Below are 54948 nucleotides of genomic sequence, written 5' to 3'. Positions count from 1 at the left end.
GCCCCACCACTCGGCACCTCGCTTAGGCTCGGTGTGCCCGTAATCCGCCAGTGATTTGGGGGGCCGCCGCCACGCGCCATCCATGGCGCGGGGCGGCTAAACCGGCATCCCTGCCGGTTTACCCCCCAAATCCCTGTCGAATTCCGGCCAGCGTGGTTTAACGGGGCGCCTGAGATCAAAAGCAGATCAAAAGCAGATCAAAAGCGGCTCGCTTCGCATCGTGGAGTGTGTGGCCGGGCGCGGTCAACTGTGGGAGCTGGCTTGCCTGCGAAGGTATCGACTTGGTGTGCCTGAATCACCGCGTCGTCCGCATCGCAGGCAAGCCAGCTCCCACAGAACCAGAGGACACCGCGTTAATACAGGAGAGTGCGCCTAGATCAGCCTTCTTCGAGCCACAAGCGGATCGGCTTGCCTTCGGCCGGCCAGAACCGCGTCTGCTCGATCGGCGAGATGTCCCAACGCTGCACGCCTTGCAGGGCCTGGAAGAAGCGATGTTCTTGCTCCATCAGGGCCTCGGCGCACATTTTTCGGGTGCTGCCGACTGGGCCGAAGCTGAGCTTGTCGCCTTCGACCGTGTACGGCGCAAACCAGTGGTTACAGCCGCCATTGCCATAGGCGCGGCCATCGGCGCCCAGGGTGACGGTGAGGTGCGCGTAGTCCATCAACGGCCGCTCACCGATCCATTCCACTACGTAGCTGTGGTCGCGCTCGAGCTTGGCGCCATCGGCGGCGCAGCCTGCCAGGCCTACTCCGATTGCGGCGAGCAGCAGGCGGCCTTTCATTGCGCGGCCTGCTGGCATTTCGGGCAGCGGTGTTTATCGCCTTCGCTGGCCCAGCCCAGTTCTTTGATACGCGCGTTGGCAGCCGGTTGCAACGGTGCCTTGGTCAGCTTGGTTTCTACCGCGAACTCAAACTCGAGCACGGCGTCGCAGCTGTCGCAGTTGACCTTCCAGGTGTGAATCTCCAGTTCGCCGAACTTCGGCCCTTGGGCCATGGCGACCCACTGGCCTGCCGGGCGGATGGAGTAGCGTGCGTCACCTTCGACGGTCAGGCGCATCGACAGGGTTTTACTGCCGCGCAGGCTGACGATCAGGACGTCGCCATGTTTGATCGAACCACCGTTGCCGGTGACCTGGTAACGGCCCGGCACCAGGGCGCGGCATTCGATCAGGGTGTGTTGCGGGCTCAGCAAGCTGAAGCGGAAATCGTGTTCGGCCATGGATCCTCCAAATAGGCGCGGCATCCTATCACGGGTGCCGGCCTATCATGAGCCTGGTATGTGACCGCTGATCATCCCTCGACCAGGTTCTGCGCCCGGCCATCGGCCCACGCGGCAATGTTGGCCAATGTGGTGCCGGCAATCGCCGCCAGGGCCTCACGGGTGAGGAAGGCCTGGTGCGCGGTGATGATCACGTTGGGGAAGGTCAGCAGGCGGGCGAGCACGTCATCTTGCAGGGGCAGGTCCGAGCGGTCCTCGAAAAACAATTGAGCTTCTTCTTCGTAGACGTCCAGCCCCAGGTAGCCCAACTGGCCCAGCTTGAGCGCTTCGATCAGTGCCGGCGTATCGACCAGGCCACCGCGCCCGGTGTTGATCAGCATCGCACCGGGCTGCATCTGCGCCAGTGAGCGGGCATTGATCAGGTGTTTGCTGTCGGCGGTCAGCGGGCAGTGCAGGCTGATGATCTGCGCCTCGGCCAACAGTTCAGGCAGGCTTACGTAGCGGGCGCCAAGTTCATGCACCTGTGGGTTGGGGAAGGGGTCGTAGGCCAGCAGTTGGCAGCCGAAGCCGGCCATGATCTTGGCGAAGGTCGCGCCGATCTGCCCGGTGCCGACCACGCCGACCGTTTTGCCGACCAGATCGAAACCGGTGAGCCCGTGCAGGCTGAAATCACCGTCGCGGGTGCGGTTGTAGGCACGGTGCAGACGGCGGTTGAGCGCCAGAATCAGCGCGACCGCGTGTTCGGCCACCGCGTGGGGCGAATAGGCGGGCACGCGCACGATACTCAGGCCCAGGCGCTGGGCGGCGGGCAAGTCGACATGGTTGTAGCCCGCCGAGCGCAGGGCAATCAGGCGCGTTCCGCCCTTGGCCAGTTGCTCCAGCACGGGGGCGCTGAGGTCGTCGTTGATAAAGGCGCAGACCACTTCGTGGTGTTCGGCCAGGGCCACGGTATCGAGGTTCAGGCGTGCCGGTTGGAACTGCAGTTCGATACCGGCCGGCAGCGGTTCGCCGAGGAAACTCTCGCGGTCGTAGGTTTGGCTGCTGAAGAGAATGACGCGCATTGAAAAGGCTCCCTGCAATGACAGAATAGATGCGTACTTGTAGGAGCGAGCTTGCTCGCGAAAAACGTCAACGATAACGCGTTCATTCTGGTTTAACGCGGTGTTCTCTGGTTTTTCGCGAGCAAGCTCGCTCCTACAGTCGGACGGTCAGGCACTTACTCTGGCTTCACTGGCCAACCGTGCAATCGCCATGTCCAGTTCATCCAGCGCAGCCATGGCCTTGGCGTCATCCTGCTTGAGCAGGGTTTCGGCGCGCTGGCAGGCCGCCCGCAATTGCGGTACGCCACAATAGCGCGTGGCGCCGTGCAGGCGGTGCACGCGTTCGATCAAGGCGTGGTTGTCATTGGCTTCGCGGGCGACGGTAATCGCCAGGCGATCAGCCTCCAGGGAGGCCAGCAGCATGGCGAGCATATCGGCGGCCAGGTCGGCCTTGTTGGCGGCCAGGCGCAGGCCTTCTTCGTGGTCGAGTACCAAGAGCTGCACGCCCTGGGCTGCACCCTCATGGGTGCGCTCCGGGCCTTGGTTACGCAGCGCCAGGCCGGTCCATTTCAAGACCACCTGGGCCAATTGCCGCTCGCTGATGGGCTTGGTCAAGTAGTCGTCCATGCCGCTTTGCAGCAGGGCGCGTTTTTCGTTGGCCATGGCATGGGCCGTGAGGGCTACCACCGGCAGCGGCGTGCCGTGGCGTTCGCTTTCCCACTGGCGGATCGCCTCGGTGCTCTGGCGGCCATCCATGCCGGGCATTTGCACGTCCATCAGCACCAAATCGAAAGTTTCTTGCTTCACGGCGTCGACCGCCGCGTAACCGCTTTCCACCGCCTGCACCTTGGCACCCATGTCTTCCAACAGGGTTTGCACCAGCAGCAGGTTGGCCGGGTTGTCGTCCACGCACAGCACCCGTGGCGCACGGCTGGACAACGGCTCACCGGGTTCGCTGCGCGAAGGGCGCGGGCTGATCAGATCGGCCAGCGAGCGGCGCAGCTTGCGCGTACAAGCGGGCTTGGCCTGCAATTGGCTGTTGGGGTTGGGCACCGATTGGTTGAACAGCATCTGCTCGGTGGTCGGGCACAGCACCAGCACCTTGCAGCCCAGGTGTTCAAGGTCCCACAGGTGTTGGTTGAGGCGCTCGGGCGGAATGTCATTGGCCGTGACACCCAGCACCGCCAGGCTGATGGCCTGTTCGGTCTGGTGCGCACTGGTGATGCCATTGGTCAGGCTTTCCAGGGTGTTGAAGGGCGTGACTTCCAGGCCGCAGTCTTCCAACTGATGTTGCAGGGCCTGGCGCGCCAGTTCGTGGTTTTCCAGCACGGCCACACGCCGCCCCAGCAGCGGCGCGGCGGGCAGGTCCTCGACGTCGTCACGGGTTTTGGGCAGGTTCAGGCTGATCCAGAATTCGGAGCCTTCACCCGGCGTGCTGTCGACGCCGATTTCGCCGCCCATCTGCTCGATCAACCGCTTGGAAATCACCAGGCCCAAACCGGTGCCGCCGGGCTGGCGCGACAGCGAGTTGTCGGCCTGGCTGAATGCCTGGAACAGGGCGCGCACATCCTGGTTGGACAGGCCGATGCCGGTGTCTTGCACGCTGATGCGCAATTGCACGCTGTCTTCTTGTTCATCTTCAATCATCGCTCGGGCCACAATGGTGCCTTCGCGGGTGAACTTGATCGCATTGCTGATCAGGTTGGTCAGAATCTGCTTGAGCCGCAGCGGGTCGCCCACCAACGCCAGCGGCGTGTCGCGGTACACCAGGCTCACCAGTTCGAGCTGCTTGGCATGGGCGGCGGGGGCGAGGATGGTCAAGGTGTCTTGCAGCAAGTCGCGCAGGTTGAAAGGCACGCTGTCGAGCACCAGTTTGCCGGCTTCAATCTTCGAGAAATCGAGGATTTCGTTGATGATGCCCAGCAGGTTATCCGCAGATTTTTCGATAGTGCCCAGGTAGTCCAACTGGCGCGGCGACAGCTCGCTTTTTTGCAATAGGTGAGTAAAACCGAGGATGCCGTTGAGCGGCGTGCGGATTTCATGGCTCATGTTGGCCAGGAACTCCGACTTGATACGGCTGGCCTCCAGGGCTTCCTTGCGCGCCAGGTCGAGCTCGATGTTCTGGATCTCGATGGTTTCCAGGTTCTGGCGCACGTCTTCGGTGGCCTGGTCGATGCTGTGTTGCAGCTCTTCCTGGGCATTTTGCAGGGTTTCGGCCATGCGGTTGATGCCCGAGGCGAGCTGGTCCAACTCCTGGCTGCCCAAGGGTGGCAAGCGTGTCTCCAGGTTGCCGTCCTTGAGTTGGGCCACCGCTTGCTTGATCTGGCCAATCGGCGAATTGATGGTGCGGCTGATACGCAGGGCGAGGGCGGCGGTGCACATCAGGCCGATGGCGATCAACAGCAGGCTGGCGAACAGGCTGCGATAGCCACGCAGCAACATGCCATTGTGAGACAGCTCCACTTCGACCCAACCCAGCAGGCGGTCGGCCTCATCCGGAATCAGCTCGCCCGCCAGGTTGCGATGGCGGCCAAACACCGGCAGTAAATAGCGGGTGGCGTCGTTGCCGGTGCGCTGCAACAGGTGCGAACTGTTGCCGGTGGGCGGCTGGTTGAGCATGGTCGGGCCGGCGTGGGCCAGGGAAGAGCGGTCTGGCGCCAGGAACGACACCGCGCGCACATCCGGCTGCTCCAGGGACTGGGTCGCGATGCGCTCTAGCAGGTCGGTGTTCTTATGACCGAGGGCAGGTGCCACCAACGGCGCCAATTGCTCGGCGATCATTTCGCCGCGTTGCAGCATCTGGGTTTGCAACTCCGAGAGCTGCATCCAGGTGAAATAGCCGCCCAACAGCAACGCCATCAGGCTAGTCGGTAATAAGGTCAGCAACAGTACGCGGCCTTTTATCCCCATTCTTCTAAGCACGCCACTCTCCTGCTACCACGTTGTTATCAATCATCCACGCCGGCATCCGGCCCGCGCCACCTGCGCAGTGTAGCCATTTGCACGGCCTGGAATCTTGCAAATTAATGACATACGGCAATCTTCGGGCCATTCGGCGCCGGGTGGCGATTGCCTGTGAACGTTTAATCTTGAATAATCAGTGATTGAGAATGACTTGCAGACGCTAATGACTCCCGCAGCAGTTGGCCTACCCAGTATCCTGACTATCGAAGACGACCCGGTGTTGGGCGCCTATGTGCACGAGCAGCTTGGCCGCAGTGGCTTCCAGGTGACCTGGTGCCGGAACGGTCAGCAGGGCCTGCAACTGGCCCGCGCCGAGGCCTTCGACCTGGTGCTGATGGACATTCTGCTGCCAGGGCTGGACGGTTTGTCGATCCTCACCCATTTGCGCCAGAGCCACGCCATGCCGGTGATCCTGATGTCGGCGCTGGGCGCTGAAGCCGATCGCATCAGCGGCTTTCGCCTGGGCGCGGACGACTATCTGCCCAAGCCGTTCAGCATGGTTGAATTGTGCGTGCGTATTGAAGCGATCCTGCGCCGCGTTGCCCTGGACCGCCGACCCGAGCCGCCGCGTGCCCCGGCACCCGAAGATGCCCGCGTGCTGCACTTTGATGATCAGCGCTGCGATGTGTCCTGCCAGGACCAGTGGGCCGCGCTCACGCGCAGCGAATACCGCCTGCTGGAAACCCTGCACCGCAATACCGAAGAAGTCCTCAGCAAAGCCTTCCTGTATCAGCAGGTGTTGCAGCGCGGTTACGCACCCCATGACCGCAGTCTCGATATGCACGTCAGCCAGATCCGCCGCAAGCTCAAGGCCATCGGTTACATCGAGCGGGAAGTGCGCACCGTGTGGGGCAAGGGCTACGTGCTGAGCGGTCACGATGAAGGGCTTTGAGCGACTGCCTGGCAAACACTCGTTGTTCTGGAAGCTGGCTTGCCTGTTGATCGCCTTCTGTTTGCTGATGATTTGGCTCAGTTGGTCGTGGGGCCGCTACATGGAGCAGCAGAGCGCGTACCTGTCCGAGAAGTCGCGGGAGATTCTCACTGGCTATGCCGCCGGCGCCGAACTGGCGTGGAGCACACAGGGCAGTGCTGGCGTGGACGTTTGGCTGCAGCGAATGGCCGAGCGTGAAAGCATCTGGGTTGGCGTGATCGGTAACGACTTGCAGTCCCTGGGCAGCACCCCCTTGAGTGACAAGGAAAGCCAGCGCCTGACGTTTTTGCGTGGATTGGACTGGCCGGTCAGCCGGCATGTCATCGGTTTGCCCTGGATGAAGGTGCCGTTTCCGGTCGACCCTGGCGCGGGGTCGCTGGTGATCGAGCTGCCGCAGCGCTTTATGCCTGGGCGCTATCAGCTGTTCTGGCGAGTGGTCACCAATGGTGTGATTCCAGGTCTATTTACCCTGTTGCTGTGCATCGGCCTTTATCGGCTGCTGATCATGCCCCTCAATCAATTGCGCGAGCAGGCCAACGCCTGGCGTGCGGACCAACTCAATACGCGAATGTCTCGTGATGCCACCAGCCGCCAGGATGAACTGGGCGAGCTGGGCCGCGCCTTTGACCATATGTCCGAACGCCTGCAGGGCACCGTGCGTTTGCAGCAGCAGTTGCTGCGCGATATGTCCCATGAACTGCGCACACCCTTGAGCCGCCTGCGGGTAGCCTGCGACAGCGAGCAAGACCTGGCCAAACTGCGCGAACGCCTGGGTCGGGAAATCGACGCCATGCAGCGCCTGGTGGAAGACAGCCTGCAACTGGCCTGGCTCGACAGCGAAACGACGCCACTGCCCCAGGAAGATATTCAGCTCCAGGCGTTATGGGACATATTGAGTGAGAACACGTGTTTTGAAAGCGGTTGGCCCGCATCGCGCTTGCCGTGCCTGTTACCGGCGGACAGTTGGGTGCGAGGCAACCTGAATGCACTGGCCCAGGCCCTGGAAAATATCCTGCGTAACGCCATACGCCACTCCCCCAAGGGCGGCTGCGTGCAACTCGACGGCTGCCGTGAGGGAGATTATTGGCATATCTGGCTGCAGGATCAGGGGTCGGGGATTGTGGAGGGTGACTTGGAGCGCATCTTCGCGCCCTTTACCCGCCTGGACGGCTCGCGGCCCGGCGATGGCGGTTTCGGCCTGGGCCTGAGCATTGCCCGCAACGCCGTGCAGCGCCAGGGCGGTCGCTTATGGGCAGAAAACACCGGGCAGGGTCTGCGGGTGCATTTGCGTTTGCTGGCCCGTTAGCGCTCAGCGCCTACGCAGTTTGCGTTTTTTCCACTGGTGCGCTACCCACCAGCGCCAGTACGCCATGGTCAGGCAGTAGGCCAGGGCGCCCAATACCACCCCCAATACCACCGAACCCAGCAAGAATGGCTGCCACAGGGTGCTCAACTGGCCGCTGATCCATTCCCACGTCAGGTTATCGGGCAAGCTGCGTGGCGGCACGTTCATCAGCCAGGCGCCGGTCATATAGGTGCAGATGAACACCACCGGCATGGTGATGGGGTTGGTCAACCACACCAGGCTGATGGCAATAGGCATATTGCCGCGCACCGAGATCGCGAGCACTGCGGCGAGCAACATCTGCAACGGAATCGGGATAAACGCCGCAAATAAACCCACCGCCATGGCGCGCGCCACGGAGTGCCGGTTCAGATGCCAGAGGTTGGGGTCATGCAGCAGCGTGCCAAGAAACTGTAATGACTTGTGTTCCCTGATACTGCTGGGATCGGGCATGTACCGTTTGAATAAGCGCCGGGGCATATGGGGTCCAGGTCAATTCGAGGGGCAAGTATGCCCGGATTCTATAAACAGAAAATTCAGACTTTGTGACAAAACATCATAGGCGCTGTCGTTCAGCCGGCTAAGACTGAGTGGATCACTGGAAAAGGATGATCCATGAAGACAGGGATGTTGGCGTTGGCGCTGGGGTTGCTGACGTTGCGTTGGTTGCCGGTGTTGCCGCCTGGTGCCGGGTTATTGGCCATGCTGGTGCTGGCCTTGATGCTGTTGCCTTTTCGGTCCTATCCCGTGGCGTTCTTTCTGGTGGGCTTGAGTTGGGCCTGTCTCAGCGCGCAGCGGGCGCTGGATGATCGGCTGCAGCCGGCCCTGGACGGGCAAACTCGCTGGGTGGAGGGGCATGTGGTCGGCTTGCCCCAGCAGACGGTTACGGGCGTGCGCTTTGAACTGGCCGACGGCCGGTCGCGCAAGGTCCGGCTGCCCAAACGTATCCGCGTGTCCTGGCACGGCGGGCCAGTGGTGAACAGTGGCGAACGCTGGCGCTTGGCGTTGACACTCAAGCGGCCTGCGGGCCTGCTCAATTTTCATGGAGTTGACCACGAAGTCTGGCTGCTGGCCCAGCGTATCGGTGCCACTGCAACGGTAAAAGACGGTGAGCGTCTCGCACCCGCCCGCAATGCCTGGCGCGATGCTGTTCGCCAGCGCCTGATGGCGGTGGATGCCCAAGGCCGCGAGGCAGGGCTGGCGGCGCTGGTATTGGGCGACGGTTCCGGCCTGGCACCTGAGGATTGGCAGGTGTTGCAGGACACGGGCACGGTGCATCTGCTGGTGATTTCCGGGCAGCACATCGGCTTGCTGGCGGGCTTGATCTACGGCTTGGTCGCGGTATTGGCGCGCTATGGTTGCTGGCCCCGAACCTGGCCGTGGCTGCCGTGGGCGTGCGGCCTGGCTTTTGGCGCAGCGTTGGGTTATGGCCTGCTGGCGGGGTTTGGCGTGCCGGTGCAGCGGGCCTGTGTGATGGTCGGCCTGGTGTTGCTGTGGCGTCTGCGTTTCCGCCATTTGGGGCTGTGGTGGCCGTTGCTGCTGGCGCTGAATGGCGTGCTGGTGCTGGAGCCCTTGGCCAGCCTGCAGGTGGGGTTCTGGCTTTCGTTTGCGGCGGTCGCGGTGTTGCTGCTGGCGTTCGGCGGGCGCTTGGGGCCGTGGAGCGTCTGGCAGGCGTGGACCCGGCCCCAGTGGTTGATTGCCATAGGCTTGTTTCCGGTGTTGCTGGTGCTGGGTCTGCCCATCAGCCTCAGCGCACCGGTGGCCAATCTGTTTGCCGTGCCGTGGATCAGCCTGGTGGTGCTGCCCTTGGCGCTGCTGGGCACGGCGTTGTTGTGGGTGCCGCTGGCGGGGGAAGGTGTGCTGTGGCTGGCTGGCGGCGCGCTGGACGGATTGTTCAAGGGCCTGGCGCTGCTGGCTGCGCAGTTGCCGGCGTGGGTGCCGCCCGAGGTGCCGCTGGGGTATTGGCTGGTCAGCCTGATGGGCGCAGTGGTGTTACTGCTGCCCAAAGGGGTGCCGTTCCGGGTGTTGGGCTGGCCCATGCTGTTGATGGCCGTTTTTCCGCCCCGGGAGTGGGTGCCCCACGGACAGGTAGAGGTGCTGCAACTGGATGTCGGCCAGGGGCAGGCACTGATCCTGCGTACCCGCCACCACACCTTGCTCTACGATGCCGGGCCGCGCTCGGGGCCTGTCGACCTCGGCGCGCGCGTCGTGTTGCCGTCGTTGAAAAAACTCGGGGTAGGGCAGTTGGACATGATGCTGCTCAGCCATGCCGACGCCGATCACGCCGGTGGTGCGGCGGCGGTGGCTCGGGGGCTGCCCGTCAAACGCGTGGTGGGCGGCGAAACCGAGGGCTTGCCATCCTTTCTCGCCACCCAGCCCTGTACCAGCGGCGAGCGCTGGGAGTGGGACGGCGTGTCGTTTGAGCTGTGGCAGTGGGCGGGTGGGCTTGAGGGCAATCCGAGGTCGTGCGTGCTGCAAGTCGAGGCCAATGGCGAACGCCTGCTGCTCACCGGCGACATTGATCGCGCCGCCGAACAGGCGTTTCTGGCATCCCCGCTGGCGGTTCCGACCGACTGGCTACAAGCTCCGCACCACGGCAGCCGTAGTTCTTCGTCCTGGCCTTTCGTACAACGGTTGGCGCCCACCTCGGTGTTGATTTCCCGCGGGCGCAGCAATACGTTCGGCCATCCTCATCCGCAGGTCCTGAAACGCTACCAAGCGCTGGGCAGCCGGGTGTATGACAGCGCCGAACAGGGCGCCGTGCGCCTGCGCCTGGGGGCGTTTGTGCCTGCGACGGTTGCGCGCAGCCAACGTCGTTTCTGGCGCGAACCGTTACCGTAATCAGGCGTTACCAACGTCTCGAACCGCGACAGACGGACCTGTAGCCGGTGAACCCCTCTGTTGACCCTATATGGTAAAGTGGCGCACTTTTTCGAGGGGACATTCACTGTGTGGGAATTGGTCAAATCCGGCGGCTGGATGATGTTGCCGATCATTCTGAGCTCCATCGTCGCACTCGGCATCGTCGCCGAACGCCTGTGGACCCTGCGCGCCAGTCGCGTCACCCCCGAGCACTTGCTGGGGCAGGTCTGGGGCTGGATCAAGAACAAGCAGCTCGACAAGCAAAAGCTCAAGGAGCTGCGTGCCAATTCGCCACTGGGTGAAATCCTCGCCGCCGGCCTGGCCAATTCCAAGCATGGTCGCGAGATCATGAAAGAGTGCATTGAAGAAGCGGCCGCCCGGGTCATCCATGAGCTGGAGCGCTATATCAACGCCCTTGGCACTATCGCCGCCATGGCGCCGTTGCTGGGTTTGCTCGGCACGGTCCTGGGCATGATCGATATCTTCAGTGCGTTCACGGGCTCGGGTATGACCACCAACGCGTCGGTGCTGGCCGGGGGCATTTCCAAGGCCTTGATCACCACCGCCGCGGGTTTGATGGTGGGTATCCCTTCGGTGTTCTTCCACCGTTTCCTGCAGCGGCGCATTGATGAGCTGGTGGTCGGCATGGAACAGGAAGCCATCAAGCTGGTAGAGGTGGTGCAGGGCGACCGTGATGTAGACCTGGTCGAGGGCAAAGCGTGAAATTTCGCCGCAAGCAACGGGAAAATGTCGATATCAACCTCGCGTCGTTGATCGACGTGGTGTTTATCCTGCTGCTGTTTTTTGTCGTGACCACCACCTTCACCCGCGAAACCCAGCTGCGTGTCGACTTGCCTGAAGCGGTAAGCGGCTCGCCTGCCGAAGACCAGCAGGTCAAGCAACTGGACATCGCCATCAGCGCCGAAGGGGTGTTTTCGGTGAATAACCAGTTGCTGGAGAAAAACGACCTAGCCAGCCTGATGGAGGCCTTGCAAAAGGAGTCCGGCGGCGACACCCAATTGCCGCTGTCCATCAGCGCCGATGGCAAGACTCCGCATCAATCCGTGATCACCGCCATGGACGCTGCCGGCAAGCTCGGTTTCAGCCATTTGCGCATGACCACCGTCGAGGCGGCGAGCCCGCCCTGATGGCCATGTCCGAGCGCTTACTCAAGGCCTGGTACGAGGGCCACCCGGCACTGGCATTGTTGCGGCCACTGGAATCGCTGTATCGCCGCGTGGTGCAACGTAAGCGTGCGCGCTTCGTGGCGGGCGAGGGCGAGATTTATCAAGCGCCGGTGCCAGTGGTCGTGGTGGGCAATATCACGGTAGGCGGCACCGGCAAGACGCCGTTGATCCTGTGGTTGATCGAGCACTGCCGCCGCAGCGGCTTGCGCGTGGGCGTGGTCAGTCGAGGCTACGGTGCCAAGCCGCCGCAGTTGCCGTGGCGGGTCGAGGCCGGCCACAGTGCCGAGGTGGCCGGTGATGAACCCTTGCTGATCGTGCAGCGCAGTGGCGTCCCTTTGATGATTGACCCCGATCGCAGTCGCGCGGTAAAGGCCCTGCTGGCCAGTGAACCTCTGGACCTGATCCTCTCCGATGACGGCCTGCAGCATTACCGCCTGGCCCGCGATCTTGAACTGGTGCTGATCGATGCCGCCCGCGGCCTCGGCAACCGCCGCTGCCTGCCGGCCGGGCCGTTGCGCGAGCCGGTGGAGCGCCTGCACAGTGTGGATGCGGTGCTCTATAACGGTGCCGTCTCGGACCGTGAAGAAGGTTTTGCCTTTCGCCTGCAGCCCACAGCGCTGGTCAACCTGCACAGCGGCGAGCGCCAGCCGGTCACCTATTTCCCGCAGGGCCAGCAGGTGCATGCGGTGGCCGGTATCGGTAACCCGCAACGTTTCTTCAATACCCTTGAAACGCTACACTGGCAGCCGCTGCCCCATGCTTTTGCCGACCACGCGCCCTACAGCGCCGAGGTCTTGAGTTTTACCCCGTCATTGCCGCTGGTCATGACCGAAAAGGACGCGGTGAAGTGCCGCGCCTTTGCCCAGCCCGACTGGTGGTACCTTGCGGTGGATGCGGTACCGTCGCCGGCGTTCGTCGCCTGGTTCGACACGCAGCTGATGCGTCTGCTGCCCAACCGTCTCTTGCCTTAAAACGCTTCTTTCCAGGAAACACTCATGGACACCAAACTGCTCGATATCCTCGCTTGCCCGATCTGCAAAGGCCCGCTCAAGCTCAGCGCCGACAAAACCGAGCTGATCAGCAAAGGTGCCGGCCTGGCTTACCCTATCCGTGATGGCATCCCGGTCATGCTCGAAAGCGAAGCCCGTACCCTGACCACCGATGAGCGCCTGGATAAATGACCACCGCCTTTACCGTTGTCATCCCCTCGCGCTATGCCTCGACGCGCCTGCCGGGCAAACCGTTGCAAATGATCGGCGATAAGCCGATGGTTCAGCTGGTGTGGGAGCAAGCCTGCAAAAGCAGCGCCGAGCGCGTGGTAGTGGCCACCGATGACCCGCGTATTATCGAGGCGTGCAAAGGCTTTGGTGCCGAAGCGGTACTGACCCGCGAAGACCATAACTCCGGCACTGATCGCCTGGCCGAAGTCGCCACTCAGCTGGGTCTGGCACCCGACGCGATCGTAGTGAACGTGCAGGGTGACGAGCCATTGATACCGCCGGGTGTCATCGATCAGGTCGCTGCCAACCTCGCGGCCCATGGCGAGGCGCGTATGGCGACCCTGGCCGAACCGATCGAAGACATCGAGACGCTGTTCAACCCGAACGTGGTGAAAGTGGTCAGCGACATCAACGGCCTGGCACTGACGTTCAGTCGCTCCACCTTGCCGTGGGCGCGGGATGCCTTTGCCAAGAATCGCGACGTGTTGCCGGAGGGCGTGCCATATCGCCGCCATATCGGCATCTATGCTTACCGCGCCGGTTTCCTGCACGACTTCGTCAGTTGGGGCTCTTGCTGGCTCGAGAATACCGAGTCCCTGGAACAACTGCGTGCCCTCTGGCACGGCGTGCGTATCCACGTGGGCGATGCCTTGGAAGCACCGCCAGCCGGTGTCGACACTCAGGAAGACCTCGAGCGCGTCCGTCGCCTGCTGGGCGCCTGATGGAAGTTCTGTTTGTATGTCTGGGCAATATCTGCCGCTCGCCAACCGCTGAAGGCATCTTGCGCCATAAATTGCGCGAAGCCGGCTTGGCGGGCCAGGTTGAGGTTGCGTCTGCCGGTACCGGCGAATGGCATGTCGGCAACCCGCCGGACCAGCGCAGCCAGCGTGCGGCGCTGGCGCGAGGTTATGATTTGTCGAGCCAGCGTGCCCAGCAAGTTTCCCGCGCTGACTTTGCCCGCTACGACCTGATCCTGGCCATGGACCACAGTAACCTGCGCAACCTCAAAGCCATGCAGCCAGGGCAGGGCAAGGCCGAGCTGGATTTGTTCCTGCGTCGCTTTGATGGCGAAGTGGACGAGGTGCCAGACCCTTACTATGAAGGTGAGCAAGGTTTCGAACGGGTCCTGGACCTGATCGAACGCGCCTGTGATTTATTGGTGATCGAATTGAAGGGGCGGTTATGACCTTGCAAGTGCTTGCGCAGGTATCGCTCAAGCCATTCAACAGCTTTGGCATCGATGTGAACGCGCAATTGTTCGCCGAGGCCCACAGTGATGCTGACGTGCGCGAGGCCATCGCCTATGCCTCGGCAAACGCGGTGCCGTTGCTGGTGATCGGTGGCGGCAGCAATTTACTGTTGACCCAGGATATTCCGGCGCTGGTGTTGCGTATGGCGACCCAAGGCATTCGCGTGCTGAGCGACGATGGCACGCACGTGGTGGTCGAAGCCGAAGCGGGCGAAGCCTGGCATCCGTTTGTGCTGTGGACCCTTGAACACGGCTTCTGCGGCCTGGAAAACCTCAGTCTGATCCCCGGCACTGTCGGTGCGGCGCCGATGCAGAATATCGGTGCCTATGGCGTAGAGATCAAGGATGTGTTTGCCGGTCTCACCGCCCTGGATCGCCAGACGGGCGAACTGCGGGACTTCAGCCTCGACGAATGCAACTTTGCTTACCGTGACAGCCTGTTCAAGCACGAAGTCGGGCGTTGGCTGATCCTGCGGGTACGCTTTGCCCTCAGCCGCGCCACTCACCTGAAACTCGACTACGGCCCGGTGCAACAGCGCCTGGTCGCGCAGGGCATCACCCACGCCACGCCAAGCGATGTGAGCCGCGCGATTTGCAGCATTCGCCGCGAGAAACTGCCAGACCCGGCGGAGCTGGGCAATGCGGGCAGCTTCTTCAAGAACCCACTGGTGTCCCAGGCCCTGGCGGCTGAACTGCAAAGCCAGTATCCGGACCTGGTGGCCTACCCTCAGGCCGACGGCCAAATGAAACTCGCCGCCGGTTGGCTGATCGACAAGGCCGGTTGGAAGGGCTTCCGGGAGGGCGATGTGGGCGTGCACAAGCTGCAAGCGCTGGTGCTGGTCAATTACGGCACTGCCACCGGGCAGGAGATTGCCCAGCTGGCGCTACGCATCCAGCAAGATATCTTCAAGCGCTTCAAGGTCGAGTTGGAGATGGAACCCAATCAGTACTGAGCTTTATCGGGCCTGAAAATGAAAATGCCCCGTATCTTGCGATACGGGGCATTTTTTATAGCGCTTGCTGATCAGTCATCGCGGCTCATGATGCCGAAGATCTGCAACAGGCTGATGAACAGGTTGTAGATCGACACATACAGGCTGATGGTCGCCATGATGTAGTTACGCTCACCGCCGTGGATGATGGCGCTGGTCTGGAACAGGATGCACACCGAGGAAAACAGCACAAAACCCGCGCTGATCGCCAGTTGCAGGCCGCTGATCTGGAAGAACATGCTGGCCACCACGGCCGCCAGCAACACGAAGAAACCTGCGGTGATGAAGCCACCCAGGAAGCTCATGTCCTTACGGCTGATCAGCACGTAGGCCGACAGACCACCAAACACCAGGGCCGTCATGGCAAATGCCGAGCTGACCACTTCAGCACCGCCGGCCATGCCCAGGTAGCGGTTGAGGATCGGGCCGAGGATAAAGCCCATGAAACCGGTCAAGGCAAACGCCGACACCAGGCCCCAGGCCGAGTCACGTAGCTTGTTGGTCAGGAAGAACAGACCGTAGAAGCCGATCAACACGACAAAGATATTCGGGTAACCGACGCGCATCTGCTGGGCCACGTAAGCCATCACGCCGCTGAATGCGAGGGTAAGGGCGAGCAAGCCGTAGGTGTTGCGCAACACGCGGCTGACTTCAAGCTGCTCAGCCTGCGCGTTGCCATTCACTGCGTAATTCTGTTCGCGCATGGCGACACTCCTTCAGTTTTGAAACGTTCAGTCGCAAAGATCATAACAGACGCCTTGTAACAAGCGATGCAGAGAGTTTGACAGTGTGTTTCATTCGGGTATTATGGCGCCCGCTGACACGGGATGGGCTACTATAATCCCGTGATGCACAAGGGAAATTGGCAGAGTGGTTGAATGCACCGGTCTTGAAAACCGGCGGACGTTAATAGCGTCTCCAGGGTTCGAATCCCTGGTTTCCCGCCAAGATTTACACGAAAGCCCCGCGATTGCGGGGCTTTCGTGTTTACGGGGTTTGGGTGGAGCGCTACGGTTTTTGAGGGGCGTTCCGAAACTTTCGGGTAGGCGTTCCGAAACTTTGCCTATTTTGATGGTTTAGCAGTGGCGCCAATCCTCCTGTAAACCCGCTTTGTGATCTCCTGCTTACTGTGTCCCAGTAGCAGGCTTGCGTCGCCAATATCGATGATTTCCGATGCTGCTTTCGGTCGGATGTCGCGAAACTGAAAACCGCCAATCTTCGCGGCGAGGAGCGGATCGCCCTCTTCGATTGCTTTGGCACAAGCTTTCTCCCGCGCCTTGTCCCAGCGCAAGCGCAGCATTCCCTTCGTCATTCGCTTTCCGTGCCTGTTTATCAGCAGGTACTTCGAGACGTGGCCGGCATTCCTCTCCGTAATTTCCCGAATCAACCTGCCCAAGCTGTTTTCTCCCTCCTCTGTGTACATCAGGATCCTAAGCTTAAGCCCTGTCTTGCCTTGCGTGACCAAGAAGTAATCGCCCTCAATGTCGTCCCTGCGCATGACGATCACGTCTGCTGGTCGCTGGCCTGTCAGGTAGCCCAGGTCCATGGCTTCCTTGAGTTCCGGCTCAGCCATCCCGTAGACCGCATCCCAAACGGCGCCGTTGGCATAGTAATCACGTGGCGTTTCCTTGTTCTTGCGGATGCCCTGGCACGGATTCTCCCGCTCGGTCAGGCCCCATTCCCGCGCCATGTTGAACACGTGGGAGAGTAGGGCGATCTCCCTGTTGGCCCGTACCTTGGCTGTACGGGCGTCGCGGTATCCGGCGATATTGGCTGGTGTGATTGAGTCGATGGGCGCCCCGTCAAACATGGGCCGCAATTGTTTGAGCTCGGCTAGGTTATCCTTCTGGGTACGCTCGCCTTTTTTCGGAATGACGTCGCGAACGTATCGATCAAAGATCCCCTTCATCATCGTCAGATCGGCTGGCTTTTCCTTGGACTCAAGCTCTGCCCACTTCAATCGGGCTTTGCTCAAGTCTCCCCCAAGCGGGATTTCCTTACCCGTTGAGTCTCTGTAGTAATAACCAACCCACACTTTACCGTTCTTGCGAGGGCGCTTTCTCCGCACCATTCCCGGCGGTAAGTCCCTGTTCTCAGTGTTTCGAGGTCGCATCTCAGTTCACCCTGGAGAAGTCAGGTGTCCAAGCTGGTCGCGGCGGCGGTGTGCTCTGCTCTGCAGACGTTGGATTGGTCATGCCAAGCTTCATGCGAGCGTACATGCGTCCGACCAATGGGCGGCCACCACGGCTCTCAACGAATACCCAATTGCGGTCGTTGAGCCATCTCCGTTGATGGGCTCGCTGCTTGTATCCAGTAAGGTCGGCCAGTTCTTCGTCCGAGAAAATTTCAGTTTCTAAAGTTCTAGTGCGTGAATGATGCGTATACCCCACGGCAGGCTGCGCGAGCGGGCGTTCCTGAGCGTTTAGCGTTGCATCAGCGAGCGCTGCCCCGCGCAGCTTTTCGTGGGGTACATATGCCTCGGCAGTGGCGCTGGAAGGAGCAGTAATGCCTGCTGCTGCGCAGCAGAGACTGTTTGTTTCTAGCGTGTCGCCACCATTGGCTATGCGGAGCAAAGCGGGCAGGGCGTTGGTGTTGTCCTGGTGGTTCTTCATGCCGCTTTCCTCCGGTGTTCGATAGCGAGTTGGTCCATCAGGCGCTGGTGATAGGTAAGTCGAGCTTCTGCTGCAGGCCAAGGGCGGATGGTTTCGGCCATGGGTTCGATGCCGACCAAGCAATCCCAGATAGCCGGATCGGTTGGAATGAGGTCTCGGCGTTCGGTCGCCAGCGCAATCAAGTCGGCCTTGTAGATGCAGGCGGGGAGTTCTGGAGCGATGTCGAACCGCTCGCAAATGCGCCACCAGATGCAGTCCTCGAAGTGCTGGTAAGCGCTAATCCACTGCTTGAGTGGCCGAGTCATGTCACCCACGTACGCCTCGGCGGCATCGTGGAGCAAGGCCGCAAGCTTGTACTCTTCCGGCACCTGCTCGGCGACGATGCAGCTGTGTTGGGCCACGCTGTAGAACTCGAGGGTGTGGCCGTTGAAGCGGCACAGGTGGGCCAGCGAGTGCGAGATGTCCCGTGGGTCGATCATGTCGGCGTCGGGCTCGAACAGATCGAAGCGCTTGCCAGTGGATGTGAGGATCCAGTTCATGCGGCTTCCTCCTTCAGTTCGAAACGATCCATCAGCGCAGCCATGTTCAGTGCTTTTTCACGTAGGGCAAGTGCCTGAGTTGCTTGGCTTTCGGATCTAACGGCGCGGAAAGTTTCTGCGGCGAGCTTCAGCTTTTCGGCAATGGCGAGAAGTGTGTAACGGTCTTGCGGTTCCCGGCTCAATAGGAGTTCAGTTCGCATGCATTGATCTGACATTTCTTTGATAGAGGCTGCGTATGCGGCTGAAGCTTCGTCCCGGCCCAAGACGTAGCCGTCGGAATAGCCTTCTTCGTAGCCATCATTTTTGCCGTCAGTGAGGCCGCCTCGATACCCGACCCAATAGAGGATACCGGCGGCGATTACGATGCTGATCAGTGCGCAAATTTGTATTGCAGTCATGTGGTGTGCTCCTGGTAGTTTCGTGGCTGGTGGTGGCAGCCGTCTGGGTTACTGGTCTTGCTCGGTTGAATCGTTTTGTGGCCGGGGCATGTCTTCGTCCGCTCGGTAAGCGCGGATGTCGATCAGTGCTGCGACGTGTTTGATGTGGGCATACCGGATAGCCTTGACGCTGTGGTCCAAGGTTGTCACAGGAAGTTGAATACGCCCGCTGTTGATCGCCTCGGTGAAGGTCTTCTCGTTGAGGTTCTTGAAGTAATGCACGCGCAGCTTTTCCAGGGGGATAAGCACGTCGCCGAAGAGTTGGTGCAACATCTCGACGGTTGCGCTATCCGGTGCGGGTTGTAGCCGTAGCGGTGTCTGACTGTTGTTGCTCATGGGCAGCGGCCTCCTTGCGTTTGAGACGTGAGGGGTGATTCCAGGCATTCAGGCAGTGGCGTTTGGTCAGGTCCCGCAGATGCTCCGGCACTTCGAGGAGCGCGGCATTGCGCTCCTCGCGTGTGTGCATGGCGACGATCTGGCGGGCATACTCCCTAGGCCACGTCACGGTTGTCTGCCGGGATGGCTGGCAATTCGAGGCCCAATTGACTTGCCAGCCAGGGCATGCCGGCTTGCCGGACCTTCGTCGACTGGCTGTATTGCATTCCGGCCGTCTCGTGGTACCAGTTGCCGTTCTTGATCCGCAGGTACTCCCGGTCACGTACAGGAAACGCCGGGAGGTTGCGCTCAGTGAGCAAGCCCTTGTCACGCATCAGCGCGATCAGTTTGGGGCGGGTGAGGCCGAAGTACTTGGCGGCTTTATCCAGGCTACGTTCCATCGCGACCTCCTAAGCTGCATGCGCGGCGGGAGTCGCCACGGCTGCCAGGTGAGTGATGGATTCGGCCACCATGGAGTAGATCTCCACGTCACTGCCGCACACCGTGAAGCATTTGCTGAATGGCTTCTTGACGCCGATGCTCATGATGGTGGTGATGCCGGTGCGGGTTTTGTTGCGATGGATTGCCAGGTTAATAGGTTGCTCAAAACCCATGTCGAGGCTCAGCGCGCCGCCGGTTTGCACCAGGTCGAACACACGCTGTTTGTGTTCAATTTCGAAGACGCCGTAGCGGCGGTCAGCGTGCGGCACAGACGACGGATCGCTTGGGCTCGCTGGCCCGTTGACGATCTCCTCAATGAAGTCCGCAAGCTTAAGGTGCATCTTCCTGCTGTTGGTCAGGGTCAGCGTGTGGCGTTCGCTTCCCAGTTCAACAGTGAAGTGTGTGTCGGCTTTGCGTCGCTCAACGTTCAAGCGGAACGCTAGGGCCTCCCGCTGAACTTCGGCACGCAGCAGGTGGTTGAAGGTTTCGGTTAGGTTTACCTGAGCCTTGAGCAAGGTCAGGGTGCGGTTGTCGAGTTTGTACTTGCTCATGCCGCGTGCCCTCCGCCGTTTGGATCGAAAGGGGCGGGTGTGAAGCGCTGCTTCAGCTTGGGTTTGGACATGATGAAAGTGCAACCGAGATCTTGCGCTAGGCGGCGGATTTCAAATATGCGGGTGGGGGTCGCAGCGGCCGGATGGACGTGCAAGGTAGCTGTGGTGTGCATGGTGTTGCCTCGCTCTGTGGTGGAAGAGTTAGGCAAATATCACACAATGTTTTTAACGAATCAACACGAATTGTTATTTTAGTTTGAGGTTTTGGACGTATCGTTTTGAGTTGCGCAAAAAGATGCGAGCTGTATCTTTTGGTTCTATTTGAATTTATTGAGTTTTTTAGGAGGGGAAATGTTTGAGCTTGATCCGGACGAAGCAATTGCGGAGCGATATTTCAGGTTCGCGAATGATGTGCCTGGATTGTTTGCGGTAGGGCTATCTGCAACCTCGCTCCAATTTTCGCACCCACAGCCGTTTGCGTGGTTTTTTCTATTTGTAGTGGTGTTGTGTGTATTCGGAGGAGGCAAGCAATACAGGAATATTGCTGCCAGATACCTTAAGCGCTATCCCGGCGTGATCGGGGGGATGGTCCTGGTATGGAGAGCCAAGATTTGCATCATTGGCATGTTGCTGCTTGCAGCAATAGCTCTGGGAGATCTCACTGAGCCAGGGATTTATGCGTTCTTCAATCTCAACTCAGTAGCACCTAACTGAAGGCTTGGGTCAGAGTGCCCCGCCGTGCCACACGATGCGCCCGACGATTTTCAGATGGCCGATTTCATTGTCGCTAGCAGCTTCATCTGGGTACTGACGCTTGTCTTCGTTATCGCTGCGTATGATCCAGCCGCCAGTCATGCTCTGCACCAGGCGCTTGATGATCAGCTCTCCGTCAGGTTTGAGCATGGCGTAAATGCGTCGGTCTCTCGGTTCTTTCTGTGCTTCATCCAGCAGGACCACATCGCCGTCACAGATGGTGGGTTCCATGCTCTGACCTTTAGCGTAGATCACATGCAGGCTTCTTTCCCTCAAGGCCATCCGGGCGAGCCAGTCTCGCCTGAAAACCAGTCCGCCTTTGATCTCCACGTGGTCGTTGAGATGCCCGTTGCCGGCTGAGCCGTGCGCTGTATATTGCGGAATCAGCGCGTAGTCATCAATTTTTGGCGCTGTGCTTCTCGTTTGATCGTCGTCGCCTTCGACAAGATCCATCATCGGTTTTTTCAAGGCAATAGAAAGCATGCGCAGATCCGCAAGGCTGGGTTCGCGCTTATCTTTTTCATAGTTTGCGATACGCCCTTGGCCGTTTTGCCAATTGCAGGCAGCGGCCAAGCCCTTCTGCGTGAGATTCGCTTCGTTTCTATAGCGCGCCAGGCGCTGACCTAAAGTTTCCATGTGTGGAAAATATCACGATTTGTGTAATTTATTTACGACTTAACGTGTTGTAAAAATAACGAACCGTTGTTAGTCTGCGCCCAGGATCACGAAGAGAACCTTCTAATGAATAGGATATCTGCCCTCAGAAGCCGTAGTGGAATCAAGCAAACGGCACTTGCTGGTGCTTTGGGATGGTCTCAGAGTCGGCTGAGTAATTACGAGTCGGGTACCCGAATTCCTGGCTTGTACGAGTGCCGGGCCATTACGGTAGCACTCAACAAATTGGGGACTACGTGCACGCTCGATGATGTATTTCCTCCTGAGCTTGATGTTCCAAAAGCTGCATAGAAAAAAGGCGACCCTAGGGCCGCCCAGTTCCTCCCGGCACACACCACCACAGTGCTGTCGGGTCGCGACGAAGGTAGGAGGGCACACCACATGCAAACCACCTCCCTTTATCGCGCTGCCAAGACACGGATGTCTTGGGTTGCTGCCTTTTCCACCACAGATTAGGCAGCTGTTGCGCCAGAGGTGAGCAACGGATTGTTCGCCTCGGCACGGTGTCGGTTTCGATCCCTAAGATCTAGCCGGCGTTTGGGCCCTTTCAAGCCACGCGGCAAATGTATCACCACTACACGTCGCGGGGCACTGGCAACTTAGTAGGATTAATGCCATGAGCCGAGTAGCTTTAAGCTGTGTTGATCGAGCGCAAAAGGAAATACTGACGCTCGAATTAGCCCTGTACCACGCCGCACGGGACTATCCTGGCGGTGCCGCAGCAATCGCCGCCACCACCGGCCGCAATGCCACCACGCTGCAGCACAAGTTGTCTCCCACCCATCCCTCACACACCGTCAACATCCAGGAGTTCGGCGAGATCCTCGAACTGACCAAGGACCGGCGCATTCTCGATGCGGTGCATGCCCTTGTGGGCGACACGATCTGGCAGGAACTGGCTGAGGCGTACACCAACGACATGCCTGAGACCCTGACCACGGGTATCGCCATGTTTTTCCGGCAGGTTGCCGATTTGTCCGAAACCTGGGCCAAGCACATTGGCGACGGCAAGGTCGATGACCGTGAGCTGGCCGAGATCCGCCAGTTGGTGTTTCGTGGTATCCAGGGTTTGTTGGGCATGTACAACCGCGCCCGCTACGTCAACCAGACGACTTGTGGGGTGGAACGTGGCTGATATTGCTGACTTCGCAAATGACCTGGTGCAAGAGCGCATCGATCAGGCCGTCGCTGCACGCCTGGCACTGATATCCAACACGTCTCAGCATTCGCTGATGTTCTGTGAAGAATGCGACGGCCCCATCCCAGAGGCCCGTCGTTTGGCACAGCCCGGTTGCACGCTCTGCATTGAGTGCAAGACCGTCGATGATCAGAGGGCTGCCCGTTATGCTCGATGATGTGATCAATCAGTTCGCGGACTATGGTCTTGAGCCCGCTCAACCCTTGGTATTCGGCAAGCTCACCCGCTGCAAAACCACCCAGGACAAAGGCAAGGAAAAAAACGGCTGGTACGTCATCCACGAACACCGCACCGAAAAAAACGAGACGCTGATCTTCGGCAGCTTCGGTGACTGGCGTTCTGGCGATACCCAAAAAATCAAGGTCAAGCCCGGACGCATGAGCTCCGAGGAGCGCGAAGTCATGCGCGCTCGCCAGGAAGATGCCAAGCGAAAGGCTGCCGAGATCGCGGCCAACGCATCACGCCGAGCGGCCAACCGTGCTGCCGGCCTGTTCAAACGCATGCCCGAAAAGGGTAAGAGCGCCTATCTGGATCGAAAGCAGATCGTAGGCTTCAAGGTTCGTTATGCGCCACGTACTGGCGCATTTTTGGTGCCCATGTGCAACGTGCGCGACCAGATCGTCGGCCTGCAGGTGATCTTCCCGGCCAAGCAAGAAGACACCGGTCGGGATAAGCAGTACTGGCCGCCCGGTATGTCAAAAGAGGGGGCTTTCCACCTGATCGGTCCCCACCCTGAGCCAGGCGAACCGGTGCTGGTGTGTGAGGGCTACGCCACGGGCGCAAGCCTGCACATGGCGACTTCGCTCACTGTCGCCATCGCCTTCGACGCGGGCAACCTGCTGCCTGTCTCCAAGGCAATGCGCGAGCGTTTTCCTGGCTGCCCGCTGATCATCTGTCGCGATGACGACTGGAAAACCAAGCGCCCCAACGGTGACCCTTGGAACCCTGGCGAAGAGAAAGCCAACAACGCCGCGCTGGTTGTCGGCGGTCAAGTCGTGGCCCCGGTGTTCTCCGGCGAGCGTGAGATCAAGTGGACTGACTTCAACGACCTGCACGTCGCTGAGGGGTTGGAGGCCGTACGCCGCCAGGTGCTTGCGGTGGTCAGGCCTCCTGCAGCGGGTGGCTGGAAGGACCAACTGGCCCGCACCGAAAATGGCTCCCTGATCGCGCACATGCAAAACGTGGAATTGATCCTTGGTAACGATGAGCGATGGGCTGGCGTCATCAGCTACAGCGCTTTCAGTTCGAAACTGGTGAAGTTGCGATCTGCACCCTATGGCGGCGGCGCGGGGGACTGGGCCGATATCGATGATGTGCGGGTGATGAAGTGGCTGGCACAGCACTACAACCTTCGTGTGAAGGCGTCCCATGTGATCGAGGCGGTCAGCGTTGTCGCCCACGATCATGCCTTTCATCCGGTGCGTGACTACTTGCAAAAGCTCGAATGGGACCGCGTACCACGGCTCGACACATGGTTGACCGATGTGATGGGTGTTCATCCGAGCGATTACACGACGAAGGTGGGCAAACGTTGGATCTTATCGGCCGTTGCTCGGGTGATGAAGCCGGGTTGTAAGGCTGACTCGGTCATGATTCTGGAGGGTGCCCAGGGGGCTGGTAAGTCCACGGCCATGAGCATTCTGGGAGGCGAGTGGTTTATGGATACGCCGTTTGCTCTGGGTGACAAAGACGGGTTCCAGGCCATTCGCGGCAAGTGGATCGTTGAGTTGGGGGAGCTGGATAGCTTCAACAAGGCAGAAAGCACCAAGGCAAAGCAGTTCTTTTCGGCCTCCACAGATACCTACCGCGAGAGCTACGGTCGTCGAACTAACGACGTGCCACGTCAGTGTGTGTTCGTGGGTACCACCAACCAAGATGAATATCTCAAGGACGCCACCGGCAACCGGCGTTATTGGCCTGTCGCTTGTACCAAGGTTGACCTGGCAAAGCTCCGTGAAATTCGCGATCAGCTCTGGGCTGAGGCGATGTTCTGTTATGAGGCTGGAGACATTTGGTGGGTTACGCCTGCAGAGGCACCGTTGTTTGCCGAGGCGCAGGATCAACGGTTCGTCGTTGATGAATGGGAAGGGCCGATCCTTAGCTGGCTTGAGGATATCCAGATTGGCGAGACCACGTCGGGCAGCGACGTGTTGAGCCAGGCGCTTAGGTTGGACTTGGGGCACTGGGGTAAGCCTGAACAAATTCGTGTCGGCGCGATCATGCATCGACTGGGCTGGCGACGTGTCCGCCTCCCAGCCTTACCGAAAAGCGGTAAACGGCCCTGGGCTTACAAGAAACCCAAGGACTGGGGCAACACCTCTTCACTGCAACACGTTGCAAGCGAGGAGCCTTGTTTTGATTAAGCGAATCGATGAAATGCTGAAGCTTTGGGCGGAGGACTTGCACTCTCCAATGAACCCCGGCGGTGGTGGAACGGGTGGCGGCAACATGATCGCCATGTTGATGGAGTGCAAGGGAGAACTGATACGGGGGACACGCGGTAGTCGAGTGCTATTGGACGAGTCAGTGGACATTGAGCTGATCGTCAACAAACACCTGCCACCACAGCTGTCGTTGGTGGTGCGGGAGCATTACTGCAACCACGAGAGCTTTCTGGCTCAGAAGATCACTCACTGTGGCTGCTGTCGTAAAACCTACTATGAGCGTCTACATGAAGCGCATGTCTGCATTGCCGGTTTACTGATGAAGCAGGCTGCATGATACTTGTCGGTATTGTGCGTGACGCTGTCCCACAGTCCTACCTTGTCCCACCAACATTTAATGTGATGGGACAGCTACAGACCACGCCGTTAGCGGGCTGTCCCACTGTCCTACCAAAATCCCATCCCGCGTATGTGAGCGTAGCGTCAATGCGCGCGCGTGCTTCGCGCACGCGTGTTGTTTATTTACTCTCTATATGTGAAGAAAGAGAATAAATAATAGGACAGTGGGACAGAGCCTTTATTTGCGGGGCTCTCAGCTGTCCCACCTGACTCAATAGCAATGGGACAGGTAGGACAGCGATTAAGGAGCGATAGCCGATTGAATGTATTGTCCCTGCGTTGCACCTGCGTCATACCTGTATTGCACCCGTATTGCGCCATGGCATTAAAACTCGCTTGCTGCCAGGAAACTCAGCCTGTAAAAAGTACCCATCTTCGATAGGTGCGACCGCAAGCAGCGGGACACACCACCACACTGAACCCGGCCATTGCGCCGGGTTTTTGCGTTTATGGGGTAGGGCGATGACGAACGAGCAGCAAGCGCTTATTGATATGCCGATCTGGATGGTGATCGTGCTGTCCCTGGTCGGCGGCATATCCGGCGAGGCATGGAGAGCCGACAAAGCGGGGGTAAGTGGCTGGTCTTTGATTCGCCGCTTGCTCCTTCGATCCGGGGCCTGCGTCGTCTGCGGGCTTTCCACCATGATGTTGCTGCACGCTTCGGGCATGTCGGTCCTGGCGGCAGGGAGCATTGGATGTCTCACCGCGATGGCCGGCGCCGATGTCGCCATCGGGCTGTATGAACGCTGGGCCGCCAAGCGGTTGGGCGTGTGCGATGTGCCGCCCTCGGGCAGCGGTCAGGCATGATGCGCTGGAGGCCACGGAATACGTGGCCTGTAGAGGGGTGCTTCAGAATGGCGTACCGAAAGTCGCCGGGGACCCTGGCGGCATTCGAGGGACACGGGGCATGAAACCCGCGGGAAAGCGTTAGCGGCAGGGCTGCCAGCTTACTGAAATTCAATCCATTGAAATTGAAAGGTTTCCATTGAAAAGCCGTTGAAAAGGAGGGCTTATGACGGATCCACTGTTCCTGTCTAAAAGCGCCTTCGCGGTTCGCATCGGCAGGACGCCGAGCTACATCACCTGGCTGAAAGACAACAACCGCCTGGTGCTGTCGCCGGATGGCAAGAAGGTCGACGTGCTGGCAACAGAAGCGCTGATCCTCGAAACCGCCGACCCCAGTAAGGCTGCCGTCGCGGCTCGACACCAACAAGACCGGCTCCAGCGTGATGTTTACAGCCAACTGTCCCCCATGGTCGAGCCGACTAACACGGCTGCGCCGCCGCAGCCTGCTGGCGCGAAGAGCGGGCAACCCGACTTCCAGAAGGCCCGCGCACACCGCGAGTACTACCTGGCCCAGCTGGCCGAAGCCGAGTTTCACAAGGTGCAGGGCTCGCTGGTGGATATGAAGGCGGTCACCACCGGAGCCTACAACGCCGGACGCATGCTGCGCGATCAGTTGCTCAGCATGCCCCCGCAATTGGCCCCAGAACTGGCGGCGATGTCCGACCCTTGGGAGATTGAGCAGCACCTGACCAAGGCGCTGCGGCTGTCCCTGGAAGAGGCCGAGCGCATGTCTTCGGCTGACCTTGAACGCGATCTGATCACTATGAGTTAACCCATGCAGACGGAAAAACCTGACGGCGCTGAGGTGTACCGTGAGGCGTATTTCCGTGGGCTGCGTCCAGACCCCAGCCTCTGGGTGGACGAGTGGGCCGACGAGTACATGCGCATCCCGCGTGATACCGGCGCCGCCGAGCCAGGGAAATATCGCACCGTGCGAACGCCCTACGCACGCGAGCCAATGCGTTGCCTGTCACCGGCTCACCCGTGCAAGCGCGTGGTCACCATGGTTGCCTCGCAACTGATGAAAACCCAGATCGCCTTGAACTGGATCGGCGCGTTGATTCACATGGTGCCGTCGAACATCCTCACGCTGCTGCCCAGCCTGGGTCTGGCAAAGCGGGTGTCGTCGCGGATAGGCAAGACCATCAAGGCCACCCCGGTGCTGCGCGAACGTGTGGCGGCGAGCCGCTCTCGGGACTCGCGCAATACCATGGACACCAAGGAGTTCGAGGGAGGCTCGCTGTACGTCACCACCGCCGGCTCTGCGGCCAACTTGGCCGAGTTGTCGGCGCGCTATGTGTACGGCGATGAGATCGACCGTTGGGAGGTCGACGTAGGCGAAGAGGGCGATCCCATCGAACTGGCGGAAACGCGGGGCAGTACCTTCGGCCGCAATGCCAAGTTCTACTTCTCCAGTTCGCCGACCATCAAGGGCGCCTCGCGCATCGACGATCTGTTCGAGGGTAGCGACCAGCGTTACTACTACGTGCCCTGCCCGACCTGCGGGCACATGCAGACCCTGGAGTGGGAGCGGCTGCATTACTCCCAGGACTTCAGTGTAGTGCATTACGAGTGCGCCGGGCCTGACTGCGACGTGCTGATCGAGGAGCACCACAAGGGCGATATGCTCGCCCGTGGCGAGTGGCGTGCCCATGCCAAGGGCGATGGTGAGACCGTCGGCTTCCACCTCAACGCGCTGTACTCACCGTTGGGGTGGACGGGCTGGAAGTCGCTGGCGAAGCAATTTGAGAAGGCGAAAAAGGCCCAGGCCAAGGGCGACCTTGAACCCATGCAGGTGTTCTACAACACCCGCCTGGCTAAGGTGTGGGACAGCGCGCAAGAGCAGACCAAGGCATCGGTGCTGATCGAGCGGGCGCGCCGGGAAGGGTACTCCCTTGGCGCGATGCCGGCCGCCGTGATGATGATCACCGGCGCTGTTGACGTACAGGCCGACCGCCTGGAGTTCATGGCAATGGGCTGGGGCGTCGGCATGGAGCGCTGGGTCATTGATCACCGTGTGATCGCGGGCGACCCTTCGGATGAACGCACCTGGGCTGTGCTGGATGAACTGCTGAAAGAGCGGTACCGGCACCCCTGCGGCGTCGGCTTAGGCATTCTCGCGGTCGCCGTCGACTCCGGCGGCCACCACACCGACGAGGTCTACCAGTTCTGCCGCGTACGTCGCTGGCGCAACATCTTCGCCATCAAGGGCGCGAGCAAGCCCGGTAAGCCGGTGATCGCTCAACGGCCGTCCATGGTTGATGTGACCTGGAAGGGCCAGACCGAACGAGGCGGCGCCGAGCTGTGGTTTGTCGGTACCGACACCGCAAAGGACTGGATCTACAACCGTTACCCGTTCGAGTCCGGCCCAGGTGCGCTGCACTTTGCCAACGACCTGCCGGACGAGTTCTTTGCCCAGTGCGTGGCCGAGCGCAAGGTCGCCAAGTACGTGCGGGGCCACAAGCGTATCGAGTGGATCAAGGGCAAGGCCGAGCGCAACGAAGCCCTCGACCTGATGGTGTATTGCCTGGCGATGGCGCATTACCTCGGCATCAACCGGTATCAGGAACATGACTGGGACCGGGTGCGTAACTCGCTGGCCCAGGCCGGTTTGTTCGATGAAAAGGTGGTCGCTGCTGAGCGTGTAACGGTTGCCCCACAGGCTACCGCGACACCGCAAGTTGCGCCGCAACCCGTTGCCCCGGTCGCCCAACCGCGACCCGCTGCACCCCCACAACGCCGCAGTTCCACTAGCGGTTACCTGAAGAGACGCTGATATGTCGTTTACTCCGAAGCACCTCGAAGCCATCGAGCGCGCCATCGCACGCGGTGAAAAGACAGTGCGCTACAGCGACCGCACGGTGGAATACCGCTCCATCGACGAACTGCTCAAGGCCCGCGACGAGATCCGCACGTCGCTGACCAACGCCGCCGGGCCGCGCTCTCGCGTGGTTCGGCTCATGCATGGAGGCAAAGGACTCTAATGGCCCGACATTATCCGACGCTAACCCGTAATGGATTCTTGCTGCCGTCGAACATCAAGGCCAGTTACGAAGGCGCCGGAGAGGGCCGACGTTCGGCCAGTTGGGAAGCCACCGACAACGGCATCAACAGCATCAACACCCCGGCACTGCGCAACCTGCGGGCTCGCTCGCGGGCGGCGGTGCGCAATGACCCGTATGCCTTCAACGTCATCGACAAGCGCGTCAGCAACCTGATCGGCACGGGCATTACGCCCAGGCCGACCACGGACGACGCAGCACTGCGCAAACTCAAGCAGCAGCTGTGGGATGACTGGGTGGATGAGGCGGACGCGGACGAGCTGACCGACTTCTACGGCATGCAGGCCCTGGTGGCGCGTACAGTTGAAACTGCTGGTGAATGTTTTGTGCGGTTGCGGCCGCGCAGCCCGAGCGAAGGTTTAGCGGTGCCGCTGCAGCTGCAGGCGCTGGCCCCTGAGTTTGTCCCACATGACAAGTTCGAGACGGCCAAAAACGGTAACGTCATCCGCGCCGGGATCGAGTTCAACCCGGCCGGCAAGCGTGTGGCGTACTGGATGTACTTGTCGCACCCACGCGATTCGTCGTCATTGAACGCCGGATACAACCAGTTGGTGCGGGTGCCAGCGACGCAGGTGCTGCACATCTTCGAACCCATGGAGCCAGGGCAACTGCGGGGCGTGCCGCGTCTGGCACCGGTATTGAAACGACTGCGCAGCCTGGACAACTACGACGACGCGGTGCTGTTTCGCCAGGAGGTGGCAAACCTGTTTGCTGGCTTCATCAAGCGGCCGGCGCCGGACAGCGGGCACCAACCGCGTGACCCGGTAACGGGGCAGCTGCTGACCACCGACCGCGACGGCTTCACACCGATGGTGGCCCTGGAGCCAGGCACGATGCAGGAGCTGGGGCCAGGTGAAGAGGTGGAGTTCTCCAAGCCACCGGACGCCGGCAACAACTATCCGGACTTCATGCGTCAGCAGCTGATGGCTGCGGCGGCGGGTTCGGGCACGCCGTACGAGATCCTCACTGGCGACATGCGCGAGGTCAACGACCGGGCGCTGCGGGTGGTACTCAACGAGTTCCGGCGCCGCCTGGAGCAGCTGCAATTCGGCGTGTATGTGCATCAGCTGTGTCGCCCGGTGCGTGCTGCCTGGATGGACATGGCGGTGCTGTCCGGCGCCCTGGTGCTGGAGGATTACGCGCAACGTCGGCGCGAATACCTGCGCACACGTTGGGTGCCGCAAGGCTGGGCCTACATCCAGCCGGTGCAGGACGTGCAGGCGCGGCGGATGGAAGTGCAGGCGGGCTTCGGTTCACGCAGCGAGATGTGTCTGCGCAACGGCTACGACGCCGAAACCATCGACGCGGAAAACGCCGCTGACCTCGCTAGGTCCACGGATCTGGGCCTCAACTACACCACGCTTGATGCCATCGAGCCGACAGATGACAAGGAACAACCATGAGTAAAAAAGCGATCCCGCGCATTTATGACAAGGCTGGCAAGCAGGTAAAAGTCGCGGATAAGAGTTGGTACACCTTCCAGGCCAGCGGTGAAGCCGAGCAGCAAACCATTGAGGTCTTTGTATACGGTGAGATCGGCACCTGGGGTGTCAGCGCTAACCAGTTTGTTCAGGACCTGCGGGCGATGGATGACGGCGTTTCCCCGGTCGTTGTGGCGTTCAACAGCATTGGCGGCGACCTATTCGACGGCCTGGCTATTCACAACGCGCTGTCGCGCTTGGGCGAGCGCTGTACCGGGCGCATTGATGCGCTGGCGGCCAGCGCGGCCAGTGTTGCCGTGTGTGGCGCTCACCGGGTGGTGATCGCGGCCAACGCCATGCTGATGATCCACAACCCCTACACCTTTACCGGCGGTGATGCCGAGGACTTTCGGCGTGTCGCCGACGTGCTGGACCAGACGCTGGAAGCGATCATTGCGGCCTACAAGTCCAAAGCGCCGGACATCGACGAGGCCGAGCTGCGGCGCATGGTTAACGCCGAAACCTGGCTGACGGCCAACGAAGCAGTGGCCTTGGGCTTGGCCGATGAAGTGGGCGACGGGCTGAAGGTGAAAGCCTGCCTCGGGCAGGGCAGCGTGTTGCAACGCTTCCAGAACGCCCCGGCTGAATTGCTGGCTCAGTTGGACGAAGAGCCGGATGTAGAGCCGACTGATCCTGTAAACCCTGCGGATCCAGCACCCGTATTGGACGCTGCCGGATTGGCGTTGATGGTTACCAAGGGGTGTGCGGCGGCTGGCATCAGCAACCTGGTGGACCCGATACTCGCTTCGACGAAGCTGGAAAGCGAAGCGGTAGTCACTGCGGCGCTGACCAAGGCGAAAGCGCTGCACGGCCTGTGTGTCGCGGCACGATTGCCGGAACTGACCGGCGAATTTCTGGCTGCCGGTCTGGATGAAGCTGCTGTCAGGGCGCGCCTGTTCGACAAGCTGGTAAGCAGCGGCGGCGGTTTTGAAATCAACAACAGTCTGCCGCTCGACAATGATCCGGCACCCACTATCAAGGCCAAACAGGTCGACAGTCATTCAATCTGGGCAAGCCGGCAGGCGGCGCAGAACGGAACCTCGAAAGGAGTAAGAGCATGAAAACTGAATCGATGCACGCGGGCGAGTTCTTACTGTCCGAAGGCGCTGGCAACATTTCCCGCGAAGCGATCAACGTAGCGGCAGGGCCTGCCCTGGAACCGGGCCAGATCCTCGGCCTGGTCACAGCCAGCGGTGAGTTTGCGCCTTATAAAGCGACAGCTGAGGACGGCACCGAAAACGCCGTGGCGATCCTCTACGGGCCTTTAAGCGAATCCGATGTTGTCCGGCGCGGTCGTGCCATCGTGCGGCTGGCTGAGGTCAGCGAGGCGCATTTGACCGGCCTTGACCCTGCCGCCGAGAAAGCCCTCAACAACCAGCACGTGATCGTGCGCTAAGACGCTTATCCCATTTATCCATCCCGCCGAGTGCGGGATTTTTCGTTTCTGGAGTGTACCCCCATGGCCGATATCGCCATTTTTGAAGACGATGCGTTCAGCGTTTCCTCGTTGACTGCCGCAATCAATGAACAGGAATACCTGCCGGGCCGTATCAGCAGCCTCGGCCTTTTCCGCGAAGAGGGCATCAGCACACTGACCGTGCAGATCGAGAAAGACGGCGACACTCTGGCCCTGGTGCCATCAGGTGAACGTGGTACTTCTGGCCTGGTGGTCGGCGCGACTAAGCGTCAGTTGATCCCGTTCAACACCGTGCATCTGCCGGAGCGCTTCACCATCAAGGCCGATGAGATCCAAGGTATTCGCGCCTTCGGTACCCGCAGCGAACTGCAGGCCGTGCAGGATGTAGTCAACAAGCGCCTGGCAAAGGCCCGCCGACAGCTGGATGCCACCCACGAATTCCAGCGTATGGGTGCGTTGAACGGGCAGGTGCTGGACGCCGATGGCAAGACAGTCCTGTTGGATATTTATAAATCCTTCGGCGTGAATCGCCAGAAGCTGCCGATGGGCTTGAACAGTCCAGATACCGAGCTGCGGGTGAAATGCGGCGAAGCGCTGGATATGCAAGAGGAAGCCCTGGGTAGCGTCACCAGCAGCGGCTCCCGCGCTTTGTGCGGCAAGAATTTCTGGAACAAGCTGATCGTCCACAAGTCGGTCAAGGAGACCTACCTCAACACCATGCAGGCCGCGTCTCTGCGTGGCGATGCCCGTGAAGCTTTCGAGTTCGGCGGGATCGTCTGGGAGCGGTATCGCGGCAAGGTTGCTGGCGTTGCGTTCGTCCATGACGACAAGGCACTGCTGGTCCCCGAGGGCGTCCCTGACCTGTACATCTCGTCCTTCGCACCTGCCGACTACATGGAAACGGTCAACACCCAGGGCATCCCGTACTACAGCAAGATCGAGCCGCTGCCTTTCAACAAGGGTGTCGCCGGGGAAGCCCAGTCCAACCCGCTGCACCTGTGTACGCGGCCTCGCGCGCAGATCCTGCTGGAGATGTGATCGTGGCCTTCCGCGATCTGATCGACGACATCGACGAAGTGGTGTTCGAAACCCTTGGCGACAGCGCCGTGATCGAGGGCCGCGAAGAGCCGGTGCTTGGTATGTTTGCCGCGCCCTGGTTGCAGCCGAAGCTCGGCAAGCTCAGTACCGGCTTGCGTGAGCCTCGGTTTGAGATCCGCGTCAGTGATTCGGAAGGCTTGAAACGCGGGCTTTTGGTCAGCATCGACTTACCCGCCCTGGACGGCGGCGGCGATTACGACTTGCTGCAGCTGGAGCCGAGCGGCGACGGTCTGGTCGCCTTGATCCTGAGGTTGCGCCCATGAGCATCGGTAGCTACGTCAAACCCTCGGCCGGCGGCGGGATGATTTCTATCCAGTCGTCAGCCGCGGACCTGCAGGCGTTTCAGGACTTTGCCAAGTTGGTGCCCAAGGCAGCTGCTACTGCGCACCGACGCGCGATCAACAAGACGTTGGGCTGGTTGCGTACGCACATTGCCCGTGCCGTCAGCAGGCAGGAGCGCATTGCTGTCGCGGCGGTGCGTCAACGGTTGCGCAGCTACCCGGTGTCCGGCGGGGCATCGAGCGGCAAGCTGTGGTTTGGTTTGAATGCCATCGAGTCCAGCCGGATCGGCCGGGCGCGGCAAACCGGCAGCGGTGTGTCGGTGGCGGGGCGGCGCTATCAAGGCGCGTTTCTCAAGAAGGTCTACGGCAACAAGCCAGACATTTGGATTCGCACTGCTAGCAAGCACTTCAATGCTGATGATTACCCAGACAGCACGGTATCCGCTGGTCGCGGTGCAAGTTCTGGATGGGTCGCGGAAAATGGAAATCGTTTTCCATTAGCGAAAGCCAAGGTGTCTCTGGAACAAGCCCGTCCGCACTTTGAAAGCTGGGTACAAAAGGCGGACGAGCGTCTGTTGGAGATCCTGCAGCAGGAGCTCAACTTCGAACTACAGAAATACTTGAAGAGGATCGGTTAATGGCTGACCAACCTTTTAGCCTGGACCAGCTTTACCGGGCGGTCGAGCAACACCTGGTGAGCCATCTGCCAGGGGTTCAGACGGTAAGTGCCTGGCCGGACATTCAGGATCGCATCGCTTTACCGGCGGTCTTTCTGGAGCTGGCCGAGATCGAGCCCGGTGCCGATATCGGCACGGGTGAAACCACATTGGTGTGTAAGTTCGAGGCACGTATCGTCGTCGACCCGATCTATCCTCTGCATCAGCAACAGGCGGTGCAGCTGGCTACCCAACTTGCGGTCCTACTCCGAGCTCAGACCTGGGGGCTGGAAGTCGAGCCGGCAGAGTTCGTTCAGGCACTACAGGACTGGACCCAGCCAGTGTTGGATGGTTACACCGTTTGGCTGGTGGAATGGACGCAGCAGGTTTATCTCGGCCCTGAAGAGTGGCCTTGGCCCGCTCAGCCGCCCGGCATGCTGTTGTTTGGCTTTAACAACGACGTCAAAGAGGACTTTGTTCCAGCGGAGGACTTGTGAGCGGCTATGTCACTGCCCAGCACGACCGCATGCTTGCGGGGGTGGTCAAGGATTGCTTTGTGGTGGCGGTCGATCTGGCTGCCTCCCCTCCGATGTGTCGGGTTTCGGACGGCGAATGGACTAGCGCCTGGGTGCGTTGGCACAGCATCGCCGCCGGCAAGGCCAGGCATTGGAGGGCTCCGTCTCTGGGTGAGCAGGGGACATTGGTCAGTGCCAGCGGTGACGTGTCACAGGGCACGTTCATTCCGGGATTGTATGGCAACGCGGGTCCGCCACCGGATAACCGGGATCATGTGGAAGTCTGGCGGTTTGATGATGGCGGCTCGCTGATTTACGACTGGCAGGCCAAGAGCTACAGCATCACCCTGCCGAGCGGTACGGTTGCCATCAAAGTTGCCAGTACAGAGGTGGTCGTGACGGACAGCGCCGTGAACGTGACCACCGGCAACATCAATCTGAAAGCAGCGGTGTTGATCGACGGGGCGTTACACGTCACGAAAGGCATTACCAGTGCTGGTGCGATCATCGACGCTGGTGGCAACAGCAATCACCACACGCATTAATTTCAACCGACACACAGCCCGCCCAGTGCGGGCTTTTTCATATCTGGAGTTTGCCTTATGAGTAAGTCTAGAACTGATGGCGATTCTGCCGAGGCCACTGTGGTTCCGGCGTTGAAGCCTGCGCCGTTGGGTTTTCCCGTTACTGCTGACGCGGTTGAGTCCATCGGACCAGCGCGTGTTTTTCGCGACAAGGTTTTCACCTCGCGGACATTGATCCTACCCGGCGGCGGGACGCTTCCTGTTGTTGCTGGTCGAGTTACCGCATGTGGTGATGACCAATTCGCGTTCTTGAAAGCGCATCCAGATCTGGAGCAATTGAAGGAGTAATCAGAATGATCGGAATGGATCGCCACACCGGCCAGCCCATTTCCGGCATCGCACACTTGCGGCAATCGGTTCCGGACATTTTGGGTACGCCGTTGGGCAGCCGGCGGCATCGGATGGATTACGGCAGCAAGCTGCGGCGATTTGTTGACTTGCCTGTTACTGACGGCTGGAAAAGCGCCGTACAGGCGGAGGTCGCTCGCGCACTGGGTCGCTGGGAGCCGCGATTGAAGCTGGATCAAGTGCGCGTCATTTCCGTTATCAGCGGGCAAATTAACCTGAAGATCGTCGGGCAGTACCTGGGCGACGGCGTCACGCTGGAGGTGGCCGTATGAGTATCGTGGATCTGTCGTCGTTACCGGCGCCGACCGTGTTGGAGCCGCTGGACTTTGAAGAGGTTTTTCAGGAGGGACTGGGCGTCTTTCGCGGATACATGGGCGGCAACTGGACTGCTGCGCTGGAGAGCGATCCGGTGCTTAAGGTGCTGGAGGTTGGTGCTTACATCAAGGTCGGCAACCGCGCCCGAGTCAATGACGCTGGCAAAGCGGTATTGCTGGCGCACGCCATACGCGGTGACCTCGATCACCTGGGGGCCAACGTCAATCTCAAGCGCCTGGTCATTCAAGCTGAGGATCTGCTGGCCTTTCCGCCGGTTCCAGAAGTCAAAGAAGACGACGATGCGTTCCGAGAGCGCATCCAGTTGGCCTATGAGGGACTGACCACGGCCGGCCCGCGTAACAGCTACATCCTGCATGCGCGTAACGCCTCTGGGCTGGTGGCGGACGCCACGGCCGAAAGCCCGGCGCCTTGCTACGTGACGGTAACGGTGCTGGGATTGGACGGGGAGGGCGAGGCTTCACCGGAGCTGCTCGCCACGGTGGCAACTGCGCTGAATGACGACGATGTGCGGCCGGTGGGGGATAGGGTGACGGTTCAGAGCGCCCAGGTGATCCGCTACCAAATCAAGGCGATCCTGCACATGACCAGCGCGGGCCCAGAAGCTGATGCCAGTTTAGCCGAGGCGAAAAGTCGATTGGCAGCTTGGATCAATCCGCGCAAACGGCTCGGCGTTGAGGTGGCACGTTCCGGTGTAGACGCTCAGTTACACGTTGCCGGCGTCTCTCGGGTTGAGCTGGTCGGCTGGCAGGACTTGGCCCCGACCAAAGCTCAGGCAGCGTACTGTACGGGCTACACCGTGACGCTGGCTGCTTGACATGAAAAGCCTATTGCCGATCAACAGTACGCAGCTTGAACGGGCCATGGAGGCTACGTTTTTCGAGAAAACGATTGTCCCGCTTCGCGACCTCTACAACGCTGATACCTGCCCGGTGCATTTGCTGCCGCATCTGGCATGGGCGTGGTCGGTGGATCGCTGGGATTACCGATGGACCGAGGCGACCAAACGCGCCGCCATCAAGGCCTCTTATTACATCCATGCCCACAAGGGCACCATCGGCGCATTACGCCGAGTGGTCGAACCGCTGGGCTATCTCATCGAGATTATCGAGTGGTTCAACATGAGGCCCGAAGGGATCCCTGGCACCTTCGCGTTAAAGGTCGGGGTGCTGGACACCGGTATCACTGAGGAAATGTATCAGGAGCTGGAGCGGCTGATCGATGACGCCAAGCCCGTCAGCCGTCACCTGACTGGGCTGGCGATTAGCCTGGAATCCACAGGGGCTATAAACATTTTCGCAAGCATATCTGACGGAGAAGTTATTGATGTTTATCCGCCGGTACTTAGTGATATCGAGGTGACAGGTTTTATCGGAAACGGGATTCGAGAGTGTTCCATAGATGAAATAGAAGTTTATCCTCCTGCGCCTGAACCTATCTCGGTTGACTGCTATGTCGGGGTGCCTGGTCGCGAACATTCCATAGACCATTTGGACGTATACACATGATTGATGCTAATTCGAAGTTTTTCGCGTTACTGACGGCGGTTGGCGAAGCAAAGCAAGTTAAGTCAGATGCAGGGCTGCTAACTTGGAAGCTGACCCATATGGCTGTAGGGGACGCGAACGGTACTGACCCTATCCCTGATCGCTCACAGAAAACACTGATTAATGAGCGCCGCCGGGCTCCATTGAATAGCCTGGAGCCTCATCCGACTAACCCTGGGATCCTAGTAGCCGAGCAGATTATTCCGGCGGATGAAGGTGGGTTCTGGATTCGCGAATTGGGGCTTTTCGATTCTGACGGAGATTTGGTTGCCGTAGCCAATTGCGCGCCCAGTTATAAGTCGCTGCTAGCCCAAGGGTCTGGTAAGACACAAGTTATACGGATGAACTTTGTGGTTTCAAGTTCTACGAATGTTGTGTTGTTGATAGATTCGGCTGTTGTAAACGCTACTCGAAAGTATGTTGACGACTCGGTGGCGAATGCGGTCAACAGGCTTGATTTTAAGCATTCGGCATTAGTTGCAACCACGGGCCCAGTGGTCCTGGCGGGCGTTCAAGCTATCGACGGTTTCGCGGTGCCGGCGGGTTCGCGGGTGCTGGTTAAAGATCAGGCGCAGGCGAAAGATAACGGCCTGTATGTGGTCGGGCCTGATAGCTGGGTGCGTGCGGTCGACGCGGACAGCAGCGACAAGGTAACGCCGGGCATGATGGTGACGGTGGAGCGCGGCACGTTAAATGCCGATACCATCTGGCACCTTGTCAGTGACGGCCCGTTGGTGCTTGGTACGTCTGCGTTAGTGTTTCAATGGCTCGGCGGACAGAATGCACCTACCGCACCAGTCGATGATCGGTCTAAAAAGGTTGTCAATTCTGAAGCTCTCAGGGCTCAAATCGAAAGTGCAAATCAGAAATTCCCAAGCCAGGTATATCGCAAAAATCTGCTGATTAATGGGAATTTAGACATTTGGCAGCGCGGCGAGGGTGGATCGGTTTCTGTAGCAAGCGCACTTTACACTGCTGACCGCTGGATGGTTTTTGTGCCAGTAGGAGTGACCGCCCAATGGAATAAAACGCCGTTTACGCTGGGTAGTGGTTTCAATGGCGCAAAATGGGCGCTGAGGGTCAGCTATACGGCGGGTGCGCCAGGCGCGAACATTCGGCAGCGCATTGAAGGCGTGGAGACGGGTGCCGGGCAAACGTTGACGGCATCCTTTTATTTCAACTCCACGGTTGAACAAACCTGTACCGTTATCTTGCGTCAGGTGTTTGGAACAGGCGGAAATGTGTCGGCCGATGTTGATCACTTTCAAGATATTGATGTAACCCGTGAATATAAAAAGCATGTAGTGTCATTCAATCTTTCTTCCGTCGTAGGTAAGACCAAGGGTAGCAACAACAACGATTACATTGAGCTAATCATTGTTTCTAAGGCTTCAGTTGCTCACACCGTTGTATTGGCTTCGGTGCAACTTGAAGTCGGCGCTACAGCGACAGAGTTTGAACCGCGTTTTCCCCAACAAGAGCTGGCAATGTGTCAGCGATATTTTGAAAAGACATTTGCGCAAGGTGTAGCGCCTGCTGATGGGGTGAACCCCTACAGTTCTTTAACGTCGCCTGTATTTGCAGGCCAGATTTCGGCAATGAGCCAGCCTATTGCAAGCTGGCAATTCAAGGTCGAGAAGCGAGCCATTCCAAGTATCAAGCTTTATCGTGGGATCGGTGGCGGGGCTCCGGGGCAGTGGAGGTCTGGTGACGATGTGACTTCAGGCTCGACAGCCCGAGCGATATTTGTAGGCACTCGCAATGTCTCTATTGATAACAACGATATTGCATTGCCTTCCCAGGCTTACTACATCCACGCAACAGCTGATGCTGAACTTTAGGAGTCGAGATGACATACAGACTGACTGCTGATCCCGATACGGTGATTCAACTGCCGAGTGGAGCTACAGTTCCGAAGGGCCACCGGTTTTGGGTTGATTACGAAAAATGGTTGGCTGCTGGCGGTAAGCCGGAGCCGATTTTTACTGTTGACCCGGCAATGCCTGAAAGGGCTTGGCGTGATGCTGAAATTGAGCGCGTGAAATGGCTCAGGGAGCGGCATCGGGACGAGGTGGATTCTGCGCGGCCTACCACTCTAACCGTTGAGCAATCGGGTGAACTTTTGGACTACGTTCAAGCCTTGCGCGACTGGCCGCAATCCCCCAAATTTCCCGCCTCGGAGTTCCGGCCAGATAAACCTGAATGGATAGAGCAGCAAATTCAATAACGCCCCGCACTGTCGGGGTGTTTTGCATTGCGCCACATGTAACACAAACACCCTCCCGGCCTCGCTTATGCGGGGCTTTTTCGTTTCTGGAGCATTAGCTTTATGAGCTTCTTCCACGGCGTTACTACGACTGATATCAAGACAGGTGCGCGCACTATTTCCTTGCCCTCGTCTTCCATTGTCGGACTTTGCGACACATTCACCCCAGGCGTTCTCGGCGGCGGTACCGCCAAGGCCGGCGAACTCAAGTTGATCACCACCGAGCGCGAGGCTATCGCTGCCTTCGGTGCCGACTCGGCGATCACCAGGGCTTGTAAAGCGATCTACGCGAAGGCCAAGGCGGTGATCGTTGCCATCGGCGTGCCGAAGCTCGAAGACGCGGCGCTGCAAACCTCGGCGATTATTGGCGGCGTTCTGGCCTCGGGTCAGCGTACCGGCCTACAAGCCTTGCTCGATGGCAAAAGCCTGTACAACGCGCAGCCGCGGCTGTTGATTGCGCCAGGTCACACTGCCACTCAGGCGGTCGCTACCGCGCTTGATAGCCTGGCGCAGAAGCTGCGGGCAATCGGCATTCTTGATGGCCCTGGCACCACGGATGAAGCAGCGATGCTTTATGCCGATAACTTTGGCAGTCGCAACCTGTTCATGGTCGATCCGGGCGTTCAGTACTGGGACACCGAGTCCAGCAAGACAGTTGATGCGCCGGCCTCGGCTTGGGCGGCGGGCTTGTTCGCTTGGACCGATGCTGAATACGGCTTCTGGGCCTCGCCGTCGAACAAGGAGTTCACCGGTATCACCGGCACTACCCGAGCTGTCGAGTATCTGGACGGCGACGAGACGTGCCGGGCCAACCTGCTGAACAACGCCAATATCGCGACGATCATTCGCGACGACGGCTATCGCTTGTGGGGTAACCGCACGCTGTCGAGCGATCCGAAGTGGGCGTTTGTCACGCGCGTTCGCACGCTGTTCATCCTAATGGATGCTGTGCAGGCCGGCCATAAATGGGCTGTTGACCGCTCGATCACCAAGACCTATGTCAAAGACGTGACGGATGGGCTGGATGCGTTCATGCGCGACCTCAAAGCCCAGGGCGCGATTATTAATTTTGAGGTATTCCCGGACACCGAGCTGAACACTGCCAGCCAGATCGCCCAGGGCAAAGTTTATTGGCGCATTCGCTTCACCGACGTGCCGCCGGCAGAAAACCCGAATTTCCTTTTCGAAGTCACCGATCAGTGGATGACCGAAGTTCTTGAAGCAGCCTAAGGGGCCTAGTCAATGATTCCTCAAACTTTGTTTAACACGAACCTGTTTGTCGACGGCGTCAACTTCGCCGGTGACGTGCCGAGCCTTACGCTGCCCAAGCTGACCACCAAGACTGACGAGTATCGCGCTGGCGGCATGGCCGGTGCGATTGAGATGGACCAAGGCCTGGAAAAAATGGAGGCGTCCTTTGTTACCAAGGGCGTGCGCCGTGAGTCGTTGAAGTACTTCGGTCTGGCCGATGGCACCGCTTTCAATGCGACGTTCCGGGGTGCCTTCAAGGGGCAGAAAGGGGCTGTAACGGCTGTGGTTGCCACCCTACGCGGTCGCCTCAAAGAGCTCGATCTGGGCGACTGGAAAGCGGGTGACCCCGCCGAGATCAAGCACGCCGTGGCGGTCGCTTATTACAAGCTCGAAATCGACGGGCGCCTCATGTACGAAATCGACATGGTCGCCGGTGTTCAGGTGATCGACGGCAAAGACCAACTCCTTGAAGTGCGCACCGCACTCGGCCTCTAAGGGAATAGATCCAAATGAATAAAGCAACGTCCAAAGCAGTACCGACTTGGCTATCACTCACTGCGCTTGCAGCCGTCGTAACGCTCACGCGACCTAGCAATGCCAATGGCGTTCTGGTCGAAACATTGACTCTGCGGGCCCCGCTAGTACGGGAAGTACGAGCAGCCGACCGCGCCTCTAACGGCGACGAAGAACAGCGAGAGCTGATGTTGTTTGCTGGTCTGGCAGGGGTGGGTGTTAAGGATCTTGAAGGCCTGAAGCTGGCGGACTACCGCCGTGTTCAAGCCGCTTATGCACACTTGGTGCCGGATACCGACTATTCGGAATCAATGCCGCCGTGGCTGTCGGTCAACACTGATCGAGCCCAGGTCACTCTGACCTGCCCAAGCGAAATTAATGGGGTATCGGTTGATACCTTGGCCCTGCGCTCCCCGACAGTGGGCGATGTGCGCGCTGCTAATCGTGACGCGGGCGGGGACGACGAACAGCGGGAATTGATTTTGTTTGCCGCGCTTGCCGGTGCGCCTGTCACGGACCTGGAGGGCCTGAAGCTGGTGGATTTTAACCGTCTGCAGGCCGGCTATTTTCGTTTGGACCAAGACGACGGGGTTTAACCCTCACGTCATAAAGATGGCCGCGAAACGTCTGGCAGCGGAAACAGGATTTTCCGCTGCTGAGATTTTGTCGATGCCCTTTGCAGAAATGGTGTGGTGGCTCACGGACTGAGCCGCCTTCGATAAGGCTATCCAAATGAGGGCCGTGACATGGCGAACAAAATCGCCCTCGGGCTGGTGATCGGCGGCGCCGTCAGTTCGACTGTCGGTGCTGCGTTTAAAGATGTAACGGGGCGCATCAAGCGTCTTGAGGCGGAAGGCAACAAGGCGCGTGTCCTGCAGCGCACTATCGGTGACACCATTCGCCTGCGCGACGAGTGGAAGAAAGCCCACGACAGCGGATCACAGGGCGCGACCAAGTTGTTGGGCCGGTTGAATTCGAACCTCGATAGTTTGAAAAAACAGGGAATCGAGGTCGGCCGACTGGAGAAAGCCTATCGCTCTATGGGGCAGACAGCCATCAAGGCGGAGCTCAAAGCCAAGGGACATCAGCAGATCGATGCTGGTAAGACTGGCGTGAAAAGTGCGGTCGGCGCCGCTGTCGTCGGTGTGGGCATGCTGGCTGTTCCGACCAAGGTCAGTGCGGATTTTGGGGCTATTGTTCGTGATATCGCGATCAAGGCCGGCATTGCCAACAAACCGCAAGAACAGGAGATGTCGCGCAAGATCATTGATACGTCGCGCTACACGGGCATGGCGCGTAACGATGTGGCCGATGTGGTTAACCAATTGGTTGGCGCCGGCATGGACTTGAGCAAGGCCCTGGAATATGCGCCAGTCGCGGCCAAATTCGTCGTGGGGCAAGGGTCGAGCGGTGTTGATACAGCGAAGATGATCAACGCGCTGGGTCAGAATGCCAAGATCACAGATCCTAGGCAGATGCAGCAGGCCCTGGAAGCGATTGCCTACCAAGGGCAGGCCGGTAGCTTTGAAGCGGCCGACATGGCTAAGTGGTTTCCTGAGCTGTTGGCGAACATGGGCAGCCTCGGCATTACCGGCATGGATGCGGTTACACAGTTGGGTGCCATGCTGCAAGTGCAGATGAAATCTGCAGGCGGCGCCGATGAGGCGGCAAACAATCTCAAGAACTGGATGGGCAAAATCGGCTCTGGCGACACCGTCAAGGCGTATGCAAAGGCGGGTATTGATTACAAAGGGTCGATGCAGACCGGTTTGCAAAACGGTATGTCCACCCTTGAAACCAGTATGTCACTGGCGCAGAAGTACATTCAGGCCACGGATCCGAAGCGCGCTGCGGCGATGGCTGAGGCGACGGCGAAGATCAGCAAGGAGTCGGACCCGGAGAAAGCCAAGGCCATGATGGCCTCGCTGGAAGAGTCACTGCGCACCGGTGACCTGTTCGCTGACATGCAGGTAAAGGCTGCGCTCTCTGCCTATATGCAGAACAAGGCGCTGTACAGCCAGCTTAAAAACGATTCGCGCGATGCAACGGGCATTCTCGACAAGAACCTCAGCGAACGACGTGAGGCGTCGTCGCAGAAGTGGGCCGAAATGGCCCAGTCAATGGATGACGCCATGCGCAGCGTCGGGGACGCCCTGCGCCCGGTTACAGACACCGTGGCGCAAGGACTGACCAAAGTCACCAGGGGCATTACCTCGCTGTCTGACAGCGCGCCAGGTGTGGTGACGGGTATCGCGGCGGTCGGGGGAGGGTTTGTCGCGCTCAAGGGGCTGCTCAGTTCGTTCAAAATCGCTAAAGGTTTGCTCAACGTCGCGCGGGGATCGTTGGGTGGCAAATCCGGCGAAGTGCAAAAGGTCTTTGTGACCAACTCCAAGGATGGCGCTGGGGGCGTAGGAAAGGGCGGCGAGGCGAAAGGTAAGGCCGGCAAGGCCCTGTCGTTAGTTGAGACTGGGCTCAAGGCAGTAGCCGCTCTCAAGGGTGAATCGGTTGATGGTGAGGGAAAGGATGAGAGTAAGACCGGTAAGTTAGGCATCGTCGCTACTGGCCTCAAAGTGGTTTCGCTGGCTAAAGAAGCGGTATCTGGCGATGACAGCGCGGGAGGTGACGATGCTGCGTCGAATGGCGACGGCGTCCAAAAGGTGTTCGTCGTTAACTTGAATGCCATGGGGGGACCTGGGGGGCCAGGTGAAACCCGCCGACGTGGGCGCGGTTCAAGACGTAATATTCCGCGACGTCGGCCGACCTCGCTGCGTGCTCGGATGCCGGCTCCGCGTCCGGCGTTGCCACGGCCTGCAGCACCGGCTCCGCGTCCACCGGTACCACGGCCTGCAGCACTGGCTCCGCGTCCGGCGTTGCCACGGCCTGCAGCACCGGCTCCGCGTCCACCAGTACCACGGCCTGCAGCACTGGCTCTGCGTCCGCCGCTGCCACGGCCAGCAGCACTGGTCCCGCGCCCGGCGGTGCCACTGCCTGCAGCGCCGGCTCCGCGTCCGCCGCTGCCTCGGCCAGCAGTACTGGTCCCGCGTCCGCCGGTGCCACTGCCTGCTGCACCGGTTCCGCGCCCACCGCTGCCACGGCCTGCGGTACCGGTCCCGCGTCCGCTTATTCCACCTGTTTCTATTCCAAGCGGGGCGATAGCGAAACTGGGCGGGGTTGTGCAAGCGGTCGGTAAGATCGGTAAAGCCGCCAAGGCAATACCTGGTGGCTCGCTCATCGAGGCCGGCGCCATGGCCTTTGACACCTATGAGAATGCTAAGACCAAGGACGAAAAGGCCGAGGGTTATGGCGCTGCCGCTGGCAATCTCGCCGGCACCATGGCCGGTGCTGCTGCAGGAGCGGCTATTGGCTCGGTGGTGCCTATCATCGGCACCGCTATTGGTGGGCTGGTAGGCGCTTACTTAGGCAGCATGGGGGGGGCGGCGCTGGGCGGTGCTGCAGGTAAGTCGTGGTTCGGAGGGGAGGACGAAAAGCCCGCGCCACCGGTGGCGCCGTTGCTGATGGCGCCTCGACCGGGCCCAGCCATTCCAAGCTTGGCCGCCATGGGCAAGTCATTCAACCGGGCAGACGGTTCGGGTGCATTGCTGATGGCGCCTGCACCGCAAGCGCCGGTACTGGGTGATGTAGCACGCTCACTAGCCGTGTCAGCGCCGACCAAACCGGCGGCTGTAGCGATCCAGCCCAAAGAGCCGGAAAAGCCTGTCCCCGCCAAAGTGGATCAGCAGTTTCAGTACTCGCTGAATATGCCGGTTACGGTGCAAGGGGATGTGAAAGACCCGCAACGCTTGGCGCAAGACCTCATGCCGCACATGCGGTTAATGATGGCTGATGCGGCGAAGCAAAACGCCGCGAAGCTATACGACGAACCGCACCTGTAAGGAGGGCCTATGGCTTATATGGAACAGATGCAGTCGGGCTTCAAGTACCTGGTTGAAGCCGGGGAGGCTGGTAGACGTAGTGCTGAGGGCATGCTTGGGCCGGTCAACGGTGCAATAAGGGAGATAACGGGGGCAGCGGCCGAGCTGGAAAATATCCCGTTCGTGGGGCCTGCTGTCGGTGCCAAGCTCCAGCGGGTGATGCGCGGCGTGGATGCGGCACAGGCCAAGGCCGGCCAGGTGCTGGCTGTGTACAGTCGTGCGACACGGGGCGCCGCCGAAGTGCAGGAGCGAATGGGGGCGCTGAAGGAGCAGGCGGGAAAAGCTGCGACGGCGATCAACAAGGTCGCCGGAAAGGTCAATCCGTCGTTGGCAAACATCGTGCCCACCAGCGCATTTGCCGTGGATGCCACGCCGGCACCGGAAGCGGTGAAGCCATTTCCGCACCTGCTGATCATCCAGCCCAGGGATCCTAAGATTCAGCCGTACTACTTCAACTTAGATACGGCGGCCTTCGACGAATTGAGTCGCTCGACCGAATTCCGCTGGGCTTCACAGGAGCGGCTATCGCGGCGCCCTGCGCAGCAGGCCGTGGGCATGGGCGAAGAAAAGCTCACACTCAAAGGTACGATTTATCCCGGCTTCAAGGGTGGCCTCAAGCAGCTTGACACGTTACGCACCATCGGTGGGCGGCTGCAACCGCTCACTCTGACCACGGGTTATGGCGAGGTGATTGGCACCTGGTGTCTGAAGTCGATCAACGAGGAGCAGGGCGCGCTGCTGCACGGCGGTATCCCGCGTAAACAAGTATTCACTCTGGAGTTCACGCGCTATGGCGACGACATGCAGAACGTCTGACGGGGACATGCTCGATGTCATATGCAATAACGTTTATGGGCACTTGAACGGCAGCGTCGAGGCAGTTCTGGATGCCAATCAGGGCTTGGCAGACGAGCCCCAGCCTTTCCGCGCTGGTGTGGTGATCCTGCTGCCGGATCTGCCAGCCCCGGCCGAGGAAGGGATTAGCTTGTGGGACTGACTCCGAACGGCACCGCCTGCAGCCCGTTGCGTTAAGCGAAAGGAAACTTTGTATTCAGCCCGCCCTGTGCGGGTTTTTCTTTGGGAAAAAACCATGACCCCCACTTTTCGTATCGTTGCGGACGGTGCCGATATTACGTCCAAGATCAATGATCGGCTGTTGTTACTTAGGACTTCTGACAAGCCGGGTATGGAGTCCGACGAGTTTGAATTGCGTATCGATGACCGTGACGGCCAGGTGCAGTTGCCCCGGCGCGGTAGCTCAATCGAGATTCACCTGGGCTATGCCGAAACGTCTTTGATGCGCCTAGGGCTTTACGCGGTCGACACGGTCGAAGTTTCCGGCCCGCCGGACACGATTGTGATCAAGGGTAAAGCCAGCGATATGCGCGGCAGTGGTAAGACTATCCGCAGCGGAAGCTGGGAGGATGCGCCGTTGTCGAAGATCGTGGCCGATATCGCGGCTCGAAATGGCTGGCAGGCAGGCTGTCCGGTGGCGACGAAGGTCGCTCGTGTGGATCAGCTCAACGAGTCCGACTTTAATTTCATCACGCGCCTGGCTAAGCAATACGACTGCACGGCCAAGGTCGCAGATGGCAAGTTGTTGGTGATACCGCGCCAGGGAGGGCAGACAGCCAGCGGCAAAACGTTCGGTGCGATCACGCTGACCCGCAGTGATCTCAGTCGCTGGCAGTTCAGCTTAGGGGATCGCAATTCGCACAAGGCCGTGGCGACTAAGCATCAGAACAAAAAGGACGGCAAATTGGCGGTGGTCACCATCGACAACGATGACGCCCCGGACGGCTTGCCGGCGGTGCACACGGATCGGCATATCTATCCGAACAAGACTGCTGCTGAATCAGCAGCCAGAGCAAGGTTAGCGGCATTCAATCGCTCGACCGCCGACGTGCGCTTCGAGATGCCTGGCCGGACTGACATTTTTGCCGAGCGACTGATCAACGCCCAGGGCTTCAAGGTCGGACTGGATGGCGAATACCTGACGGATTCGGTGGAGCAGGTGTTTACCCAATCTGGCTGGTCGACCACGGTCGAGTGCAATGCCGGCAAGAAAGGCAAATCCAAGGGTAAGAAAAAGAAGGAAACGAAGCCGCTCAAGGTCGTGAGCGTCGAGAAGCTGTAATGCAATCCATCGCCGCCTGAGTGCGGTATTTTTTTGTCCGGAGTTTTTATGACCATCACTGAACAACAGCTACAACACATCATGCCAAACGCCCGCCGCCAAGCGGGCGTTTTTGTATCTGCCCTGAACGCGGCAATGGCGCATCGGCAGATCAATACACCGAAACGCCAGGCTGCTTTCCTAGCGCAGCTTGGTCACGAGTCCGGTCAACTGCAGTACGTCCGCGAATTGGGCGGGGATCAATACCTGAGTAAATACGATACCGGCACTCTGGCTGCCAAGCTTGGTAATACCCCAGCTGCAGATGGTGATGGTCAACGCTATCGTGGCCGAGGGTTGATCCAGGTAACCGGGCACGATAACTACCTGCGCTGCAGTCTGGCACTGTTCAGCGATGAGCGATTGTTGCGCACTCCCGAGCTGCTCGAGCAGCCGCAATGGGCGGCAGAGTCGGCGGCGTGGTTCTGGTCCGTGAATGGGCTGAATGCGCTCGCGGATCAGGACCAGTTCAACACGATCACTCGCCGGATTAACGGCGGCCTTAATGGCCTGGAGGATCGGCTGCAGTTGTGGGCCAGGGCGAGGGCGGTGTTATGCGTCTCTTCGATCTGATCCCGGCGCAGTTCCGTATCGCCGCTATCAGCTTGCTGTTAGTGGTGGCGGCCGCAGGATCTGCAGCGTTGGCCTGGACTGCTCAGGAGTGGCGTTATGGCAGCGTGCTGGAGCGGCAAGCCCGGCTGCAGGCGGACACCCTCAACGAAATATCCCAAGCTTCTGCTGCTCTGCAGCGTTCAGAGCAGGACAAGCGCCTTGCCCTGGAGCTCCGCCTGCAGAACAAAGACGAAACCCACTACAAGGAATTGACCGATGAGCAAATCAAGCAGGCTCGTCTGCGTGATCGCCTGGCTACTGCTGATCTGCGGCTGTCAGTCGTACTCGCCGCCACCGAAACCACCGGCAGCTGTTCAGTGCCAGCCACCACCGCCACCGGCCGCGTGGTTCATGGCACCACAAGAGCCCAACTTGACCCAACGCATGCTCAACGAATTATCGGAATCACCGATGCCGGCGACCGTGGATTGATCGCCCTGCGGGCCTGTCAGGCTTACGCAAAAGAAGTTTCTACACCGAAGTAAAAGGAGCGGCCGGGCAGGATGCGTCAACATCAACCCGGCCACCTTCCCCGCAGATCGTCCCTGCAAGTCCAGCCAAGGCTCCTGCTTCGTGCACAAAGCGGAGCGAGCCTAGCACTGTTTATCCATACAGCAAAGGTCTTGCTTTTTTATGTCTACACCCATCGTCCCTTGGATGGGCGGCAAACGCCGCCTGGCCGACCGCCTTATCCCGCTCTTCCCGCCACACGATTGCTACGTTGAAGTCTTTGCCGGCGGCGCCGCGCTCTACTTCATGCGTCCCCAGGCAGCGCCTGTTGAAGTTCTTAATGACATCAATGGCGACCTGGTCACGCTGTACCGCGTCGTGCAGAACCATCTGGAAGAATTCGTCCGCCAGTTCAAATGGGCGCTCAGTTCCCGCCAGGTGTTCGAGTGGCAAAAGATGACCCGCCCGGAAACCCTCACCGACATCCAGCGCGCCGCCCGTTTCTTTTACCTGCAGCACCATGCCTTCGCGGGCAAAGTGACCGGGCAGACGTTCGGCACTGCTACGACCGGCCCAGCCATTAACCTTCTGCGGATCGAGGAAAACCTGTCTGCAGCATGGCAGCGTTTATCCGGCACTTATGTTGAAAACCTGGGCTGGCTTGAATGTGCCGAGCGCTACGACCGTGCCCATACGTTCCACTACATGGATCCACCTTACTGGCAGACCGCCGGCTATGGTGTGGATTTTCCATTTGAGAATTACGAGCGCATGGCCGACTTTATGCGGCGCTGTAAAGGCAAGGTGATGGTCAGCATCAACGATCATCCCGATATCCGGCGAGTGTTTGATGGGTTTCACTTTGAGATGGTGGACATTCGATACACCACTTCCAATCAACGGCAAGGAAAGAGTGAGGTTAGCGGTGAACTGGTGTTCATGAACTGGGAGCCAGCCGCATTGGGAGGGCTGTTCTGATAGCATTAAACATCCTTGGATCGCACCGGCAGCAGTAAGTCAGGCCCCTGGTTTTTCACACTCCCCACTGCTTTGCCAACGGCATACCACTCAAAGTCCTCCACAGGCTGGCAACATTCCTTTGCTATTTCCTCGGCCCGGGCTGGAGTGAGGTCGGGGTCGATCCATTCCCTGGCGTGCTCAGGTGTCAGTACCAAGGGTTTGCGGTCGTGGATGTCCACCATGCCTTGATCACTGGCGGCGGTGATGATCACGAACCCATCACCGTCGTGGGGATCCAGGCCAGGATGAACTTGGGCGAGTGCGCCAAAGAACATGGGCTTCTGACTCTTCAGGCGAATGAAGTAGGGCTGCTTTCTCTTCGGATCGTCAGGGTCTTTAACCCACTCATACCACCCTTCACTCGGCACCAGGGCTCGGCCATTCGGCCAAAGTTGCTTGAAAAACTTTCCCGTAGTGACCGTCTCTACACGGGCGTTGATCGGATCGGGGCGCTTGCCCTTGGCCCAGAACGGCGCCCATCCCCATTTGACTGCATCGATATGCAGCCCATTCTCTGCTGCGTGCAGTATCTGCACCCGTGTCGACGGGGCGACGTTGTAGCGGTCAATAGACTGAGCGTCGTAACCGCTGAACAGCTCTATCTGGGGGCTCAGTTCTTCAATAAAGATCGCCATCCCTTCGTACTGCACGAATCGTCCGCACATACGCACCTCTCCGCCTGTCGAAATCCCCTACAGAAAAATTGACCGCAAGCGTTCTACAAAGTTAACTGTACATTCGTACAGTACCTGTAAAAGGCCGCATCATGAGCTTCACCATTCTAGGTCCTATCGCTGAGGCAGGCGCGAAGCTGCCTATGTGTTCGTTCCAGGTCCCAGCCGGTTTTCCATCGCCGGCAGCGGATCATATTGAACAGCACATCTCATTGGATGAGGTTCTGAATATCCGCGCACCTCATGTGTACCTGGTAGCAATCACCGGGGAAAGCATGCAGGGGATTGGTATCTTCGAAGGTGATCTCGCAGTGGTGGACCGTGCCATTGAGCCTGCTCATGGGCATGTGGTGGTGGCGCTGCTGAACAATGAGCCCGTCTGCAAGCGTCTATGTAAGCGCGGCCGGGAGGTGGTCCTGCTGTCGGAGAACCCCAAATATCCGGCGCGTTACGTTCTCGAAGGGGATGAGCTGTCAATCTGGGGTGTGATCACCAGCACAGTGCGCAGCCATGTCTAAGCAGCAACCGACCTTTGCGCTGGTCGACTGCAACAGCTTCTATGCCAGTTGCGAGCGGGTATTCCGGCCGGACTTGGCGAAGGTGCCCATCGTGGTGCTGAGCAATAACGACGGCTGTGTCATTGCTCGCAGCTACGACGCCAAGCCGTTCATCAAGATGGGCGAGCCGTATTTCCAGATCAAGCACAAGCTCAAGCAACACGGCATTGTCCCGTTCTCCTCAAACTATGCGCTGTATGGCGACATGAGCGAGCGCGTCATGAGTCTGATTGAGGCGATGGTGCCGGCAGTTGAGGTGTACAGCATTGACGAGGCATTCGCCGATCTGACCGGTATCGGTGGTTTGGATGCCTTAGGCCGGCAGATCCGCGCCCAGGTACTTCGCTGCACCGGCATACCTGTTGGTGTTGGTATCGCTCATACAAAGACCTTGGCGAAGCTGGCAAACCACACTGCGAAGCGCCTGCAATCGCAGACCGGTGGTGTGGTCAACATCACCGACCCGGTTAAGCGGGACTGGGTGCTGCGTAATACGGACGTGGCGGAGGTGTGGGGCGTTGGCCGAAAGATGAAACTTCACCTCGATGCGATGGGAATCAAGTCTGCAATGGATTTGGCTAAGGCGGACCCATGGACGCTCCGTAAGAAGTTCAGCGTTGTGATCGAGAAGACAGCCAGGGAGCTGGGCGGCACGCATTGCTTGGAGCTGGACGAGCCGGATCCGCCAAAGCAGGAGATCTGCTGCAGTCGCATGTTCGGCCAACGGCTTACGGAGCTGCCTCCTATCAGGGAGGCGGTGGCCACCTACATGATGCGAGCTTCTGAAAAGCTTCGGGCTCAGAACTCGCTATGCAAAAAGGTGCGTGTGAGCATCCGTACCGGTATGTTCAACCCTGAAGAGGCAAAGTACGCCAACGGGGTAGTGGTTGATATGCCGTACCCCACTGATGACGTGCGCCTTCTCATTCAAGCGGCTGTTGGTGCGCTTGAGCGCTTATTTCGGCCAGGCTTCAAGTACAGCAAGGCTGAGGTGATGTTGCTCAATTTGTGCCAGCACGGGGAATATACAGATGATCTGTTCGCTGCATCGCAACCTGCCGAAGCCACAAGAGTTATGACCGTGTTGGATCAGATCAATGGGCGGTGGGGTAGGGGCACGCTGCGGTCAGCCAGCGTACCTACCAACCCGGACTGGGGGATGAGACGTGAAATGATGAGTCAGAGCTACACAACGAAACTCGATCAATTATGGTCGGTATCATGTAAATAGTTTTGCCAGTAAGGCCTTGCATATAGCCTTTGCTCCCTTTTACGGATTGCTTATTGTGCTCGTAGTGTCAATAATTCCGGAAGATATAGGGGTGGTCGGATAAATAATAAGCTCAGATGTGTTATTGGCAACCTTAATTTCTATCGTATTGTTTTTGTAAAGTGGCCGCGCGAGAATAAAATTGCCTTGGTTCTGCCCTATAATACTCCAGTGCTCTCCTTTGCCATCCTTAACCCAGGAGTAATTGCTGAAACCAGTGCGCATAGCACTCTGTGCAGCTGCGGCTCCTAAGGATTTTGGGGAGTCAAATATCCCTATCATTACTGTGCAAAGAATAAGCAAAGAATAGATTGGTATTTGAAAATTTCTATCCTCACTTTCAAAGCTGGGAGTGGTTTTTTCGTTTGAAAGAAGTTTTATTATCCCTCCGAGAATGAAGCCTGTGGTGCATATCTGGTATTGACTCTTAAAGATTGAAAATTCAGGTGTTGAGTTTTGTTCAACCAGTGAAGCAGCGAGATCTCCAAACGGAGCCAATATAAACACGAAGACAACTAGAGTCATCGTTGCGGCATCGTATCTCCAGTTAGACAACCCCCAAATGGAAAACCATCCGACGGCTCCTGCCAGAAGAAACAACTCTATGGGTACTATCCCAGCCTTGATGGTATCTAAGTAATTTGAATAACCACTCATCCAAGGGAAGCCAAGTTCGGTATAAAAACCGTCTTGCCATCGCATTCCTACTATAAAGGTAAGAACGATACATACTGCCGTCAGCTGTGAGACTGTGCCCATACCTTTAGAGATTTTATCCATTGCTTATTCATCTCTTATATTGGAGATATGTGGCTTGTGAGCCGGTTAACGGTTATTTATGCGTTACACAGGCTCGCAAGGAGCATAGTAAAGACTCAGCCTCTATCGTGTAGTCGAATCTCTACCTGCATCGTTTCGACTTTTTCAGTAATAATAGTCGCGGATCCCAGCGGTGGGGCAACTTCAACACGCTGGAGCTTTCGGCGCACATGCAGGCCGTGCACGGTGCCTCCGACGCTATCGAAGCAGTGTTTTATGATGTCGAAGAACTGCGAATCGCAAGCCTGATAATGCCGGTAGATTGAGAAAGCCACCAAATCCGCAAGCTGGATCAGCCTGGACGCTTTGGAATCTAAAAACAACGGCACTTCAGCAAAGTTTTTGATTTTGCCGAATGAATGGCCATCGTGCTTAAAAGTCCTAGCAAGGTTCTGGATGCTTTTTTCAGTGCTCGACTTATCGAAAATGGCAATTCCACGTTGAGGGTCCCCTTGCGCATGGAGGCGACGTAGGTACATGTCGAAACGGGAGGCTACTTGTTCAAAGCAGCTTTGGATTGGATCATCACCGCCATTCGCTCCACGCTCGATCACCGCAGCAAACAGTCTGATCTTCCCATTCGAGTCAGCAATAATCGACAGACAGTCCTTGATCGCTTGAATACGATCATCCTTCTGAAAATGCTTCCATTCGCTTTTCCCAGAACGCATTGGCGACCCATGCAGCTCTAAAGCGTAAGGGTCGTCAGGGCTAAATCTTGCGACAATTTCATTTAGCTGTGTTTCAACCCAATGCGTCTTACGCTCAAAGATAGACACGCCGGAAAGGATAAAGAAATTCTGGTCCGGATCGCTTGGCGAGCCTGATTCGTCAACGTAGAGAAGGTGCATGCAATCAACCTCAAGCAAAAGGAAGGCAAAAAAAAAGTCGAGCAGGCTGCTCGACTTTTGATGATGAGAGCCGTGCATGCGGCACGGTCTTTAACGAATTAGGTAAGCCAGCGAAGGAGTTCCCTCATGCACCGCTAAGGGCAGCGCTACCGACTCAGGGGGGAATTTACCCTTAAAGGTAAAGGACGTCAACACGGCATGCTGGATAGGGCGGTCACCCCCTAGGTTCGCTGTTCGACTAGCTATATTTTTAGCTTCATTGGGGCACCCACAGGAAATGAAGCAGGTTTAAGAACCCAGACGTGGGGCAAAAATGGGGCAAACCATACGCCAATCTATGCCATCCAATGCCCATTATGCATTTATGCAACCTGTCTTTGGCGGGCGTCACAGCCCGCAACCACGGGCGTATCCCCCAAAATCCCCCACATACTCCTACACAATTGGGGTGTGCTTTGTCAGAGACGATTAGTTCGTAGCTTCGCCAAGCCCTGCTTGATGTGCCCAGCATTTTCGCCGATCACGAATAGAGCACCACGGACGTTGTCACCAACTTCATCCATGCCTTGCTTTTCGCTTTGGAGAGCCAACTCCATCAGAGCTGCTTCCAACGCCAGCTGATTCTCGTACATTCGTTCAAGCAAATCTGGGAGTGAGTATTCCCCTGCCATGTGTGTCACCCCGCCTAAAAGGGCTAAGCATAGCAGTGGCGTAATAAATTGGTGCTTGCTAAGAAATTGCTACGAGGAAGGCCGCTCAATGCCTCGAAAGCAGGGGTAGTGGCGCTTTTGGGGAGAGCGACGTCCAATCCATCATCGGACGGATCGTTTAGCTGGCTTCCCTGCAGTCGTATGGGATCCTAAGCTGCCTACCGCGAAGGGCAGCAGTCGGTCAGAAGCAGTTATCCGCACAGAAGTATTTCCGATCCCAGATTGCGGGAACATCAGCTGCCAACGGGTTGGGGGGGGCGTTTGACAGGTCGCCCCCACGCCTAATCCACAATGAACAACTTCGCC

At 58.9% G+C, this 54948-nt stretch carries 64 protein-coding genes, 1 tRNA gene and 1 pseudogene; 48 read left to right on the top strand and 18 right to left on the bottom strand.

All coding sequences use genetic code 11. The features are described from left to right. Window positions 1–377: 377 nt before the first annotated feature. The 4 genes from E1K68_RS16865 to E1K68_RS16850 form a co-directional block, all read right to left on the bottom strand. Window positions 378–782, bottom strand: a complete 405-nt coding sequence (locus E1K68_RS16865) for an META domain-containing protein (protein WP_073526576.1) — start codon at window positions 780–782, stop codon at window positions 378–380. Then, window positions 779–1219 carry a hypothetical protein gene (locus E1K68_RS16860; protein ID WP_003192054.1) on the bottom strand — a complete coding sequence of 147 codons (441 nt, stop codon included), beginning with the start codon at window positions 1217–1219 and terminating at the stop codon, window positions 779–781. Before E1K68_RS16860 ends, E1K68_RS16865 begins: the two co-directional genes overlap by 4 nt. 71 nt (window positions 1220–1290) lie before the next feature. Beyond that, window positions 1291–2280: a 2-hydroxyacid dehydrogenase gene (locus tag E1K68_RS16855; RefSeq protein WP_212614452.1), complete on the bottom strand. Its 990-nt coding sequence runs from the start codon at window positions 2278–2280 to the stop codon at window positions 1291–1293. Between the two features lie 147 nt (window positions 2281–2427). After that, window positions 2428–5181, bottom strand: a complete 2754-nt coding sequence (locus E1K68_RS16850) for a response regulator (protein WP_003192050.1) — start codon at window positions 5179–5181, stop codon at window positions 2428–2430. Window positions 5182–5386: 205 nt separating this feature from the next. Here E1K68_RS16850 and E1K68_RS16845 point away from each other — a divergent pair, with 205 nt between their 5' ends. Continuing rightward, entirely contained in the window at window positions 5387–6115 is a 729-nt protein-coding gene (locus tag E1K68_RS16845) for a response regulator transcription factor (RefSeq protein WP_057710363.1), read from the top strand. After that, complete coding sequence (locus tag E1K68_RS16840; RefSeq protein WP_212614451.1) at window positions 6102–7460, top strand: sensor histidine kinase; 1359 nt, start codon at window positions 6102–6104, stop codon at window positions 7458–7460. The genes E1K68_RS16845 and E1K68_RS16840 overlap by 14 nt, the downstream gene beginning before the upstream one ends. 3 nt (window positions 7461–7463) lie before the next feature. On the opposite strand, the gene E1K68_RS16835 is transcribed toward E1K68_RS16840, so the two are convergent. Further along, window positions 7464–7979: a DUF2062 domain-containing protein gene (locus tag E1K68_RS16835; protein WP_003192045.1), complete on the bottom strand. Its 516-nt coding sequence runs from the start codon at window positions 7977–7979 to the stop codon at window positions 7464–7466. Between the two features lie 135 nt (window positions 7980–8114). On the opposite strand from E1K68_RS16835, the gene E1K68_RS16830 reads away from it, so the two are divergent. The 8 genes from E1K68_RS16830 to murB all read left to right on the top strand — a co-directional run bounded on the left by E1K68_RS16830 (window position 8115) and on the right by murB (window position 14970). Further along, entirely contained in the window at window positions 8115–10340 is a 2226-nt protein-coding gene (locus E1K68_RS16830) for a DNA internalization-related competence protein ComEC/Rec2 (protein ID WP_244858821.1), read from the top strand. A gap of 108 nt (window positions 10341–10448) precedes the next feature. Next, window positions 10449–11084 (top strand): MotA/TolQ/ExbB proton channel family protein, encoded by a 636-nt coding sequence (locus E1K68_RS16825; protein WP_003192043.1) that lies wholly within the window; start codon window positions 10449–10451, stop codon window positions 11082–11084. Beyond that, window positions 11081–11509 (top strand): biopolymer transporter ExbD, encoded by a 429-nt coding sequence (locus tag E1K68_RS16820; protein ID WP_003192041.1) that lies wholly within the window; start codon window positions 11081–11083, stop codon window positions 11507–11509. Before E1K68_RS16825 ends, E1K68_RS16820 begins: the two co-directional genes overlap by 4 nt. Continuing rightward, window positions 11509–12519, top strand: coding sequence for a tetraacyldisaccharide 4'-kinase (gene lpxK, locus E1K68_RS16815; protein ID WP_212614450.1), 1011 nt, complete (start codon window positions 11509–11511; stop codon window positions 12517–12519). The genes E1K68_RS16820 and lpxK overlap by 1 nt, the downstream gene beginning before the upstream one ends. Window positions 12520–12543: 24 nt before the next feature. Then, window positions 12544–12729, top strand: a complete 186-nt coding sequence (locus E1K68_RS16810; RefSeq protein ID WP_003174668.1) for a Trm112 family protein — start codon at window positions 12544–12546, stop codon at window positions 12727–12729. Further along, entirely contained in the window at window positions 12726–13490 is a 765-nt protein-coding gene (gene kdsB, locus E1K68_RS16805) for a 3-deoxy-manno-octulosonate cytidylyltransferase (RefSeq protein WP_212614449.1), read from the top strand. The genes E1K68_RS16810 and kdsB overlap by 4 nt, the downstream gene beginning before the upstream one ends. Then, on the top strand, window positions 13490–13954 hold the full coding sequence (locus E1K68_RS16800) for a low molecular weight protein-tyrosine-phosphatase (RefSeq protein ID WP_057710367.1): 465 nt from the start codon (window positions 13490–13492) through the stop codon (window positions 13952–13954). The genes kdsB and E1K68_RS16800 overlap by 1 nt, the downstream gene beginning before the upstream one ends. Further along, window positions 13951–14970, top strand: a complete 1020-nt coding sequence (murB, locus tag E1K68_RS16795; RefSeq protein WP_212614448.1) for a UDP-N-acetylmuramate dehydrogenase — start codon at window positions 13951–13953, stop codon at window positions 14968–14970. Before E1K68_RS16800 ends, murB begins: the two co-directional genes overlap by 4 nt. A gap of 71 nt (window positions 14971–15041) precedes the next feature. On the opposite strand, the gene E1K68_RS16790 is transcribed toward murB, so the two are convergent. Continuing rightward, window positions 15042–15713: a Bax inhibitor-1/YccA family protein gene (locus tag E1K68_RS16790; RefSeq protein WP_003192030.1), complete on the bottom strand. Its 672-nt coding sequence runs from the start codon at window positions 15711–15713 to the stop codon at window positions 15042–15044. A 152-nt stretch (window positions 15714–15865) separates the two neighbouring features. On the opposite strand from E1K68_RS16790, the gene E1K68_RS16785 reads away from it, so the two are divergent. Then, window positions 15866–15956: transfer RNA gene (locus E1K68_RS16785), tRNA-Ser, on the top strand. A 116-nt stretch (window positions 15957–16072) separates the two neighbouring features. Here E1K68_RS16785 and E1K68_RS16780 read toward each other — a convergent pair. The 7 genes from E1K68_RS16780 to E1K68_RS16745 form a co-directional block, all read right to left on the bottom strand. After that, complete coding sequence (locus E1K68_RS16780; RefSeq protein ID WP_212614447.1) at window positions 16073–17122, bottom strand: tyrosine-type recombinase/integrase; 1050 nt, start codon at window positions 17120–17122, stop codon at window positions 16073–16075. A gap of 1 nt (window position 17123) precedes the next feature. Beyond that, a complete protein-coding gene (locus E1K68_RS16775; RefSeq protein ID WP_103299385.1) occupies window positions 17124–17399 on the bottom strand; it encodes a DUF4224 domain-containing protein in 276 nt (91 codons plus the stop codon). A gap of 218 nt (window positions 17400–17617) precedes the next feature. Then, window positions 17618–18160 (bottom strand): phosphohydrolase, encoded by a 543-nt coding sequence (locus E1K68_RS16765; RefSeq protein WP_212614446.1) that lies wholly within the window; start codon window positions 18158–18160, stop codon window positions 17618–17620. Beyond that, a complete protein-coding gene (locus E1K68_RS16760) occupies window positions 18157–18558 on the bottom strand; it encodes a hypothetical protein (protein WP_212614445.1) in 402 nt (133 codons plus the stop codon). The genes E1K68_RS16765 and E1K68_RS16760 overlap by 4 nt, the downstream gene beginning before the upstream one ends. Before the next feature lie 48 nt (window positions 18559–18606). After that, the gene (locus tag E1K68_RS16755) at window positions 18607–18933 is read right to left on the bottom strand and encodes a pyocin activator PrtN family protein (RefSeq protein ID WP_065935948.1); all 327 of its coding nucleotides are present in this window, start codon (window positions 18931–18933) and stop codon (window positions 18607–18609) included. 155 nt (window positions 18934–19088) lie between these two features. Further along, on the bottom strand, window positions 19089–19373 hold the full coding sequence (locus E1K68_RS16750; RefSeq protein WP_212614444.1) for a phage antirepressor KilAC domain-containing protein: 285 nt from the start codon (window positions 19371–19373) through the stop codon (window positions 19089–19091). 9 nt (window positions 19374–19382) lie between these two features. Then, complete coding sequence (locus E1K68_RS16745) at window positions 19383–19964, bottom strand: hypothetical protein (RefSeq protein ID WP_212614443.1); 582 nt, start codon at window positions 19962–19964, stop codon at window positions 19383–19385. 351 nt (window positions 19965–20315) lie between these two features. Between E1K68_RS16745 and E1K68_RS16740 the strand changes: the two genes are divergently transcribed. Then, complete coding sequence (locus E1K68_RS16740; protein WP_150689220.1) at window positions 20316–20678, top strand: hypothetical protein; 363 nt, start codon at window positions 20316–20318, stop codon at window positions 20676–20678. Between the two features lie 9 nt (window positions 20679–20687). Here E1K68_RS16740 and E1K68_RS16735 read toward each other — a convergent pair whose 3' ends face one another. Then, entirely contained in the window at window positions 20688–21353 is a 666-nt protein-coding gene (locus E1K68_RS16735; RefSeq protein WP_212614442.1) for a LexA family transcriptional regulator, read from the bottom strand. A gap of 105 nt (window positions 21354–21458) precedes the next feature. On the opposite strand from E1K68_RS16735, the gene E1K68_RS16730 reads away from it, so the two are divergent. From E1K68_RS16730 to E1K68_RS16570, 34 genes and pseudogenes are all read left to right on the top strand, one after another. After that, entirely contained in the window at window positions 21459–21683 is a 225-nt protein-coding gene (locus tag E1K68_RS16730) for a helix-turn-helix transcriptional regulator (protein WP_093114312.1), read from the top strand. A gap of 325 nt (window positions 21684–22008) precedes the next feature. Further along, a complete protein-coding gene (locus tag E1K68_RS16725; protein WP_043046664.1) occupies window positions 22009–22527 on the top strand; it encodes a phage regulatory CII family protein in 519 nt (172 codons plus the stop codon). Beyond that, window positions 22520–22747, top strand: coding sequence for a TraR/DksA family transcriptional regulator (locus E1K68_RS16720; protein WP_212614441.1), 228 nt, complete (start codon window positions 22520–22522; stop codon window positions 22745–22747). Before E1K68_RS16725 ends, E1K68_RS16720 begins: the two co-directional genes overlap by 8 nt. After that, window positions 22737–24953, top strand: coding sequence for a VapE domain-containing protein (locus E1K68_RS16715; RefSeq protein WP_212614440.1), 2217 nt, complete (start codon window positions 22737–22739; stop codon window positions 24951–24953). Before E1K68_RS16720 ends, E1K68_RS16715 begins: the two co-directional genes overlap by 11 nt. Further along, complete coding sequence (locus E1K68_RS16710) at window positions 24946–25311, top strand: hypothetical protein (protein WP_212614439.1); 366 nt, start codon at window positions 24946–24948, stop codon at window positions 25309–25311. Before E1K68_RS16715 ends, E1K68_RS16710 begins: the two co-directional genes overlap by 8 nt. Window positions 25312–25835: 524 nt before the next feature. After that, complete coding sequence (locus tag E1K68_RS16705) at window positions 25836–26180, top strand: phage holin family protein (protein WP_043046669.1); 345 nt, start codon at window positions 25836–25838, stop codon at window positions 26178–26180. 205 nt (window positions 26181–26385) lie between these two features. Continuing rightward, complete coding sequence (locus tag E1K68_RS16700) at window positions 26386–26991, top strand: terminase small subunit (RefSeq protein ID WP_212614438.1); 606 nt, start codon at window positions 26386–26388, stop codon at window positions 26989–26991. 3 nt (window positions 26992–26994) lie between these two features. Then, a complete protein-coding gene (locus E1K68_RS16695) occupies window positions 26995–28995 on the top strand; it encodes a phage terminase large subunit family protein (protein WP_212614437.1) in 2001 nt (666 codons plus the stop codon). A gap of 1 nt (window position 28996) precedes the next feature. Next, a complete protein-coding gene (locus E1K68_RS16690; protein WP_056783432.1) occupies window positions 28997–29203 on the top strand; it encodes a hypothetical protein in 207 nt (68 codons plus the stop codon). After that, window positions 29203–30684: a phage portal protein gene (locus E1K68_RS16685; protein ID WP_108538304.1), complete on the top strand. Its 1482-nt coding sequence runs from the start codon at window positions 29203–29205 to the stop codon at window positions 30682–30684. The genes E1K68_RS16690 and E1K68_RS16685 overlap by 1 nt, the downstream gene beginning before the upstream one ends. Next, the gene (locus tag E1K68_RS16680; RefSeq protein ID WP_098949423.1) at window positions 30681–31823 is read left to right on the top strand and encodes a head maturation protease, ClpP-related; all 1143 of its coding nucleotides are present in this window, start codon (window positions 30681–30683) and stop codon (window positions 31821–31823) included. The genes E1K68_RS16685 and E1K68_RS16680 overlap by 4 nt, the downstream gene beginning before the upstream one ends. Then, complete coding sequence (locus E1K68_RS16675) at window positions 31820–32158, top strand: head decoration protein (protein WP_056783424.1); 339 nt, start codon at window positions 31820–31822, stop codon at window positions 32156–32158. Before E1K68_RS16680 ends, E1K68_RS16675 begins: the two co-directional genes overlap by 4 nt. 63 nt (window positions 32159–32221) lie before the next feature. Continuing rightward, the gene (locus E1K68_RS16670; RefSeq protein ID WP_184336581.1) at window positions 32222–33217 is read left to right on the top strand and encodes a major capsid protein; all 996 of its coding nucleotides are present in this window, start codon (window positions 32222–32224) and stop codon (window positions 33215–33217) included. Between the two features lie 2 nt (window positions 33218–33219). Continuing rightward, window positions 33220–33540 (top strand): hypothetical protein, encoded by a 321-nt coding sequence (locus E1K68_RS16665; RefSeq protein WP_212614436.1) that lies wholly within the window; start codon window positions 33220–33222, stop codon window positions 33538–33540. Beyond that, window positions 33537–34196, top strand: a complete 660-nt coding sequence (locus E1K68_RS16660; RefSeq protein WP_212614435.1) for a hypothetical protein — start codon at window positions 33537–33539, stop codon at window positions 34194–34196. The genes E1K68_RS16665 and E1K68_RS16660 overlap by 4 nt, the downstream gene beginning before the upstream one ends. Further along, window positions 34196–34711 carry a hypothetical protein gene (locus E1K68_RS16655; protein ID WP_212614434.1) on the top strand — a complete coding sequence of 172 codons (516 nt, stop codon included), beginning with the start codon at window positions 34196–34198 and terminating at the stop codon, window positions 34709–34711. Before E1K68_RS16660 ends, E1K68_RS16655 begins: the two co-directional genes overlap by 1 nt. A 29-nt stretch (window positions 34712–34740) precedes the next feature. Then, window positions 34741–35274 (top strand): phage baseplate assembly protein V, encoded by a 534-nt coding sequence (locus E1K68_RS16650; protein ID WP_212614906.1) that lies wholly within the window; start codon window positions 34741–34743, stop codon window positions 35272–35274. A 57-nt stretch (window positions 35275–35331) separates the two neighbouring features. Then, window positions 35332–35601, top strand: coding sequence for a hypothetical protein (locus tag E1K68_RS16645; protein ID WP_080944722.1), 270 nt, complete (start codon window positions 35332–35334; stop codon window positions 35599–35601). 5 nt (window positions 35602–35606) lie between these two features. After that, complete coding sequence (locus tag E1K68_RS16640; RefSeq protein ID WP_046071193.1) at window positions 35607–35933, top strand: GPW/gp25 family protein; 327 nt, start codon at window positions 35607–35609, stop codon at window positions 35931–35933. After that, entirely contained in the window at window positions 35930–36811 is an 882-nt protein-coding gene (locus tag E1K68_RS16635) for a baseplate J/gp47 family protein (protein ID WP_046071194.1), read from the top strand. Before E1K68_RS16640 ends, E1K68_RS16635 begins: the two co-directional genes overlap by 4 nt. A gap of 1 nt (window position 36812) precedes the next feature. Continuing rightward, complete coding sequence (locus tag E1K68_RS16630; RefSeq protein WP_046071195.1) at window positions 36813–37502, top strand: phage tail protein I; 690 nt, start codon at window positions 36813–36815, stop codon at window positions 37500–37502. Next, window positions 37499–39382 carry a phage tail protein gene (locus tag E1K68_RS16625; RefSeq protein WP_212614433.1) on the top strand — a complete coding sequence of 628 codons (1884 nt, stop codon included), beginning with the start codon at window positions 37499–37501 and terminating at the stop codon, window positions 39380–39382. Before E1K68_RS16630 ends, E1K68_RS16625 begins: the two co-directional genes overlap by 4 nt. 8 nt (window positions 39383–39390) lie before the next feature. Continuing rightward, entirely contained in the window at window positions 39391–39768 is a 378-nt protein-coding gene (locus E1K68_RS16620; protein ID WP_046071196.1) for a phage tail assembly chaperone, read from the top strand. 102 nt (window positions 39769–39870) lie between these two features. Further along, the gene (locus E1K68_RS16615; RefSeq protein ID WP_212614432.1) at window positions 39871–41037 is read left to right on the top strand and encodes a phage tail sheath family protein; all 1167 of its coding nucleotides are present in this window, start codon (window positions 39871–39873) and stop codon (window positions 41035–41037) included. Window positions 41038–41049: 12 nt separating this feature from the next. Continuing rightward, the gene (locus E1K68_RS16610; RefSeq protein WP_056783396.1) at window positions 41050–41553 is read left to right on the top strand and encodes a phage major tail tube protein; all 504 of its coding nucleotides are present in this window, start codon (window positions 41050–41052) and stop codon (window positions 41551–41553) included. A 14-nt stretch (window positions 41554–41567) separates the two neighbouring features. Next, a pseudogene (locus E1K68_RS27885) lies at window positions 41568–41843 on the top strand (phage tail assembly protein); the annotation flags it as partial. Between the two features lie 39 nt (window positions 41844–41882). After that, on the top strand, window positions 41883–42167 hold the full coding sequence (locus tag E1K68_RS27880) for a phage tail assembly protein (RefSeq protein WP_244858906.1): 285 nt from the start codon (window positions 41883–41885) through the stop codon (window positions 42165–42167). A 150-nt stretch (window positions 42168–42317) separates the two neighbouring features. Further along, complete coding sequence (locus E1K68_RS16600; protein WP_212614430.1) at window positions 42318–45464, top strand: phage tail tape measure protein; 3147 nt, start codon at window positions 42318–42320, stop codon at window positions 45462–45464. Between the two features lie 9 nt (window positions 45465–45473). Continuing rightward, window positions 45474–46319 carry a phage tail protein gene (locus tag E1K68_RS16595; protein WP_046071200.1) on the top strand — a complete coding sequence of 282 codons (846 nt, stop codon included), beginning with the start codon at window positions 45474–45476 and terminating at the stop codon, window positions 46317–46319. Next, complete coding sequence (locus tag E1K68_RS16590; RefSeq protein WP_212614429.1) at window positions 46294–46500, top strand: tail protein X; 207 nt, start codon at window positions 46294–46296, stop codon at window positions 46498–46500. Before E1K68_RS16595 ends, E1K68_RS16590 begins: the two co-directional genes overlap by 26 nt. Window positions 46501–46593: 93 nt before the next feature. After that, a complete protein-coding gene (locus E1K68_RS16585) occupies window positions 46594–47640 on the top strand; it encodes a contractile injection system protein, VgrG/Pvc8 family (protein ID WP_212614428.1) in 1047 nt (348 codons plus the stop codon). 48 nt (window positions 47641–47688) lie between these two features. Then, window positions 47689–48252 (top strand): glycoside hydrolase family 19 protein, encoded by a 564-nt coding sequence (locus tag E1K68_RS16580; protein ID WP_212614427.1) that lies wholly within the window; start codon window positions 47689–47691, stop codon window positions 48250–48252. Further along, window positions 48234–48776, top strand: coding sequence for a lysis system i-spanin subunit Rz (locus E1K68_RS16575; protein ID WP_212614426.1), 543 nt, complete (start codon window positions 48234–48236; stop codon window positions 48774–48776). Before E1K68_RS16580 ends, E1K68_RS16575 begins: the two co-directional genes overlap by 19 nt. A gap of 148 nt (window positions 48777–48924) precedes the next feature. Then, a complete protein-coding gene (locus E1K68_RS16570) occupies window positions 48925–49719 on the top strand; it encodes a DNA adenine methylase (protein ID WP_212614425.1) in 795 nt (264 codons plus the stop codon). Between the two features lie 5 nt (window positions 49720–49724). Here E1K68_RS16570 and E1K68_RS16565 read toward each other — a convergent pair whose 3' ends face one another. After that, window positions 49725–50426 (bottom strand): SOS response-associated peptidase family protein, encoded by a 702-nt coding sequence (locus tag E1K68_RS16565; RefSeq protein ID WP_212614424.1) that lies wholly within the window; start codon window positions 50424–50426, stop codon window positions 49725–49727. A gap of 101 nt (window positions 50427–50527) precedes the next feature. Here E1K68_RS16565 and E1K68_RS16560 point away from each other — a divergent pair, with 101 nt between their 5' ends. Beyond that, entirely contained in the window at window positions 50528–50953 is a 426-nt protein-coding gene (locus tag E1K68_RS16560; RefSeq protein ID WP_169918365.1) for a S24 family peptidase, read from the top strand. Next, entirely contained in the window at window positions 50946–52223 is a 1278-nt protein-coding gene (umuC, locus tag E1K68_RS16555; protein ID WP_212614423.1) for a translesion error-prone DNA polymerase V subunit UmuC, read from the top strand. Before E1K68_RS16560 ends, umuC begins: the two co-directional genes overlap by 8 nt. Before the next feature lie 39 nt (window positions 52224–52262). On the opposite strand, the gene E1K68_RS16550 is transcribed toward umuC, so the two are convergent. The 3 genes from E1K68_RS16550 to E1K68_RS16540 all read right to left on the bottom strand — a co-directional run bounded on the left by E1K68_RS16550 (window position 52263) and on the right by E1K68_RS16540 (window position 54603). Further along, window positions 52263–53042, bottom strand: a complete 780-nt coding sequence (locus E1K68_RS16550; protein ID WP_212614422.1) for a hypothetical protein — start codon at window positions 53040–53042, stop codon at window positions 52263–52265. 95 nt (window positions 53043–53137) lie between these two features. Then, window positions 53138–54010 carry a DUF3800 domain-containing protein gene (locus E1K68_RS16545; protein WP_212614421.1) on the bottom strand — a complete coding sequence of 291 codons (873 nt, stop codon included), beginning with the start codon at window positions 54008–54010 and terminating at the stop codon, window positions 53138–53140. Window positions 54011–54390: 380 nt separating this feature from the next. Then, window positions 54391–54603: a hypothetical protein gene (locus E1K68_RS16540; RefSeq protein ID WP_043046698.1), complete on the bottom strand. Its 213-nt coding sequence runs from the start codon at window positions 54601–54603 to the stop codon at window positions 54391–54393. Window positions 54604–54948: the final 345 nt, after the last annotated feature.

Source organism: Pseudomonas sp. B2021, assembly GCF_018135665.1.
Classification (GTDB): domain Bacteria; phylum Pseudomonadota; class Gammaproteobacteria; order Pseudomonadales; family Pseudomonadaceae; genus Aquipseudomonas; species Aquipseudomonas lactis.
Note: the sequence above shows the minus strand (reverse complement) of the source record. Positions and strands in the feature narration are given on the sequence as shown.

Bases quoted from the DNA above. Each gene is read 5' to 3' on its own strand.
- E1K68_RS16630 (WP_046071195.1), top strand. From the start codon at position 36,813: ATGAAAAGCCTATTGCCGATCAACAGTACGCAGCTTGAACGGGCCATG.
- E1K68_RS16800 (WP_057710367.1), top strand. From the start codon at position 13,490: ATGGAAGTTCTGTTTGTATGTCTGGGCAATATCTGCCGCTCGCCAACC.
- lpxK (WP_212614450.1), top strand. From the start codon at position 11,509: ATGGCCATGTCCGAGCGCTTACTCAAGGCCTGGTACGAGGGCCACCCG.
- E1K68_RS16830 (WP_244858821.1), top strand. From the start codon at position 8,115: ATGAAGACAGGGATGTTGGCGTTGGCGCTGGGGTTGCTGACGTTGCGT.
- E1K68_RS16705 (WP_043046669.1), top strand. From the start codon at position 25,836: ATGACGAACGAGCAGCAAGCGCTTATTGATATGCCGATCTGGATGGTG.
- E1K68_RS16595 (WP_046071200.1), top strand. From the start codon at position 45,474: ATGGCTTATATGGAACAGATGCAGTCGGGCTTCAAGTACCTGGTTGAA.
- E1K68_RS16765 (WP_212614446.1), bottom strand. From the start codon at position 18,160: ATGAACTGGATCCTCACATCCACTGGCAAGCGCTTCGATCTGTTCGAG.
- E1K68_RS16735 (WP_212614442.1), bottom strand. From the start codon at position 21,353: ATGGAAACTTTAGGTCAGCGCCTGGCGCGCTATAGAAACGAAGCGAAT.
- E1K68_RS16620 (WP_046071196.1), top strand. From the start codon at position 39,391: ATGACATACAGACTGACTGCTGATCCCGATACGGTGATTCAACTGCCG.
- E1K68_RS16855 (WP_212614452.1), bottom strand. From the start codon at position 2,280: ATGCGCGTCATTCTCTTCAGCAGCCAAACCTACGACCGCGAGAGTTTC.
- E1K68_RS16580 (WP_212614427.1), top strand. From the start codon at position 47,689: ATGACCATCACTGAACAACAGCTACAACACATCATGCCAAACGCCCGC.
- E1K68_RS16635 (WP_046071194.1), top strand. From the start codon at position 35,930: ATGAGTATCGTGGATCTGTCGTCGTTACCGGCGCCGACCGTGTTGGAG.
- E1K68_RS16715 (WP_212614440.1), top strand. From the start codon at position 22,737: ATGCTCGATGATGTGATCAATCAGTTCGCGGACTATGGTCTTGAGCCC.
- E1K68_RS16790 (WP_003192030.1), bottom strand. From the start codon at position 15,713: ATGCGCGAACAGAATTACGCAGTGAATGGCAACGCGCAGGCTGAGCAG.
- E1K68_RS16865 (WP_073526576.1), bottom strand. From the start codon at position 782: ATGAAAGGCCGCCTGCTGCTCGCCGCAATCGGAGTAGGCCTGGCAGGC.
- E1K68_RS16570 (WP_212614425.1), top strand. From the start codon at position 48,925: ATGTCTACACCCATCGTCCCTTGGATGGGCGGCAAACGCCGCCTGGCC.
- E1K68_RS16545 (WP_212614421.1), bottom strand. From the start codon at position 54,010: ATGCACGGCTCTCATCATCAAAAGTCGAGCAGCCTGCTCGACTTTTTT.
- E1K68_RS16575 (WP_212614426.1), top strand. From the start codon at position 48,234: ATGCGTCTCTTCGATCTGATCCCGGCGCAGTTCCGTATCGCCGCTATC.
- E1K68_RS16610 (WP_056783396.1), top strand. From the start codon at position 41,050: ATGATTCCTCAAACTTTGTTTAACACGAACCTGTTTGTCGACGGCGTC.
- E1K68_RS16780 (WP_212614447.1), bottom strand. From the start codon at position 17,122: ATGCGACCTCGAAACACTGAGAACAGGGACTTACCGCCGGGAATGGTG.
- E1K68_RS16730 (WP_093114312.1), top strand. From the start codon at position 21,459: ATGAATAGGATATCTGCCCTCAGAAGCCGTAGTGGAATCAAGCAAACG.
- E1K68_RS16615 (WP_212614432.1), top strand. From the start codon at position 39,871: ATGAGCTTCTTCCACGGCGTTACTACGACTGATATCAAGACAGGTGCG.
- E1K68_RS16760 (WP_212614445.1), bottom strand. From the start codon at position 18,558: ATGACTGCAATACAAATTTGCGCACTGATCAGCATCGTAATCGCCGCC.
- E1K68_RS16565 (WP_212614424.1), bottom strand. From the start codon at position 50,426: ATGTGCGGACGATTCGTGCAGTACGAAGGGATGGCGATCTTTATTGAA.
- E1K68_RS16645 (WP_080944722.1), top strand. From the start codon at position 35,332: ATGAGTAAGTCTAGAACTGATGGCGATTCTGCCGAGGCCACTGTGGTT.
- E1K68_RS16810 (WP_003174668.1), top strand. From the start codon at position 12,544: ATGGACACCAAACTGCTCGATATCCTCGCTTGCCCGATCTGCAAAGGC.
- E1K68_RS16540 (WP_043046698.1), bottom strand. From the start codon at position 54,603: ATGGCAGGGGAATACTCACTCCCAGATTTGCTTGAACGAATGTACGAG.
- E1K68_RS16590 (WP_212614429.1), top strand. From the start codon at position 46,294: ATGGCGACGACATGCAGAACGTCTGACGGGGACATGCTCGATGTCATA.
- E1K68_RS16600 (WP_212614430.1), top strand. From the start codon at position 42,318: ATGGCGAACAAAATCGCCCTCGGGCTGGTGATCGGCGGCGCCGTCAGT.
- E1K68_RS16560 (WP_169918365.1), top strand. From the start codon at position 50,528: ATGAGCTTCACCATTCTAGGTCCTATCGCTGAGGCAGGCGCGAAGCTG.
- E1K68_RS16840 (WP_212614451.1), top strand. From the start codon at position 6,102: ATGAAGGGCTTTGAGCGACTGCCTGGCAAACACTCGTTGTTCTGGAAG.
- E1K68_RS16745 (WP_212614443.1), bottom strand. From the start codon at position 19,964: ATGAGCAAGTACAAACTCGACAACCGCACCCTGACCTTGCTCAAGGCT.
- E1K68_RS16650 (WP_212614906.1), top strand. From the start codon at position 34,741: ATGCTTGCGGGGGTGGTCAAGGATTGCTTTGTGGTGGCGGTCGATCTG.
- E1K68_RS16625 (WP_212614433.1), top strand. From the start codon at position 37,499: ATGATTGATGCTAATTCGAAGTTTTTCGCGTTACTGACGGCGGTTGGC.
- E1K68_RS16750 (WP_212614444.1), bottom strand. From the start codon at position 19,373: ATGGAACGTAGCCTGGATAAAGCCGCCAAGTACTTCGGCCTCACCCGC.
- E1K68_RS16640 (WP_046071193.1), top strand. From the start codon at position 35,607: ATGATCGGAATGGATCGCCACACCGGCCAGCCCATTTCCGGCATCGCA.
- E1K68_RS16700 (WP_212614438.1), top strand. From the start codon at position 26,386: ATGACGGATCCACTGTTCCTGTCTAAAAGCGCCTTCGCGGTTCGCATC.
- E1K68_RS16685 (WP_108538304.1), top strand. From the start codon at position 29,203: ATGGCCCGACATTATCCGACGCTAACCCGTAATGGATTCTTGCTGCCG.
- E1K68_RS16675 (WP_056783424.1), top strand. From the start codon at position 31,820: ATGAAAACTGAATCGATGCACGCGGGCGAGTTCTTACTGTCCGAAGGC.
- umuC (WP_212614423.1), top strand. From the start codon at position 50,946: ATGTCTAAGCAGCAACCGACCTTTGCGCTGGTCGACTGCAACAGCTTC.
- E1K68_RS16655 (WP_212614434.1), top strand. From the start codon at position 34,196: ATGGCTGACCAACCTTTTAGCCTGGACCAGCTTTACCGGGCGGTCGAG.
- E1K68_RS16845 (WP_057710363.1), top strand. From the start codon at position 5,387: ATGACTCCCGCAGCAGTTGGCCTACCCAGTATCCTGACTATCGAAGAC.
- E1K68_RS16550 (WP_212614422.1), bottom strand. From the start codon at position 53,042: ATGGATAAAATCTCTAAAGGTATGGGCACAGTCTCACAGCTGACGGCA.
- E1K68_RS16690 (WP_056783432.1), top strand. From the start codon at position 28,997: ATGTCGTTTACTCCGAAGCACCTCGAAGCCATCGAGCGCGCCATCGCA.
- kdsB (WP_212614449.1), top strand. From the start codon at position 12,726: ATGACCACCGCCTTTACCGTTGTCATCCCCTCGCGCTATGCCTCGACG.
- E1K68_RS16660 (WP_212614435.1), top strand. From the start codon at position 33,537: ATGAGCATCGGTAGCTACGTCAAACCCTCGGCCGGCGGCGGGATGATT.
- E1K68_RS16695 (WP_212614437.1), top strand. From the start codon at position 26,995: ATGCAGACGGAAAAACCTGACGGCGCTGAGGTGTACCGTGAGGCGTAT.
- E1K68_RS16585 (WP_212614428.1), top strand. From the start codon at position 46,594: ATGACCCCCACTTTTCGTATCGTTGCGGACGGTGCCGATATTACGTCC.
- E1K68_RS27880 (WP_244858906.1), top strand. From the start codon at position 41,883: ATGCCGCCGTGGCTGTCGGTCAACACTGATCGAGCCCAGGTCACTCTG.
- E1K68_RS16740 (WP_150689220.1), top strand. From the start codon at position 20,316: ATGTTTGAGCTTGATCCGGACGAAGCAATTGCGGAGCGATATTTCAGG.
- E1K68_RS16680 (WP_098949423.1), top strand. From the start codon at position 30,681: ATGAGTAAAAAAGCGATCCCGCGCATTTATGACAAGGCTGGCAAGCAG.
- E1K68_RS16725 (WP_043046664.1), top strand. From the start codon at position 22,009: ATGAGCCGAGTAGCTTTAAGCTGTGTTGATCGAGCGCAAAAGGAAATA.
- murB (WP_212614448.1), top strand. From the start codon at position 13,951: ATGACCTTGCAAGTGCTTGCGCAGGTATCGCTCAAGCCATTCAACAGC.
- E1K68_RS16835 (WP_003192045.1), bottom strand. From the start codon at position 7,979: ATGCCCCGGCGCTTATTCAAACGGTACATGCCCGATCCCAGCAGTATC.
- E1K68_RS16755 (WP_065935948.1), bottom strand. From the start codon at position 18,933: ATGAGCAACAACAGTCAGACACCGCTACGGCTACAACCCGCACCGGAT.
- E1K68_RS16670 (WP_184336581.1), top strand. From the start codon at position 32,222: ATGGCCGATATCGCCATTTTTGAAGACGATGCGTTCAGCGTTTCCTCG.
- E1K68_RS16860 (WP_003192054.1), bottom strand. From the start codon at position 1,219: ATGGCCGAACACGATTTCCGCTTCAGCTTGCTGAGCCCGCAACACACC.